We start from the raw sequence: 57,093 nt of genomic DNA, 5'->3' as shown, positions 1-57,093 counted from the left end.
CCGACGAGGGCTTCGGCACCCGCGTGGTCGGGGACGTCCTGGCGGACGTCGAGGCCGTCCCGGCCGACGCGCGGCTCGCCGACGTCGTCGAGCGGGTCGTCGACGCCGACGGCGGGACCGGACTGCCGGTCGTGGACGGCGACGGTCGGCCGGTCGGGTGGCTGGGCACCACGGACGCGCTGCGGGCCCTGGTCCCGACCCCGTGACGGACTGGAGGCCCGTGGCGGTCTCGCCACGGGCCTCCAGTCCGTCTGTGGTCCGGACCCGCTACGGGCGCAGGAGGACCTTGCCGACGCGACCGGCGGTGTCGCTGGCGCGGGCGGCGTCACGGGCGTCCTCGAAGACGAAGGTCTCGGAGACGGGGAGCGTCAGCGAGCCGTCGAGCACGCGCGTGATGAGCTCGCCGAAGAGCTGGCCCTTGAGCTCGGCGGGCATCGTCTTGCTGACGACCGCGCCCCAGAAGCCCTTGACGGTGAGCTGGCCGAAGATGACCTTGCCCGACGGGATCTCGAGCGTGGGGGAGGCCATCGCACCGAACACGACGAGCGTGCCGTTCTCGCCCAACACCGAGGCGATGTCGCCGGCGGCCTTGCCGCCGACGGACTCGACGCCCGCGACGATCGGGGCGCCGCCGGTGATGGCCGCGACCCGGTCCTTCCAGTCGTCCGCGTCGGTGGCGACGATCCGGTCGATGCCCTGGGCGCGGAGTTCCTCGACGCCCTCGGCGCGACGGACCAGGCCGATCACGTTGATGCCGCGGGCCTTGCCGAGCTGTGCGACCATGCGGCCGACGGCGCCGTTCGCGGCGTTCTGGATGATCCAGTCGCCCTCGTGCAGGTCGAGCGAGTGCAGCAGGCTGATCGCGCTGAACGGCATCGAGACGAGCTGCGCGGCGGACTCGTCGTCCATCGCGTCGGGGACCGGGACGAGCCCGGCGGCGTCGGCCACGGAGTACTCGGCCCAGACGCCGAAGGTGCCGCCGGCGACGCGCTGGCCGACCTGCAGGCGGTCGACGCCCTCGCCCAGGGCCTCGACGACGCCGAGCGCCTCGGTGCCGCTGGCGGCGGGCAGCTCGGGCTTGAAGCCGTAGGTGCCGCGGATGGTCCACAGGTCGTGGTTGTGGATCGGGGAGAGGACGGTGCGGACGAGCACCTGGCCGGGGCCGGGCTGCGGGACCGGGCGCTCGGCGACGGTCAGGACGTCGGCGGGCTCACCGAAGGTCTCGTGCACGACGGCGCGCATGGTGGTGGGGGTGGTGTCGGTCATGGGTCAGTCCTCCGAGACGACGATGGTGACGTCGATGTTGCCGCGGGTCGCGTTCGAGTAGGGGCAGACCTGGTGCGCGGCGTCCGCGAGGGCCTGCGCGACGTCGTGCTCGACGTCCGGGATGACGACCTCGAGCATGACGGCGAGCTGGTAGCCGCCCTGGCCGTTCGGGCCGATGGACACGCGGCCGCCGACAGTCGAGTCGGTGATCTTCACCTTCTGCGCGCGGGCGACGCCCTGCAGCGCGGAGTGGAAGCACGCGGCGTAGCCGGCGGCGAAGAGCTGCTCGGGGTTCGCACCGTTGCCGGAGCCGCCCATCTCCTTCGGGATGGCCAGGTCGTGCTCGACGCGGCCGTCGCTGGTGGCGACGTGGCCGTTGCGGCCTTCGCCCGTGGCGAGGGCCTCGGCGGTGTAGAGGACGTCCATGTGGGTCCTTCCTTCCTTCGTGGGGGTCAGTGGGCCGGCGACGGGGCCGGCCCGAGTCTCGGGGTGGGCGACGAGTCCCGCGTCCGTCAGCCCGAGACTCGTCGCCGAGAGCGCGACTCGGGGCCGGGACCGGCTGTGGGTGCGGGGCCGGAGGTGGATCCGGGGGCCGGTGCGTCGGCGGCAGCGTGCATGGTGGCCGTCAGGCGCTGCAGGTTCGCGATGAGCTCGAGCGCGGCCTGCTCGTCCGGCAGGCCCATCCCGGCGGCGATGCGCGCGGGGACGTGCGCGAGTTCGGGCCGGATCGAGCGGCCCCGGTCGCCGAGGGTCACGGTGACGACGCGCTCGTCGGTGCTGCGGCGCTCGCGGCGGACCAGGTCGGACTGCTCCATGCGGCGGAGCAGCGGCGAGAGCGTGCCCGAGTCGAGCTGCAGGTGCTCGCCGAGGCTCGACACGGTCTGGTCGCCCTCGATCCACAGGGTCACGAGGACGAGGTACTGCGGGTAGGTCAGGCCCCAGGGCTCGAGCAGCGCGCGGTACGCCTGGGTGGTGGCCCGGGACGCCGCGTACAGCGAGAAGCACACCATCTCGTCGGTCACCGGCATGCCCCCAGTGTGCCACGCAATCCAGTTGTGCACAACCCAATTGCGCGCAGTGCTGAGCTGTGGCGGGTTGCGCTTCCGCAAGACGCGATGTGGGCGGTTCCTCGCAGCGACATTCCGCTGCGAGGAACCGCCGAGGTTGCGTTTCGCGGGGGAGGGGCGGGTCAGGCGGGGGAAGCGGCCGAACGGGCGGTCGGCTGCTCGTCCGGGGTCGGGTCGGGGCGACGGAGCCGGAGCGTCGCGGCCAGGCCGAGCACGAGGAACCCGGCGGCGGACCACGCTGCGGCACGGGTCCCGTCGCTGAAGGCCGTGGCGGCGACGTCGGCGGTCGCTGCGTCGCGCTCCCGGAGGCCGGCGATCGCCCCGCCGGAGGAGGTCACGACCGCGTCGGACACCCGGGACGCGACGCCGGACGGGGTCCCGGCGTCCTCGAGCCGCTGCTGGACGAGTCCGCCCGTGCTGGTGAAGAGCACCGTCCCGAGCACCGCGATGCCGAGCGCCGACCCGATCTGCCGCGCGGTGCTCTGGGCGCCGGAAGCCTCGCCGCTGCGCTCCACCGGGACGTCCTGCAGCACGACCCCGGTCAGCTGTGCGGTCGCGAGCCCGACGCCGAACCCGTAGACGAACAGGCACGGCACGACCGCCCACCACGGCGTGTCCGCGGAGACGACGAACCCGATCGCCGCGACCCCGACGATCTCCGCGGCGATGCCGATCCGGACGATGGGGAGCGGGCCGATCCGTTGGCCGGCGGTGGCCGCGAACCCGCTCGCCACGAACGAGCCGATCGCCAGCGCGAGCAGGACGAAGCCGGTCTGCAGTGCCGAGTAGCCGAGCACGTTCTGCAGCCAGAGCGGCAGCGACAGGACGATCCCGAACTCGCCGAGCGACACGATCAGGGCCGCGATCGAGCCGTTCCGGAACGACCCGATGCGGAACAGGTCGAGCGCGATCAGGGTCGAGCGTCCCGAGCGCTGCCGGCGTCGGGACCAGGCGACGAAGGCGATCCCGGCGACGATGGTCAGCGCGAAGGCGAACGGGATCGGGGAGGTGCCCGCCGGCCACGCCCAGCCGCCGACGCGGAAGCGCTCCGCGGGTGTCCACCACCCGTACGTCCGCCCCTCGATCAACCCGAACACGAGCGACGCGCTCGTCAGCACGCTGAGCACGGCACCGACCACGTCGATCCCGCCGGCGTGTGCGGTGTCCCGGGACTCCCGGACGGTGAAGAACGCACCGACGACGATCGCGATGCCGAGCGGCACGTTGATCCCGAACGCCCAGCGCCACGAGAAGTCCGTCGTCAGCCAGCCGCCGAGCAGCGGGCCGACCGCGACCATGCCGCCGATGGTCGATCCCCAGACCGCGAAGGCGATGCCACGCTCACGCCCGGTGAAGGTCGCGTTGACGAGCGACAGCGTGGTCGGGAGCACCATCGCGCCGCCCAGGCCCTGCAGGATCCGGGCCGCGACGAGCAGGTCCCCCGTCGGGGCGATCGCCGCGAGCACCGAGGCCGCCACGAAGACCGAGACGCCGATCGTCAGCAGGCGCCGCCGTCCGTAGCGGTCGGCGAGCGAGCCGAACACGAGCAGCAGCGCGGCGAACACCAGGGTGTAGCTCTCCTGGACCCACTGCACGAGCGTCGAGTCGATGTCCAGGTCGGCGACGATGCTCGGGATCGCGACGTTCACGATCGTCGAGTCGACGATGATCAGGGAGACCGCGACGCTGATGACGACGAGTCCCGCCCAGCGGCGGCGGTCGGGGACGGACGGGGTGTGCACGGGCCCTCCTGGTGGTCGGCAGACGGAAATCGTCAGCATGCTGACGACAATGTACGCCTGCGGCCCGTGCGCGTCCGGGTCGATGTGTCCGGGGGTACGTCCGGCCGGCGCACACGTCCCGCACCGCCCGCGTCCGGTTAGGCTGACCTGAGCCACGATGACCAACCACGACACCGACCGCACCGCGACCCCGCACCCGGGCACCACCCTCCGCCCCGGGACCGGGTCCTCCCACGGCAAGACGATCCTGATCGGCGAGCACGCCGTGGTGTACGGCGTACCCGCACTCGTGCTGCCCGTCCTGGACGTCCGCGTGACCGCGACCGCGACCCCGGTGCCGTCGACGTCGGGCAGCGCACTCGAGTCCACCGTGCACACCGGTCCGCTCGACACCGCGCCCGCCGCCGTGCTGCCGACCGTCACGGCGGTCACGGCCACGCTGCGGCACCTCGGCGCCCCCGGGCAGCACCTGCACGTCCGCGTCGACAGCGCCGTGCCGACAGCCCGCGGCATGGGGTCGAGCGCCGCGGTCGCCGCCGCCGTCACGGCCGCCGTCGCCGACGTCTTCGGCCGGACCCTGGACGCGCAGGAGCACCACGAGCTCGTGCAGGAGTGCGAGCGGGTCGCCCACGGCCGACCGTCCGGGCTCGACGCCCGCGGTGTGGTCGCCGACGTCCCGGTGTGGTTCGAGGACGGTGTCGTCGAACCCGTCCCGCTCGGCGCCGCGTTCACGTTCGTCGTCGCCGACACCGGCGTCCCCGGGCACACGCGCGAGGCCGTCGCCGCCGTGCGGGAGCGCCACGACCGCGACCCGCAGGCCGTCGACGCCGTGGTCGCGGCGATCGGCGACCTGGCCCGTCGCGCACGGGGGACACTCGTGGACGGCGACGCACAGGGCCTCGGTGCCACGATGGACGCCGCGCACGGACTGCTCACCGAACTCGACGTGTCGAGCGCGGACCTCGACCGGCTCGTCGACGCCGCACGCCGTGCGGACGCCCTCGGCGCGAAGCTCACCGGCGGTGGGCGCGGCGGATGCGTCCTCGCGCTCGTCGCCGACGCCACGCACGCCGACCGCGTCGCGACGGCCCTCCGTGCCGCCGGCGCGACGGAGACCTGGACCACCACGATCGGAGCCCGCGCTTGATGACCGCCACCGCCGTCGCGCACCCCAACATCGCGCTCGTGAAGTACTGGGGCAAGGCCGACGCGCAGCTCGCCCTCCCGGCCACGGGCAGCGTGTCGATGGGCCTCGACGTGTTCCCGACGACCACCACCGTCACGCTCGACGGTGCCGCGGCGGCGGACTCGCTCGTGCTGAACGGCGGCGCGGCCCCGGACGGCGCCCTGCTCCGCGTGCAGCAGTTCCTCGACCTCGTGCGCCAGGCCGCGGGGTCGTCCGTGCACGCCGCGGTGGTGTCGGAGAACACCGTCCCGACCGGCGCCGGGCTGGCGTCGAGCGCGTCGGGCTTCGCGGCGCTCGCGACGGCCGCGGCCGCCGCGTACGGGCTCGACCTGTCCGAGCGCGACCTGTCCCGGCTCGCCCGTCGCGGCTCCGGCTCCGCCACCCGGTCGATCCCCGGCGGCGTCGCGGTGTGGCACGCTGGCGACGACCAGGCGTCGTTCGCCGAGCGCGTCCCCGCGCCGCCGATGGCGATGGTCGTCGTGACGATCTCGGCCGGCGAGAAGGCGATCGGGTCGCGCGAGGCGATGCGCCGCACGATCGCGACCTCGCCGTTCTACCCGGCGTGGGTCGAGTCGACCACGGCCACCGTCGACGACATGCTCGCCGCGTGCGCCGCCGGGGACTTCGCCCGCATCGGCGAGCTCACCGAGAGCAACGCGCTCCGTATGCACGCCACCATCGAGGGCGCGTTCCCGCCGATCCGCTACCTGAACGCCCGCAGCGTCGCCGTGTTCGACGCCGTCGCCGGACTCCGTGCCGACGGGCTGACCGCGTACGCCACGGCCGACGCCGGCCCGAACGTCGTCGTGCTCACCACGCCCGAGGACCGCGGCGCCGTCGCGGCCGCCCTCGCCGACCTGGGAGACGTCATCGAGTCCGGCACCGGACCAGGCGCGCACCTGCTCCGCTCCGAAGGAACGGAGGCACCCGGAGCGGGTGCCGTCCGACCGGAGGAGACCGCCGAGTGATCGAGTTCCGCGCCCACGGCAAGCTGTTCGTCGCGGGCGAGTACGCCGTCGTCGAGCCCGGGCAGCCGTCCGTGCTCATCGCCCTCGACCGCGCCATCACGGCCCGGGTCGCCGAGGGCCACGGATCGGGCACCGTGCACTCCGAGGAGTACGGCCACCTGCCACTCACCTGGACCCGCGCGGACGACGGGCTCGCACTCGACCGCGAGCACCACCCGTACGACTACGTGATGGCGACGATCGACCTCGTCGAGAAGCTCCGCGCCGAGCGGGGGATCGCCCCGCGGTTCCACGACCTGCGGATCGAGAGCCAGCTCGACGACGCCAGCGGCCGGAAGTTCGGACTCGGGTCCTCCGCCGCCGTGACCGTCGCGACCGTCGGCGCGCTCGACCGCTTCTACGGCATCGGGCTGTCCCAGCGTGACCGCTTCCGGGTCGCCCTGCTCGCCACCATCCGGGTGAACCCCCGGGCGTCCGGCGGCGACCTCGCGGCGAGCACCTTCGGCGGGTGGCTGCGGTACAGCGCGCCCGACCGGGAGCGCCTCGCGGGGATGCTCGGCGGCCGGACGGTGTCCGAGGTCCTGGCCGACGCGGACGCGTGGACCGGGTTCGACGTCGAACGGCTGCCGGCGCCGAAGGACCTCGAACTGCTGGTCGGCTGGACCGGTTCGCCCGCGTCCACGACGAAGCTCGTCGACGTCGTGCGGCGCCACCGCAACGGTGGCTACCCGGCGTTCCTCGACGAGAGCCGGACCTGCGTCGACGACCTGACCACGGGCCTCCGGTCCGGTGACGCGGCGCAGACGCTCGACGCCCTGCGACGCGCCCGCACGCTCCTGCAGGGGCTCGGCGCGTCGGTCGGGTCGCAGATCGAGACCGAGCGCCTCGCGACCCTGTGCGACGTGGTCGAGGCGGCCGGCGGGGCGGCGAAGCCGTCCGGCGCCGGCGGCGGCGACTGCGGCATCGCGCTCGTCCCGGCGGACACCGACCTCGCCGGCATCCACCGCGCCTGGGAGGCGCACGACATCAGACACCTCAGCGTCGCGGTGCAAGCGCCCGAAGGGAGCGTCGAATGACCGACCTGCTGACCCCGATCCCCACGAAGTGGGTGGGGCCGATCCGCGTGAGCGGCAACGCCGTCGAGGGCGAGCACGAGGTGCCGCTCGCGACGTACGAGTCGCCGCTCTGGCCGTCCGTCGGCCGCGGCGCCCGTGTCTCGCGGATGGTCGAGGGCGGGATCGTCGCGACCGTCGTCGACGAGCGCATGACCCGCTCCGTCGTCGTGAAGGCCGACAGCGCCGCCGCCGCGCACATCGCCGCGGGGCGGATCCTGGCGCGCCAGGACGAGCTCGAGCAGCTCGTCGCCGGGCAGAGCCGGTTCGCGAAGCTGATCGAGGTGCACCCGGAGATCGTCGGCGACCTGCTGTTCCTGCGCTTCGCGTTCACCACGGGCGACGCCTCCGGCCACAACATGGTCACGCAGGCGGCGGACAAGCTGCTGCCGGCGATCCTCGCGTGGGAGCCGGGCCTGCGGTACGTCAGCGTCTCGGGCAACTTCTGCACCGACAAGAAGGCCACCGCGGTGAACGGCATCCGCGGACGCGGCCGGAACACCATCGCCGAGATCGTCATCCCGGGCGAGGTCGTCGAGAAGCGGCTCCGGTCGAGTGCCGCGCGGATCGCCGAGCTCAACGTCGCGAAGAACCTCGTCGGGTCGACGATCGCCGGTGCCCTGCGCTCCGCGAACGCGCACTACGCGAACATGCTGCTCGGCTTCTACCTGGCCACCGGGCAGGACGCCGCGAACATCGTCGAGGGCTCGCAGGGCATCACCTACGCCGAGGCCCGCGGCGACGACCTGTACTTCTCGACCGCGCTGCCGCACCTGATCGTCGGCACGGTCGGCAACGGCAAGGGCGGCGACCTGCCGGTCGTCGAGGACGCGCTCGTGCGGCTCGGCTGCCGCGAGGAGCGCGAACCCGGCGCGAACGCCCGACGCCTGGCGGCCCTGTGCGCCGCCACGGTCCTCTGCGGTGAGCTCTCCCTGCTCGCCGCCCAGACGAACCCCGGAGAACTGATGGCGGCCCACGTCGCCATGGAACGCCGGGGCTCCCGGCCTGCAGGAGGTGCAGCATGACCGCGCAGCAGCCGCTGAGCATCGGCATCCACGACATCGCGATCGCCACCGGCCACCACGTGCTCGAGCTCGACGACCTCGCCGAGCGCCTGGGTGTCGACCCCGCGAAGTACCACGTCGGCATCGGCCAGGACGCGTTCAGCGTGCCCGCGCCCGACGAGGACATCGTCACGATGGGGGCCGCCGCCGCCAAGGAGGTCATCGACCGCCACGGCGTCGAGGGCATCCGCACGGTGCTGTTCGCCACCGAGTCCGGCGTCGACCAGTCCAAGGCCGCCGGCGTCTTCGTGCACGGGCTGCTCGGCCTGCCGCAGTCGGTGCGCGTCGTCGAGCTCAAGCAGGCCTGCTACGGCGGGACCGCGGCCGTGCAGCTCGCGCTCGGCATCGTCGCGCGCGCCCCGCACGAGCGGGTGCTCGTGATCGCCGCCGACGTCGCGCGGTACGACGTGGACACCGCCGCGGAGCCCACGCAGGGCGCCGGTGCCGCCGCGATCCTGGTGTCCGCGGATCCGGACCTCGTCGAGCTCGAGCCGGCCGCCGGTGTCTTCACCGCCGACGTCGACGACTTCTGGCGTCCGAACGACCGCTCCACGGCGCTCGTCGACGGGCGGCTCTCGGTGAGCGCGTACGTCGACGCCTTCGTCGGCGCGTGGGACGACCTCGCCGCGCAGGGCGGTCCCGCGTACGCCGACATCACCCGCTTCGTGCACCACCAGCCGTTCACGAAGATGGCCCTCAAGGCGCACCGGAAGCTGACGCAGCACGTCGGGGAGCCCTTCGACGAGTCCGAGCTCGCGATCGGCTTCACCTACAACCGGCAGACCGGCAACACCTACACGGCGTCGATCTGGATCGGCCTCGCGGCACTCCTCGACCTGGACGACGAGCTCGGCGGGCAGCGCATCGCGATGTTCAGCTACGGCTCCGGCAGCGTCGGCGAGCTCATGACGGGCATCGTGCAGCCCGACTACCGGTCGCACCGCCGCGAGGGTCGCGTGCGCGCGGTGCTCGATGCGCGCGTCCGGCTGACGGTCGACGAGTACCGCGCGCTGCACGCCGGCGGCGCCGCCACCAGCGAGGACGTCGAGCGTCCCCGGGTCACCGCCGGCCCGTACCGGTTCGCCGGGGTGCGCGGTGGCGCACGCCACTACGAGGCGGTCGCGCAGGACTGAGCGGGTCCGGCCCGCCAGGACGCGGACGGGAGGATCGTGGCGGGCCCGCCACGATCCTCCCGTCCGTCGTCCGCCACCCCGCGACCGCGCGCGCCGACGTCGGGACCGCACCGCCCGCCGCGTGGATCCGGGCCGGTAGGCTGTCCGCGGGACGAGGGGGAGTCGATGGCAGGGCGGAACGTGACGAGGGTGGTCGCCGACCTCGTGCGCACGCTGCCGACCGACCCGCGTCTCGACGACGTCGTGGCCGCGGTCGCCCGCACGGTCGGCACGCCGACACGCGTCGTCGACGTGGACGGCCCGTCGTGGGGCAGCCTCACCGCACTCGTCTCGCAGGCGCCGCACGAGAACCTCGTGCTCGTCCCCGCCGCCGTGCCGCCCCTGTACCGCATGCACTGCGTGCTGCACGAACTCGGGCACCTGCTGCACGGCGACGCCGGGGCGCCGACGCCCGCGTCGGTCGCGTCGCTCGCCGCGGGGACGAACGTGTGCCAGCGGGACGTCGACGGCCGGAGCGCGGCGCACGCGGACGACCCGACGCAGACTGCCGGGCACGGGCTCGTGCGCGTGTCCGGCGACGACGAGCACTTCGCGGAGCGCTTCGCGTACGAGGTCGCCACCGTCCTGCTCGGCGCGGGGTCGTCGGACGAGCGGGCCTACGGCTGATGGGTGCCCTGCACGCCGCCACCTTCTGGTGCGCGGCCCTCATCTTCGTGGCGCGGACGCCGTCGGTGTGGCGGAACCCGCGCGGTCGCGCGGCCTGGGCGGCGACCGGGGTGGGCGCCCTCGGGCTCCTCACCCTCGGCAGCGTCGTGCCGCAGACCGTGCTCGACGGGTGGCTCGGCGGCACGAACCTCATCAACCTCGTGCAGAACGTCTGCGCGACCACCGCCTTCTGGCTCATGCTCCGCGCGTCCACGGGCGACCTGCCGCGCCGACCGGTCCTGGCGCACCCCCTCGCGCTGCTCGCCGTGGTCACCGCGTTCACGATCCCGTTCGCGTGCATCACCGACCGGGGCACGACCGCGTTCCACTTCATCGTGCTCGGCATCGACCAGACCGCGATGTGGCTCTACGCCTCGGTCTACATGGCCTGCGTGGCCGCGATCACGGTGACGACGCTCGTGCGCGGGCTGCCGACCGGGCGCGGAGCCCTCGGGGTCTTCCGGGTCGGACTCGTCCTCGTCACCCTGGCCAGCGTCGAGGAGATCGTGTCGCTGACGGCCGACCACCTCGGCCTGGCCACCCCCGGCGTCCGCGACGCGTTGCGGTTCGCGTTCGACCCGCCCTTCTACCTCGGCATCGTGCTCGTCGTGGTCGGCATGGCCTCGTTCACGGTGCGCCGGTGGGTCCGCGACCTGCGGCTCGGTCGGCACCACCGTCGGCTCGCCCGCGTCGTCCGACACCACGGCCTGCGGCCCGTCGAACGGCGCGCCGACCTGCGGGTGCGGACGTACGACCTCGTCATCGCGATCCGCGACGCCGAGGTGCAGGGACGGACGATCGACCCGGGCGAACTCGCGCACGTGCGGTCGGCGGAGCGGGTGCTCGCTCGGAACCTCGGAGGATGACGGCATGACGGTCGTGGTGTGGGTGCTCGTCGCCCTGGTGGTGCTCGTGGTGGTCGGCGGGCTGCTGGCCGTCCGTGCGGTGGTCGGCAAGATCGTCCTGCCCGGGCGGCACCGGTGGACGCCGGTGCTCGACGCGGACGCCGACTCGGTGCAGCTGCCCCTGACCGCCGACACACTGCGGCCGGGGGAGTACGGCCTGTGGCACGAGGGCGACGGGCACACCACGGTCGGGCCGGTGCTCGAGGTCGACGAGGCCGCCGGCACCGTCCGCCGCGCCGTGGTCCGGACGACCGGCGCGGTGTCCGCCCGCATCCGGTGGAGCGGTCACGTGCACCCCGACCCCGCCGCGATGGAGGTCGACTGGTCCGAGGTGTCGATCCCGACCCCGCTCGGCGCGGCCCCGGCGTGGGTGGTGCGCCCCGCCCGCCCCGACGACGACGCCGCGGCCACGTGGGCCGTCCACGTGCACGGCATCCGGACGACCCGGGTGACCGCGCTCCGGACCGTCCCGGCGGCGCTCGAGGCCGGCTGGACCTCGATCGTGCCGTCGTTCCGCGGGGACGGTGAGGCGCCGTGGGAGGGACGCGCGTCGCACCTCGGTGCCCGGGAGTGGGTCGACGTCGAGGCAGCCCTCGACCACGCGGTCGCGAACGGTGCGCGGCGGATCGTCCTGGTCGGCTGGTCGATGGGCGCCACGATCACCCACGAGCTGCTGCTGCGCTCGGCCCACCGCGACCTGGTCACGGGCGTGCTGCTCGTGGCGCCGGCGCTCGACTGGGAGGCGGCCGTCCGCTTCCAGGCGGCCCGCACCCCGGTGCCCGGGTTCGTCGTCTCCGCGGCCCTCGCGGCGATGCGCACGCCGCTGCTGCACCGCGTGGTCGGGCTCCGTGCGCCGGTCGACGTCCGGGCGCTCTCGTGGCTCCGGGTCCCGCCGCCCCTGCCGCCGACGCTGCTCGTGCACTCCGACGGGGACCGCACCGTGCCGTTCGCCGTGAGCCAGGAGTTCGCCGCGGGGGAGCCCGACCGGGTGACCCTGGTGGTCAGCGGCTCGGCCGAGCACGCGTGGGAGCGGAACCTCGACGCGGCGTGGTTCGACGCGCAGGTCGCCGGGTGGATCGCGGGGCTGCCCGCGCGCTGAGGGCGCTGCACCGCGTCGCGCTGATCGGGTGGTGACCCGGGGACGGACGGGAGGCCCGTGCCGGTGCCGCCACGGGCCTCCCGTCCGTCAGCCGGTCGCGTGAGCGATCCTTCCCATCGCCTCCGTCCTGGGATGCCGATCCGCGCGTCGGAGGCCGGAAGGAACGGCCTCCTCCGAGCGGAACGGCACCCGACGCGCGGAAGCGCCTTCCACGCGCGGATCGGCACCCCGCGCGGGTCAGTAGACGTCGCGGACGTACCGCTTCGCGCGCCGCAGGTCGGCCAGGTACCCGAGCGCGTCGTCGGCGCCCCGGCCCCGCTGCTCGGCGACGACGTCGAGCAGCGCCTGCTCGACGTCCTTCGCCATCCGCGAGGCGTCGCCGCACACGTACACGAACGCGCCGTCCTCGAGCCACCGGTACAGCTCGACGGCCTGCTCCCGCATCCGGGTCTGCACGTAGACCTTCTCGGCCTGGTCGCGTGAGAACGCCAGGTCGAGCCGGTCGAGCACGCCGGACTCCCGGAACGCGGTGAGCTCGTCCTCGTAGACGAAGTCCGTGTCGCGGTGCTGGTCGCCGAAGAACAGCCAGTTGCGCCCGGTCGCCCCGGCGGCCGCCCGCTCGTGCAGGAACCCGCGGAACGGGGCGATCCCGGTCCCGGGGCCGATCATCACCATCGGGGCGTCGCCGTCGGCCGGTACCCCGAACGCGGCGTTCGGCTGCAGGTACACGCCGACCTCGCCGTCCGCCTGCACCCGGTCCGCCAGGTACGTGGACGCGACGCCGTGGTGGGTGCGTCGGGTGTCCCCGTACCGGACGCTCGCGACGGTCAGGTGCACGCGGCCGGGGTGGGCGAGCGGGCTCGACGAGATCGAGTACTGCCGCGCCTGCAGTCCGCGGAGGTTCGGCAGCAGCTCGTCGAGCGACGGCGCCGCGGGTCCGGCGTCCACGAGCAGGTCGAGGACGTCCCGCCCCCACAGCCACCGGTCGAGCTCCTGCTTGTCGCCGTGCGCCACGACCGCGGCGAGCTCCGACGCGGGCGCACGCTGCACCAGGTCGGCGACGAGGTCCTTCGACGGCGTCCGGATCTCGCGCTCGACGCGCAGGACCTCGGCGAGCGGTCGGCCGTCGACGTCCGCCGCACCGTCCGCGCCGAGGTGGTCGAGCAGCTGGTCGACGAGCGCCGGGTCGTTGTGCGGCACCACGGCCAGCGCGTCGCCGGCCGCGTACGTGATCCCGGAGTCGCCGAGGTCGAACTCCAGGTGCCGGATCTCCTTCGCGCTCCGCGGCGCACTGAGCACCCGGTTCACGACGAGCGGCGCCCGGTACGGGGTGCGCTTGGTCCACTGCGCACCCGGCCGGGAGGCACGACCCGCGCCCGCCCCGCCGGCTGCGGTCGCCGTCGGCGCGGTCCCGGCAGCGGCGGTCCCGCCCGCCGCGGCGACGCCGGCCTGGGCGGCGATCCGGTCGAGGACGGCGGCGCTCCACAGGGCGGCCGGGTCCTCGTAGTCGACGTCGCAGTCCACCCGGTCGTGCACGCGGGTCGCACCGAGCTGCTCGAACCGCAGGTCCAGGAGCTTCCCGGCCTGGCAGAACTCGTCGTAGCTCGTGTCGCCGAGCCCGAGCACCGCGTACTGCACGCCCTCGAGACGGGGGACCGCGGGGGACTGCAGCGCCTCCCAGAACAGGCCGGCGTTGTCGGGCATCTCGCCCTCGCCGTACGTCGAGGTGACGACGAGCACGTGCGTCATGTCAGCGAGCTGCTCCGGCGACACGGCGTCGAGCGGGGTGGCCCGACCGCCGAGGCCCCTGGCGGTCGCGCCGGCGACGAGGTCCTCGGCGAGGAGCTCCGCGTTGCCGGTCTGCGTGCCGAACAGCACGTCGATCGTCGTGGTCGGCGCTGCCGGGGCGGCCTTCTTCCCCGCGGCGGCGATGCCCGCGATGAACCCGGCGAGCCAGGACTCCTGCGCGGCCGAGAACGGGGCGTCGACGGGGATGAGCGACCCGGTCGGGGGCATGGTCGTCATGCCGTCACCGCCTCGACCGGGGCGAGCGGCGCGCGGCGGGCGATGTCCTCGAGCGCCGCGGTGGCGAGCAGCTCGTCGAACCGTGCGGCTCGGCGTCGGCCGGCGTTCTTGGCGGTCTGGTGCATCATCCACCCCGTGGTCCCCGGTGCGTCCGAGCTGCGGTTGTTCCGCTGCGCGAGCGCACGCTTGGCGTCGTCGAGCCGCTTCGTCGCGATGAGCGTCGCGAGCTCGTCGTCCGCGAAGGACTCGAGCGTGCGGCGCAGGTACTTCACGACCCGCTGCTTGACCTGGAAGTCCTCGGTCAGGACGAGGTTGCGGACCGCCTCGGTGACCCGGGGGTCGCCCGCCGCGGCACCGGGGACGCGCTCCTGCGCCACGTCCTGGGCGACGCCGAGCACCGTGTACGACGACAGGAGCGCGAACGTGTCCTCGCCCTGGTCGCCGAGCGCGGGAGCGCGGCCGTCGAGCACGGTGCGCCGGTCGCGGTAGTCCGTCTTGAACGCGCGGAGCTTGTCCGTCGCGACCGAGGTCGCGAGCTCGTCGAGGAGCTCCGGTCGGGTCGCGGCGGCGAGGATCTCGTCGGCGTCCTGGCTGAGCAGGAGCGCCCGCGGCATGCCGACGTACACGTGGTCGCGGGTGGTCTCCCACGCCGCGAGCAGCCGCTCGGCGAGCGCCGAGCCCGTCGCCTCGAGGTGCCACTCGAGCAGGAGCTTCGCGGCCGCCTCGTGGAACGCCCCGCGACCGGTCTGGGTGACGGGGAACACCAGGAGCGAGTCGGTGCTCGCGCGCTCGGTCACCTGCCCCGAGGGGTCGTACTGGTACAGGAAGCCGCCGGACATGCCGTTCCCGAGCCCCTTGCCGAAGCCGCCGAGGTTGAGCACGGCACCGCCGGTCATGTACTCGCAGCCGAAGTCGCCGAGGCCCTCGACGACCGCGGTCGCCCCGGAGTTGCGCACGGCGAAGCGGTCGCCGGCCTCGCCCTCGACGAACGTCCGGCCGCCCGTGGCGCCGAACAGCGCGAAGTTGCCGACGAGGACGTTGCCGCCGCGTTCGGCACTGCCGCCGCCCGGCGCGCGGACGACGATCCGGCCGCCGGACTGGCTCTTGCCGACGCCGTCGTTCGCGGTGCCGGTGTGGTCGAGCGTCGTGCCGTCGTTCGTGAACACCCCGTAGGACTGCCCCGCGGACCCGCTCGTGCGGATCGTCAGGGCGCCGTCGACCAGCCGACGGCGACCGCGGTCGTCCTCGGCGATCGCCGGGTGCGCGGACAGGTCGGCCCCGCGGAGCTCGTGGTTCAGGATCCGCTCGAGGTCGATGCCGAGCTGGCCGCCGACGGACTTGTCCGCGTTGCCGAGGACGACGCCGTCGACCACGAGCGTGTGCTCGTGTCCGTCGACGAGCGCCGTGCGCACCTGGGCGATGAGCGCGTCGTCGGTCCGGTAGTCCTTCTCGAGGTACTCCGGGTCTGCGACGACCTTCTCCGGCACCTGCGCCAGGAGGTCCCGCACGTCGAGCCGGCCGACGCTCGCCGGGTGGTCGAGCAGCTGCAGCAGGTCGGTGCGCCCCCGGGCCTCGCGGAGCGACCGCAGCCCGAGGCGCGCGAGGATCTGCCGAACGTCGTGCGCGATGTTGAGCAGGTACTGCGCGAGCGCACGCGGGTCGCCCTCGAACGCCTCGGCGTTCGTGGTCAGGCCGGCGGGGCACTTCACGTTGCAGTTCTTCGCCATGACGCAGCCGAGCATCATGAGCGCGGTCGTGCCGAACTCGAACGAGTCGCCGCCGAGCAGCGCGCTCGTGACGACGTCCGATCCGGTCTGGTGGGCGCCGGAGCAGCGGAGCGTGACCTTCTGCCGCAGGCCGTTCGCGACGAGGGCCTGGTGCACCTCGGCGACGCCGATCTCCGCGGAGCGGCCCGCGTACTTCAGGCTCGTGACCGCCGCGGCACCCGTCCCGCCGGTGTTCCCCGCGACGTTGATGACGTCCGCGCCGGCCTTCGCGACGCCGACGGCGATCGTCCCGATGCCCTCGGAGGACACGAGCTTCACGACGACCCGGACGCGGGCGGCCTTGCAGTCGTGGATGAGCTGCGCGAGGTCCTCGATCGAGTACGTGTCGTGGTGCGGCGGCGGCGAGATGAGCTCGACGCCGGGCGTGCCTCCGCGTGCGGCGGCGATGTCCACCGTGACCTTCGGCGCGGGCAGCTGACCGCCCTCGCCGGGCTTGGCGCCCTGGCCGATCTTGATCTCGAGCTCCTCGAGCATCGGGTCGGCCAGGTAGCCCGCCCAGATGCCGAACCGACCCGAGGCGAACTGCTTGATCTTCGAGCCGCGGATCGTCCCGTAGCGGGAGTGGTGCTCGCCGCCCTCGCCCGAGTTCGACATGCCGCCGACCATGTTCGTGCCGTGCGCGACGGCCTCGTGCGCCGTGGCGACGAGGGCGCCGTGGCTCATCGCCCCGGACGCGAGCGTGCGGGTGATCTCGTGCGCGGGCTGCACCCGGTCGAGGTCCACGCTCGCCGGGGCCGCCTGCAGCAGTGCGAGGAGCGCGGCGGCGGCGCCGGTGGCGCGGAGCGTCACCTGGTCGTCGTCGACGGCGTCGACGTCCACCTGGCCGGGGTGCAGCAGGGCGAGCCCGTCCGCGAGGGCCAGGTGGCGTGCGGAACCCGTGGGTCCCGTCGACGTGAGCTCCAGGCGGAAGCGGGTCGTGCCTCCCGGCAGTCCGTCGGGCGAGGCGGGCCGCGAGCCGGACAGGCCGCGCACCGTGATGCTGGCGTTGCCGGTCGTCGAGAACCGGCCGAGCTCGCGTGCGAAGTCCTCGGCCTCGTCGATGCCCGTGACGTCCGCGGGCAGCGCGAGCACGTCGCGGAGCGCTGCGGGGCGGCGGGACCGCTCGTCGTGGGTGGTCTGCAGGAACGACACGTAGCCGGGCGTGATGCGGTGTGCGTCGACCTCGGCGTCGCTCAGCCGGTCGTAGCCGGTGCCCCGGTACGCGCTGTCGGTGATGCCGAAGGCGTCGTCGAGCTGGCCGAGGGTGAGCAGGCGGAGCGCCTCTGAGTCGCCGGCACGCTCGAAGGCCGGGCGCTCCTCGGTCATCCCGCCGAAGCCGCGGACGCTCGCGACGCCGAACGAGTGCCCGGCGCCGTCGGAGCGCTCCTTGAACAGACCGAGCAGCGGGACCTGGGCCTCGGTCGCGACCGAGCGGGCGCGCTCGTGCCACTCCGTCGCGGCCTGCGCGATGCGGGTGAAGCCGACACCGCCGACCGGGGCCTGCATGTACGGGAACACCCGGGCGAACAGGTCGTCCCCGGTGTCCAGGTAGTTCGGCTCGAAGAACGCGCCGCCGATGTAGCTCTCCGCGGTGCACAGGCCGACGCGGCCCATCGTCTTCGCGAGGGCCTTCTCCGCCGCCTTCCGGAAGCGCCGCAGGGCCAGGTCGGTCGCGGTGACCTCGCCGGCGGGGGCGGCCTCGGCGGGGTACTGCTCCTCGGCACGGAGCCGGGCCGACAGGCTGTAGACCGCCGACGCACCGAAGCCGAGCGCCGTGGCCACGTGGTGCGACGACGGCAGCTGGCCGGACTCGGCGACGATCGACAGGCGCAGGCGCAGGCCGGTCTCGATGAGCCGCTGGTTCACGGCCGCGACCGCCAGGATCACCGGGAGCGGTGCGCGGGTCGAGGACACCGCGCGGTCGGTCAGGACCGCGATGCCGCCCGTGGTGCGCGCGAACGCCTCGACCCGGTCGCACAGGGCCTCGACGGCGGAGCGGACGGCGTCGGCGTTGGCGTGCTCGTCGTCGACGACGGGCACGTAGAGCATGTCGAAGCGCTCGAGCGGGACGACGTCCTGGTCGCGCAGGCGGACCATGTCGAGGTGGCCGAGCACGGGGGACTGCACGACGATCTGGCGGGTCGGGACGGCGGCCGTGCCGGTGTCGGCCTGCGCGCTGGTGTGTCCACCAGCAGCCGCCCGCGTGTGGGCGTCGAGCTTGGCGCCGAGGGCCACGCGCATCGACATGCCGTCGGCCTCGCGGATCGAGTCGAGCGGCGGGTTCGTCACCTGGGCGAAGCGCTGCGAGAAGTACTTCGCCATGCCGCCCTCGGTGTCGCTCAGGGCGTTGATCGCGTTGCCGTAGCCCATCGCCGAGATGCGCTCCGAGCCGTTCGCGAGCATCGGGTCGAGCATGAACCGGAAGCTCTCCTGGTTCAGCGAGTACGCGACGTAGCGCCCGGCGAGCGACAGGTCCCCGTCGTAGCCGAGCGTGCTCGTGCCGCGCTCGTACGCGGGCGCGGGCAGGGCGTCGAGCTCCACCCGGGCGGCGTCGAGCAGCGCGCCGAAGGGCCTGCGGGCGGCGAGCAGCTCGAGGGCCTCGCGCGTGCGCAGCACCGCACCGGCGCGGTGGTCGACGACGAGCATGCCGCCGGCCTCGATCCGGCCGCGGTGCACGACCTCGTCCGCGGCGAACGCCACCTGGCCGGACTCCGACGCGACCATCAGGTACTCGGCGGTCTGCACGGTGCGGAGCGGCCGGAGGCCGAGCCGGTCGAGGCGGGCGCCGACCACGTCGCCGTCGCTGAAGATGACGGCGGCGGGACCGTCGTTCTTCTCCTCGTACAGCGAGTGGTACTCGAGCATGTCGCGCACCGCCGGGGTGAGCGTGCGGTCGTTCTCCCACGCCGGGGGCATGAGCGTCACGACGGCCTCGACCAGGTCCAGGCCGTCGTCGAACACCCGGCTCTGCAGGGTCTGGTCGAGCCGGCTCGAGTCCGACTGCCCTGGCGGCCGGACGATGCTGCGCGTGCGGGCGCGGGCCGAGGCCTCGTCGGACAGCCGGTTCTTGCGGTCGGTGTTCAGCTCGCCGTTGTGCGCCATCAGGCGGAACGGCTGGGCCATCGTCGGGTGCGGCTCGGTGTTCGTCGAGAACCGGGTGTGGAAGTACAGCGTCCGGACCGAGTGCCGCGGGTCACGCAGGTCGGTGAAGTACCCGATCACCTCGCCCGAGTTCAGCCGGCCCTTCAGCACCTGGGTCCGGGCGCTGAGCGACAGCGGGTACAGGGCCGCGTGCGGTGCGTGCTCCTCTGCGGCGCGGGCGTAGGCCACCGCCTCGATCGCGAGGAGCGCGCGGTTCGCCGCGGCGTCGACGTCGGCGCGGGACCAGGACTCCGGGGCGCGGAAGACCCACTGCACGATCGGCAGCTGGTACTGCTCGGCCTCCGGACGGGCGACGCCGTGGTCGACGGGGACGTCGCGGACCAGGAGCAACTCGAACCCCTGCTCGGTCAGCTCGGCCGTCACGAGGCGTTCGGCGTCGGCACGCTCGTCGGGGTCGGTCGGCACGAAGCAGTTCGCGACGCCGAAGTGCCCGGCGCGCAGGGTCTGGCCGGTGATCGCGCTGAAGAACTCCACCGACAGGTCGATGCTCACGCCCGCGCCGTCACCGACGCCCTCGGCGGACTTGCCGCCGCGGTGGGGGATCGCGCACAGTGCCTCGTCGCCCTTCACCAGGACGTCGTGGCTCGGGGTCCCGTCGAGACGGGTGATGAAGCCGACGCCGCAGTCGCTCGATTCGCGAGCAGGGTCGTACAGGCCGAAGGGGGAGGGGTTCACGAGCGGGTCCAGTGGAGCGAGTGCCGGCAGCGGTCGGCCAGGCTGCATCGGTGGAGCGCTCGCCGCGGGCAGACCGTCGGGTAGTGGCCGGGCCCTGTGGGGGTGGTGCGGTAGGGCGATGCTACGGGTTGGTATACCGCGCACGCAACAGACCGACCGGACGGGAGGCACGGGTCGGGTCCGGCGGGCGGGCGGCGGCCGGCTGGGTGCTGCTGCCGGCCGGTGCTGGTGCCGGTTCCGCTTCCGGTTCCGCAAGACGCAACGTCGGCGGTTCCTCGCAGCGACATACCGCTGCGAGGAACCGCCGACGTTGCGTTCCGCGGGCGGGACGGTCAGTTCGTGCGTTCCTCCACGACCTGCCGCTCGTCGCCGGTTGCGGGCGCGGCTGCGGGCGCGGGCGCGGGTGCGTCGCCCGGCCGCACGAGCACGGGGCGACGCCGCGTGCGGAACACCCACGCCTTGAAGAGCACGAACCGGACCCCGGTCGCGACGAGGTTCGCCCCCGTGAGCACGAGCACCTCGGCCCCGTGCGACGCCCCGGGCGTCGTCGCGTGCAGCACCACGAGCGACCCGGACGTGATCGCCCACGCGATCCCGAACACGACGAGCCCCTGCACGTGGTGTCGACCGGCACCGGCACGGCCGCGCACACCGAACGTGAACCGCCGGTTGAGGGCGGTGTTGCCGATCGCCGTCACCAGGAGCGCCAGGAAGTCCGCGGTCTGCGCACCGATCGCCGGGCGGAACAGCGCGTACAGCAGCGCGAAGGCGAGCGTGGAGAGGACCCCGATCGTGCCGAACCGCAGCACCTGTCCCAGGATCCCGACGTGCGGCGTGCTGAACGGACGCCGGCCGATCGCGTCGTACACCGGGGCGATCGGGATGCGTCCGGTAGCCAGGCCACGCGAGACCCGCCACATGCCCTTGAGGTCCTCGGTCGCGGTCGAGGCGATGTGCACCGAGGAGTTCACGTCGTCGACCCAGTCGACCGGGACCTCGTGGATGCGCAGCCCCGCGTGCTCCGCGAGCACGAGCAGCTCGGTGTCGAAGAACCAGGCGTCGTCCTCGCAGAGCGGCAGCAGGTGCTCCGCGGCCTCGCGGGTGACGGCCTTGAACCCGCACTGCGCGTCGGAGAACGAGACCCCCATGGTGCTGCGGAGGAGCAGGTTGTACGAGCGGGAGATGAACTCGCGCTTGCCGCCCCGGACCACGCGGGAGGACCCGACCAGCCGCGTGCCGATCGCCACGTCGGAGTGGCCGGACAGCAGCGGCGCGACGAGGGGTTCGAGCGCCGCGAGGTCCGTCGACAGGTCCTCGTCCACGTACACGAGCACCGCGGCGGGGGAGTCGCCCCACACCGCCTTGAGCGCGCGCCCACGTCCCTTACGGGCCAGGTGCACCGCGTGCACCTCGGGCAGCATGGCCGCGAGGTCGTCGGCGATGCGCGCGGTGTCGTCGGTCGAGGCGTTGTCCGCGATCGTGATCCGCCACGAGTGCTGCAACGAGGTCCGGCAGAACTGGTGCAGGCGCCGGACGTGTGCGGCGAGCGTGTCCTGCTCGTCGTGGCAGGGCACCACGATGTCGATGTCGAGGGTCTGGTCCGAGTCCGTCATGCCGATCAGGCTCGGCAGCGCTCCGATGCGGACCGCAGCAGCACCCTGTGCCGCGCGTAAGAAGCGGCGCCCGGGTCACTCGCCGAGGCCGAGCAGCACCTGCACCACCGCGACGACCGCGAGCGCCGCGATCGGGACGCCCGCGATCCAGGCGCCCGCGCGCATCTGGGTCCGGCGGATGGTCGGTGGCTCGTGCGAGGCCTGCGCGAAGCGCGTCGCCGCGACGAGCTCGGGAGCGCCGGCGGGCGGCTCCGGATCGGGCTGCGGGCGGTCGTCCTCGAACGCCGGGACCTCGACGACGAGGTCCTCCGGCCGGGGGTGCTCCGGCAGGTGGCCGTACCGGTTCTCCATCGCGTCCGCCCTCCGCTCGTGCCCGCAGCGTACCCGCCGGAGCGGCGGACCGGAACGGACGACCGGACGGTCGGGGCGCCGGACGGACGACCGGATCGGTCAGGACGGGGGGCGGACCGGCAGTTCCACCGTGAACGCCGTGCGCCCCGGCTCGGAGACGACCCGCACCGTGCCGCCGTGCGCCTCGACCACCGCGCGCACGATCGCGAGCCCGAGGCCGCTCGTCCCGTGCTCCCGCGTCCGGGACGCCGACCCCCGGGTGAACCGGTCGAACAGCGTCGGCAGGACGTCCGCGTCGATCGGCGGCCCGTCGTTCGCGACCACGAGCCGGACGAGCGGGCCGCCGCCGGAGTCGTGCTGCAGCGAGTCCTGCTGCAGCGCGACCTGCTGGATCGAGACCACCACCGTCGTGCCCTCGGGGGTGTGCGTCCGCGCGTTCGACAGCAGGTTCGTCACCACGCGCCGCAGCTGCCCGGGGTCGCCGGACACCGCGACCGGGTGGTCGTCCGCGAGCTGCAGCGTCCACCGGTGTCCCGGCGCCGTGGCCCGGGCGTCCACGGTGGCCTCGACGACCGTCGCGGTCAGGTCGACGACCTCGCGCACGGGGTCAGGTCCGGCGGCCAGCGCGGTCGCGTCCAGCCGGGCGAGCAGCAGGAGCTCCTCGACGAGGTCGCCCATGCGCCGGGCCTCGCGGCCGATCCGGTCGACGTTGCGGTGCAGGTCGTCGATGTCGTCGGTGGTCCGGGACAGTTCGGCGTAGGCCCGGACGGTGGCGATCGGCGTGCGCAGCTCGTGCGAGGCGTCGGCGACGAAGGTCCGCATCCCGCGCTCGGCGTCCCGTCGGACGGTCAGTGCCCGGGCGACGTGCCCGAGCAGCCGGTTCAGGGCCGAGCCGACCTGTCCGACCTCGCGGTTCACGACGAGGTCCGCCGGCGCGACGCGGGCCGCGATGTCCGGGTCCCCGCGCTCGAGGTCCAGGTCGGTGACGCTCGACGCGACCGACGCCACGCGCTCGAGCGGGCGCAGCGACCGACGGACCGTCAGGGTCAGCGCCCAGGTGGCGACGACCAGTGCGAGGAGCGTGACGCTCCCGACCACGACGACCAGTCGCACGATGCCGGCGTCGAGGTCGCCGAGCGGCAGGGCGGTCACGAACACGTCGCCGTCGTCGCCGACCGCCTGCGCCCGGTACGAGCCGAGCGACCCGAGCGTCACCGTCACGGGCTCGCCGTCGGCCGCCACGGTGGCGAGCTGTCGTCGCTGCGCGGCGGTCAGCGAGTGCTGCCGCCCCTCGTCGTCGGTGTACCCCGCCAGCACGGCGTCCCCGTCCCGGAAGATCGCCACCACCGTGTCGGCCGCCTGCCCGGGCGCGCCGATGAAGGTGTTGTCCGGGTCGGGCCGTGCCGACGACGTCCCGTCCGACCCCGGCGGCGGTCCGCTCGGCCGCTCGCCGTCGCGGCCGCCGGGCGTCCGCCCCGCGGCCGTCGCCAGCTCGGCGTCGAGCCGCCCGACCAGGTACTCCCGGTAGGCGACGACGGTGACCGCGCCGACGACGACGTTCGTCACGACGAGCAGGAGCGCCACGGCCCCCACGATCCGCCACCGCAGCGACGGGGTGCGGACCGGCCGGGAGGCACGGGTCGGCTCCGCGGGACCGCTCACGTCGTCGGCCGAAGCACGTAGCCGGCCCCGCGGATCGTCTGCAGCATCGGCTCGCGTCCGGCGTCGAGCTTCTTCCGCAGGTACGAGACGTACATGTCGACCAGGTTCGAGGACGTGCCGAAGTCCATGCCCCAGACGCTCGCCAGGATCTGCTCGCGGGAGAGCACCCGGTTCGCGTTGCGGGCGAGGTACCGGAGCAGCTCGTACTCGGTCGGCGTGAGGTCGACCGGTTCGTCCCCGCGGCGGACGGAGCGGTCCTCCTCGTCGAGCCGGAGGTCGCCGACGACGACCGCCGACGAGCCGGGCGCCGCGACGACCTGGGGTGCGGTGCGGGCGAGGATGCGCGCCCGGACCAGCAGCTCGTCGATGCCGAAGGGCTTGGTCAGGTAGTCGTCGCCGCCGCCCGTCAGCCCGGCGAGCCGGTCCTCGGGGGCGTCCCGCGCGGTGAGGAACAGCACGCGGACCGGGTCCCGGCCGTCGCGGAGGCGCTCGAGGACCTCGAACCCGTCGATGTCCGGCAGCATCACGTCGAGCACGACCACGTCCGGCAGGAACTCCCGGGCGGCGAAGAGCACGTCGCGGCCCCGGTGCACGGTGCGCACGGCCCAGCCGTCGCCCGTGAACGCGAGGGCGACGGCCTCGGCGAGCGCGTGCTCGTCGTCGACGACGAGGACCCGGACGGGTGAGCCGTCGGTCCGCCGCAGTGCTCGGTCGGCCATGTCGGCGAGCCTATCCGGGCCCTCGTCGTGCATCACTTCGCGGTGGTCAGGTCGTAGACCGTCGACCCGCCGACGGTGGTGCTGTCGTAGTTTGCCGCCACCCACTCCTGGATCGCCGATGCGGTGGACGAGCCGCCGCCCATCCCGCCGCGGCTCCCCGAGCTGATGTAGTAGCTGACCTTGCCCTCGGCGACGAGCGCCTTGAACTCGGCGAGGGTCGGGGTCGGGTCGCTCGACCAGCCGCCGATCGCCATCACCGCGGTGTCGGAGTCGAGTTCGAGCTGCGCGGCCGACTGGGAACCGTTCACCGCGGCGGACCACGTCGTGTCCGTCGCCGCGAGGAGCTTCGTGAGCGCCGCGGAGGTCGTCGCCCCCTCGCCGCCCGTGCCGCCGCCCGTCCGGCCGTCCTCGCCGGTGGTGCCCTGGTCGCTCGTGCCCTCGCCGGTGGTGCCCTCGCCGCTGGCGCCCTGGCCGGACGTGCCCTCGCCGGTCGCGCCGCCGGGCATCGTCGGCATCGCGCCGGTCGGCGGCTGTCCACCGGGACCCTGCTGGGTGCCGGAGCTGCCCGCGCCGTCGGACCCGTCGGTCTCGGAACCGGCGGCCGATCCGCCGGGGCCTGCCGTGCCTCCCGGCATGCCGCCACCACCGGGACCGCCACCGAACCCACCGGAGCTGCTGCCCGCCGGACCGACGCTCGGGATCGACCCGGAGTGCGCGACGGTGGTCGTGACGAGGGCGTAGGCGGAGGTGCCGGTCAGGCCGAACAGCGTGCCGGCGAGGACGCCCACGGCGACCAGGCGGCGGAGGGTCGGCACGCTGCCGACCACGATCGCGGCCGCGGCGAGGAGTCCGCCGAACAGCACCACCCAGCGCAGCCAGGGGAGCCAGGTGGGGTCCTCGTTCAGCAGGCACCAGCTCCAGAACGCGGTCCCGCCGACCATCGCGGCGAGGCCGAGGCGACCGGTGACGCGCTCGCGGGCGTGCCAGAGCAGGGCGCCGCCGGTGCCGACGAGACCGGCGATCGCCGGGGCGAGGGCCACCGTGTAGTACGGGTGGATCGTGCCGGACATGAACGAGAAGACGAGCCCGGTGACGAGCAGCCAGCCACCCCACAGCACCAGGCCGGCGCGGGCGGGATCGGCGAGGTGCCGACGGCCGACGACCACCAGGCCGAGGACGAGCGCGACGAGTGCGGCGGGCAGGAGCCACGAGATCTCGAGCCCCATCTCGGACGAGAAGAGACGGTCCAGGCCGGTCGAGCCGCCGAACGACGACCCCGCGGTGCCGCCGCCCGGCCCGCCGCCGCCGTTGCCCGAGCCGCCGAAGATCCGGCCGAGGCCGTTGTACCCGAAGACGAGGTCGAGGACGGTGTTGTCCGTCGATCCGCCGATGTACGGGCGGGACTTGGCGGGCCAGAGCGCCACGGCGACGACCCACCAGCCGGCGGACACGACGAGGGACACCGCCGCGATGCCGAGGCCGATCGCGCGCTTCCCCCACGACCTGCGGGCGGCGACCAGGTACACCAGCCCGAAGGCCGGCAGGACGAGCAGGCCCTGCAGCATCTTCGTCAGGAACGCGAAGCCGAGGGCGACCCCCGCGAGGGCGATCCACCGCCAGCTGCCCCGGGGCAGGGCGCGGACCGTGCAGTACGCACCCGCGGTCATGAGCAGGACGAGCAGCGCGTCCGGGTTGTCGAAGCGGAACATCAGCGCCGCCGCCGGGGTCGCCGCGACGACGAACCCGGCGAGGAGCGCACCGACGTTCGCGGTGGTCGTGCCGAGGCGGGCGATGGTCCGTCGGACGGTTCCCCACACGAGGGCGACCGAGGCGACGGCCATGAGCGCTTGGGGCAGCAGCAGGCTCGTCGACGAGAAGCCGAACAGCCGCGCGGACAGCACCATCACCCAGAGCGAGGCCGGGGGCTTGTCGACGGTGATGAAGTTCGACGAGTCGAGCGAGCCGAAGAAGAACGCCTCCCACGACTTCGTACCGGCCTGCACGGCGGCGGCGTAGAAGCTGTTCGCGTACCCGGAGACGCTGATGTCCCAGCAGTACACGACGGCGGTCAGGACGAGGAGGGCCCAGAAGGCCGGCCGGAGCCAGCGGGCGTCCTCGCGCTCGCCGGCGAACAGGCGGACGAGCGGCGGCCGACGCCGGTCCCGCGCGGCGGTGGTCCCGCCGGGACGTGCGTGGCCCGGACGGTCGGTCACGGGGGTCGGGTACGTGGTCATGCCGGTGAGCCTCCACGGCGTTCCCCGTGCGACCCGATGCGCTGCCTTGGCGCTCCCTAAGACCCGTCGGTGGGGATCAGGCGTAGCGGCGGGCGGCGCGCAGGGCTGCGGCCGTGTACGACCCGCCGAACAGGTACACGTGGAGCAGCAGCGGTGCGAGCTGGTGCAGCTCGACCCGCTCCTGCCAGCCGTCGGCGAGCCGGGACTCCTCGTCGTACGCGGCCAGCACCGTCTCGAGCCGCGCGAGCCCGAACAGCCCCAGCAGCGCGAGGTCGGTCTCCGCGTGCCCGCCGTGCGGCGTCGCGTCGATGAGCACCGCGCCGGTCGGCTCCGAGCTGTCCGTCGGCCAGAGGACGTTCCCGGCCCACAGGTCCCCGTGCACCCGCGCGGGGCCGTCCCCGACGAGCGTGGGCTGCGGCGACCCGAGCGAACCGTCCTCCAGCCGGTCGGCGACCCGGTCGAACACCGCTGCCTCGGCACCGTCGAAGCCGCCCCGGTCGACGATCCGCTGCACGAAGTCGCGGATCCGGTACTCGGCGAAGAACGCGCCCCACGTCGCCGGTGCGTCCGCCGCGGCGGTGAACGGTGTGCGCGAGCGCCCCATCCGCAGCCCCGCGCTCGCGGGGAACCCGGGCGACGGCGCTCCCCAGTGCGCGGCACCGGCGGCGTGGGTGTGCGCGAGCGACCGGCCGAAGCGCTCGGCCTGGGCCCGGGTCGGGGCGCCGTCGCTGATGCGCTCGAGGTGCAGGACCGTGGAGGACGGGTGCGCGAGGACCCGGGCGGTGCGGGTGCCGCCGGTGTCCTCGGCCTCGGCGAGCCAGCGCAGGCCGGCGGCCTCGGCGGTCGCCTCGTCCGGGTCGGTGAAGGTCTTCACGTGGGTGTCGGGCACGTGTCCATCCTGCCGACGGCGGCTGGGCGTCACACCGAGTCCACCAGTGCCTGCGCCAACGGGTGCCACGGCCGCGACGACGGCCCGCTCAGCACCAGCGTCCGCACGTACCGCGGCTCGACCGGGGGCATCACGAGGTCGGCGGGCAGCATCACGCGCCCGAGCGACGGCGCGATCGACACCCCCTCCCCGCGCTGGATCATCCCGAACATCGTGCTCATCTCGCGGACCCGGTGCGCCCAGCGGAACGGCTGCCCGGCCAGTTCGTGCATCCGCTGGATCTGGTGCTCGCACCCACCGCCGCCCGCGACCAGCCCGTCGTCGTGCAGGTCGTCGAGCGTCAGCTGCTCGGTCCCGGCGAGCGGGTGGTCACGGCGCACGACGGCGGCCATCTCGTCCCGCGCGACCACCACGCCGCCGGCCGGCACCGGGGACGGGTCGACGAGCACCGCGGCGTCCACCGTCCCGCCCTCGAGCCACTCGGGCATCTCGTCGTCGTCCCCCTCGTAGACCTGCACGTCGACACCCGGCAGCGTCACCGCCCACAGTTCACGCAGCCGGGGGAGCAGCCCCTGGCAGACCGTCGGCACGGCGGCCAACCGGACCGTGCCGCGGTCCGTGGCGGGCCGGACCACCGCCTCCAGGGCGTCGACCGAGGCGAGCACGCTGCGGGCGTGGGCCAGCAGCCGGTCCCCGAGCGGGGTGGGCGCGGTCGCCGCGCTGCGGCGCAGCACGCTCCCGCCGACCTCGCGCTCGAGTCCCGCGACGGCGTGCGAGACGGCGGACTGCCCGACGCCGAGCGCGGTCGCGGCACCGGTGAACGACCCGGCGTCGACGGTCGCGACGAATGCACGGAGCTGCGGGATCGAGACGATCATGCGCTTCCTTCATGGGCCCATGCAGCACATTCGTTCGACACATGCGCCGCGGTGCTCGATGCTACCCCTCGTGAACGCCCTCCTCTACGTGCTCGTCGCCCTCACCTGGGGGTCCAGCTTCTTCTTCGCGAAGATCGGGCTCGAGGGGCTCGCCCCGCAGCAGGTCGCGACCGTGCGGACCGTGCTCGGCGCCCTGACGCTCGTGGTCGTGCTGCTCGTCACGCGGCGTCGGTGGCCGCGGGAACGCCGGGTGTGGGGGCACCTGCTCGTCGTCGCGGTGTTCCTCAACGCGGTGCCGTCGTCGCTGATGGCCTGGGCGGAGCAGACCGTGCCGTCGGGGCTCGCGAGCATCTACAACGCGACGACGCCGATCATGACGCTGCTCGCGCTGGCCGTCCTGGTGCCGAGCGAACGCCTGTCGCGTCGGCAGGTCGGCGGCGTCGTGCTCGGGATCGTCGGCGTGCTCGTCCTGGTCGGCCCGTGGAGCCTGGTGGGGGCCCCCGCGGTGCTCGCGACCGTCCCGGGACAGGTCGCCCTGCTCGGGATGACCGCGTCCTACGGCGTCGGCCTGGCGTGGCTCCGCCGCTTCGGCGTCGGCAGCGGGCAGGACCCGACGACCGTCGCGACGGTGCAGCTCACCCTGGCGGCGTTGCTCATGCTGCTGGTCGCGCCCGTCGTCGCGACGGGTCCGGTGCAGCTGGACTGGAGGATCGTGGCCGCGATGGTCGCGCTCGGTGCGGTCGGCACAGGGCTGGCCTACGCGTGGAACACGCGCCTGGTCGGCGCGTGGGGTGCCGGCCGGGCGTCGACCGTGACGTACCTGACCCCGGTGGTCGGGGTCGCGCTCGGCGTGCTCGTGCTCGGTGAGCCGCTGCGGTGGAACGAGCCCGTCGGCGGAGTCGTCGTGCTCGCGGGGATCGCGCTGGCGTCGGGACGGCTGGCCGTCCGGAGGCGCCCGGCGCCCGCCGTGGCCCCGGCCGGTGCCGGTCAGGGGCGCGTGTAGTCGAACTGCAGCCGCATCCGGTCGCCACGGAACACGATCGTCGAGTACTCGAACGTCGTCCCGGCCCGGTCGGCGATGACGTCGGTGAGCTGCAGCGCCGGGTCGCCCCGACGCAGGCCGAGCAGCCCGGCGTCGGCCTCGGCCACGGCGACGGCCTCGAGCCCCTCCGCGACGTCGTGCATCGCCAGGCCGAAGGCGTCCTCGAGCACGACGCAGAGCTGTTCCTCGACGACGTCCAGCGCGTCGAGGGTGGGCGCGAGGGCCGCCGGGACGAACGACCGGTGCACGCTGAGGGGCTTGCCGTCGACGGACCGCAGCCGGACGATCGCGAAGACGTCGTCGGTGCGGCCGAGGCCCAGGCGGTCCCGGATGCGGGCTGGCGCCGGGGCCCGGTCGATCGACACGAGCGTCGTGGTGATGTCGTAGCCGAGCACCTCGAGCTGCTCGCGGATGCCGCGGTACGCCGGGGAGACCGCGCTGATCTTCTCGGGCGCGACGAACGTGCCCTTGCCGGGGACCCGGTGGAGCACGCCGTCGGTGGTCAGCTTCGTCAGGACGCCGCGCACCGTCATCCGGCTGGTCCCGTAGTGCCGGTTCAACTCGTTCTCGGACGGGATCCGTTGGCTCGGCGCCCACTCGCCGCTCGCGATCTTCGCCGTGAAGATGTCCTCGAGCTGCTGGTAGATGGGCACGGCGGAGTCGCGGTCCACCTCGTCGACCACGGTCCACCTCCTGTCGGCCGGACGGTCGTCCGGTAGCCGCTCATGATACTTGTCGAGTCCGGTCTAGACAGGTACAGTCCGAGCAGTCGTCGACGCTGACGGCGACATCCCACGACGCAGCGACGCAAGAGGGGACCCAGGCATGGACGTGTCCACCAGGACGTTGACCAGGACCGCACGGGACGGCGGGTACGCCGTACCGGCCGTGAACGTGTTCGACGAGCTGAGCATGCGGGCGGTGATCGCCGCGGCGGTCCGGACCGGGGCGCCGCTCGTCGTGCAGATCTCCGTGAAGACCGTGAAGGCCTCCGGGACCGCCTTCACCACCGACCTGTTCCGCGCGCTCACCCGGGACGTCCCGGTGCCGGTCGCGCTGCACCTCGACCACTGTCCGGACCGGGCGGTGCTCGACGACGTCATCGCCGCGGGGTGGTCCAGCGTGCTCTTCGACGCGTCCGACCGCGGGTTCGACGACGCGGTCCGCGAAACCGCCGAGGTCACCGCCGCGGCGCACGCCGCCGGGGTGGACGTCGAGTCGGAGATCGAGAACATCCTCGGGGTCGAGGACGGCGTGGGCAGCGACGAGTCCCGGCACGCGTACTCGGTCGAGCAACTGGCGGAGGTCGCCGAGCGGACCGACAGCGACCTGCTCGCGCCGCAGCTGGGCACGAGCCACGGACTGTACAAGGCGGACCCGGTGCTGCTGCCCGAGCGCGCCGCCGAGCTCGCCGCCCTGACCGACCGGCCGATCGTGCTCCACGGCGGCACGGGGCTGAGCCGCGACGACTTCCGGTCGTTCATCGACGCCGGGGTGTCGAAGATCAACATCTCGACCGCGGTGAAGCACGCGTACATGCGCGCCTCGCTCGAGCACCTCGAACAGGCACGGGCGACGGACAGCTGGGACCCGCCGAAGCTCGTCACCGCGATCGAGTCCGCCGTCACCGACGTCATCGCCGAGCACGTCACGTGGTTCGGCGCGGACGGCAAGGCCGGTCGGTCGTGACCCGCGCGCTCGTCTTCGACTGCGACGGCGTGCTCGCCGACACCGAGCGCGACGGGCACCTGCCGGCGTTCAACCAGACGTTCGAGCACTTCGACCTGCCGGTCCGGTGGAGCCAGGACGACTACGCCGAGGTGCTCAGGATCGGCGGCGGGAAGGAGCGGCTGGCGTCCCTGTTGACGCCGGAGTTCGTCGAGCGCGCCGGCCTACCGACCGATCCCGAGGAACAGCGGGCCCTGGTGGCCGAGTGGCACGCCGAGAAGACCCGGCGGTACACCGCGATGGTCCGCGAGGGGGTGATGCCCGGGCGGCCCGGCATCGCCAGGATCGTGCACGAGGCACACGACGCGGGCTGGCTGCTCGCGGTGGCCTCGACCTCGGCCGAGGCGTCGGTCCGCGCGGTGCTCGAGCACGCCGTGGGCGAGGACGCCGCCGACTGGTTCGCGGTCTTCGCGGGCGACGTCGTCCCGCGCAAGAAGCCCGCGCCCGACGTGTACGAGCTGGCGCTCCGGGAGCTCGGCGTCACCGCGGCAGATGCGGTCGTCGTCGAGGACAGCGCGAACGGGCTCCGGGCAGCGCTCGGCGCCGGACTCACCACGGTCGTCACCGTCAGCAGCTACACGGCCGACGAGGACTTCACCGGCGCGGCGCTCGTGGTCGACCGGCTCGGCGACCTGCCCGACGAGCCGGCACACGTGCTCGCGGACCCCCACCACGTCGAGGTGCCCGGACGGGTGACCCTCGACACCCTCACCCAGCTCCCGACCGGAGGACGACGATGACCACCGAAGCCACCACCCACCTCGAGTCCACCGTGCGGCTCATCGCGAACACCTGCGTCGAGAACGAGCGGTACTTCTGCGACCTCGACGCGGTGGCCGGCGACGGCGACTTCGGCTACTCCCTCGCCCGCGGGTTCGAGAACGTGCTCGCCGGGTTCGACGACTACGACCGGTCGGACCCGGGGACCTTCCTGCAGCAGGTCGCGATGACGATGAGCAGCCGCATCGGCGGGACGTCGGGTCCGATCTGGGGCACCGCGTTCCTGCGGGCGGCCGGGGTCGTCAAGGGCAAGGACGACCTGACCGCAGAGGACGTCGTGGCGATGCTCCGCGCCGCGGTCGAGGGGATCAAGAAGCGCGGTGGCGCCGACCTCGGCGACAAGACGCTCCTCGACGCGATCGTCCCGATGACCGACGCGATCGAGTCCGACGCGGCGGACGGCCGGGACGGCGCCGCGATCGCCCGACACGCCGCCGAGGTCGCACGCCAGGCAGCGGACGAGACCTCGGCGCTCGAGGCCCGCCGTGGGCGTGCGTCGTACACGGGGGAGCGCAGCATCGGCTCGCCCGACCCCGGCGCGGTCGCCGTCGCGGTGCTCGCGGAGCGTATCGCCGACGAGTGGTGACGCGAGCCGACCAGATCCGATCCGCCCCCACCAGCACGACCCTTCGCAGTACCCGACCACCACGATGAAGTGAGGCAACCGCAGTGAAGAAGTTCGTCAACGACCCGAAGCAGTTCGTCCCGGACATGCTGAAGGGTCTGGCCCTCGCCAACCCCGACACCCTGACCTACGACCCGAAGGCGAACCTGATCGTCCGCGCCGACGCCCCGCGCGACGACAAGGTCTCGATCGTCCAGGGGTCCGGCTCCGGGCACGAGCCCGCGCACGTCATGGTCGTCGGCAAGGGCATGCTCGACGCGGCCTGCCCCGGGGACGTGTTCGCCGCGCCGCCGACCGACTACGTCATCGAGGCCGCCCGCCGGGTGAACAGCCCCAAGGGCGTGCTCCTGCTGGTCAACAACTACACGGGCGACAAGATGGCCTTCGAGATGGCGGAGGAGTTCGCCGAGGCCGAGGGCATCACGGTCGCGACCCTGTTCATCGACGACGACGTCGCCGTGAAGGACTCCACGTACACGATCGGCCGTCGTGGCGTCGCCGGGAACTTCTTCGTGATCAAGGCGGTCGGCGCCGCGGCCGAGGCCGGCGCCGACCTCGACGAGGTCGTCCGGGTCGGGAAGAAGGTCAACTCGGTGACCCGGACCATGGGCGTCGCCCTCACGGCGTGCACCCCGCCCGCCAAGGGCTCGCCGCTGTTCGAACTCGGCGACGACGAGATCGAGGTCGGCGTCGGCATCCACGGTGAACCCGGACGCGCACGGCAGAAGATCGTCCCGGCGGACGAGATCGTCGACATCCTGCTCGACCCGATCGTGTCCGACCTGCCCTTCTCCGACGGCGACGAGGTCGCGCTCATGGTGAACGGACTCGGCGGCACCCCGATCAGCGAGCTCTACCTGCTCTACGGGATCGCGCACGAGAAGCTCGTCGCGCAGGGCATCACCCCCGTGCGGAGCTACGTCGGCGAGTACTGCACCTCGCTCGACATGGCCGGCGCCTCGATCACGCTCGTGAAGCTCGACGACGAGGTCAAGGAGCTCCTCGCCGCCCCCGCCGAGATCCCGATCCGCACGTTCTGACCCGTCGGCGGGCACCACCCCGCCCGCCGACGGCTCCCACACAGGACGCCCGCGACCGCGGGTGTCCCGACGCCGACGATCGAGGAGGATCACATGGCGAGCAACCACGCAGTCGCGTACAAGGGGCCGGGCAAGGTCGAGGTCATCGAGACCGACTACCCGACGTTCGAGCTCAAGGACGGACCCGGTGTGAACCCGGCGAACGTCGGGCGCAAGGTCAACCACGGGGCGATCCTCCGTACGGTGGCGACGAACATCTGCGGCAGCGACCAGCACATGGTCCGCGGCCGCACCACCGCGCCGAGCGACCTCGTCCTCGGTCACGAGATCACCGGCGAGGTCGTCGAGGTGGGCTCGGACGTCGAGTTCATCAAGGTCGGCGACATCGTCTCCGTCCCGTTCAACATCGCGTGCGGTCGCTGTCGGAACTGCAAGGAGCGGAAGACCGGCATCTGCCTCAACGTCAACCCGGACCGCCCGGGGAGCGCGTACGGCTACGTCGACATGGGCGGCTGGGTCGGTGGACAGGCCGAGTACGTCCTCGTGCCGTACGCCGACTGGAACCTGCTGAAGTTCCCGGACCGCGACCAGGCGCTCGAGAAGATCCTCGACCTCGCGATGCTCTCCGACATCTTCCCGACCGGCTTCCACGGCGCGGTCACCGCCGGCGTCGAGGTCGGTTCGACCGTGTACGTCGCCGGTGCGGGGCCGGTCGGCCTCGCGGCTGCGACCGGGGCGATGCTGCTCGGCGCCAGCGTGGTGATCGTCGGCGACATGAACGCCGACCGCCTGGCCCAGGCGCGCAGCTTCGGCTGCGAGACCGTCGACCTGACGAAGGGCGACCCCGCCGAGCAGATCGACCAGATCCTCGGCGAACCGCTCGTCGACTGCGGCATCGACGCCGTCGGCTTCGAGGCCAAGGGCCACGGCGCCGGATCCGGGGAAGAGGCACCGGCGACGGTCCTCAACTCGCTCATGGACATCACGGCAGCCGGTGGCGCCCTGGGCATCCCCGGGCTCTACGTCACGGGTGACCCGGGCGGCGTCGACGAGGCCGCCAAGAAGGGTGCCCTGTCCCTCAGCCTCGGCACCGGCTGGGCGAAGTCGCTGTCCTTCACGACGGGGCAGTGCCCGGTCATGAAGTACAACCGGCAGCTGATGATGGCGATCCTGCACGACCGCACGAGCATCGCGAAGAACGTGAACGCGAAGCCGATCGGCCTCGACGAGGCCCCGCGTGGCTACGAGGAGTTCGACAAGGGCGCGGCGACGAAGTACGTCCTCAACCCGAACGGCCTCATCCCCGCGGCCTGACCCGGCGGCCCCAGCGGCCCCTGCACCGTCGACACCCGGCGGCGCAGGGGCCGTCCGTCATCCGGGCCCGACCGCGTGCAGCCGTCCGTCCGTACGCTCGCCCGTGTGGACGCACCGCACCGACCCCGGGCCAGCCGACCGTCGACCCTGCGGCTGCTGTTCGCGTCCTCGCACCCCGGGCCGACCGTCACCGTCACGGTCCTCGCCACGGTGATCGCCGTCGCGGTCGGGCACCCGCTCGGCACCGTGCTGCTCGTCGCGCTCGCCGTGGTGGCGGGGCAGCTGTCGATCGGCCTGGCGAACGACTGGATCGACGCGGACCGCGACCGGGCCGTCGGCCGCTCCGACAAGCCCGTTGCACGGGGCCTCGTCGCAGCCTCGACCGTCCGGACCGCCGCGTTCGTCACGGCCGCGGTCGCGGTGCTCGCGAGCGTGTTCCTCGGTCCGGTCGCGGCCGTCGCGCACCTCGTGCTCGTCGCCGCGGGGTGGGCCTACGACGCGGGGCTCAAGCGCACGGCCTGGTCCGTCGCACCGTTCCTGGTTGCCTTCGGACTGCTGCCGGTCGTCGCGGTCGCCGCCGGCGGCGGCGCCTGGCCTGCCTGGTGGGCGGTCGCGACCGGCGCGGTGTTCGGCATCGCGATCCACTGCACGAACGTCCTCCCCGACCTGCTCGACGACGCGGCCACGGGTGTTCGGGGCTTCCCGCACCGCCTCGGCCTGCGCGGAGCCGGCGTCCTCGCGTTCGGGTCGCTCGTCGTCGCCGCGGGGCTCGTGCTCGGCGGGCAGCTGGCCGGAGCCGACCCGGCTCGCGGCGGGGCGGCGGTCCTCGCGGTCGTCGGGGCACTCGTGGTGGTGGTGCTCGCGGTGGTCGGGATCCGGTTCGTCCTGGTGGGGCGACCGACCCGCGCCCTGTTCCGGCTCGTGATCGCGTCGTCCCTCGTCCTCGTGGTCGAGCTCGGCGTCGCCGGTGCCCGACTCGTCGCCTGAGCCGATCCGGTCAGGCCCACCCCATCGACGTACCGTCCGTGGGCAGAGTCGAGCCACCTGGCGGACGCGATCCGGTCAGGCCCACCCCATCGACGTACCGTCCGTGGGCAGAGTCGAGCCACTTGACGGACGCGATCCGGTCAGGCCCACCCCGTCGCGTACCGTCCGGAGGGCAGAGCCGAGCCACCTGGCGGACGCGGTCCGATCAGGCCCACTCCATCGCGTACGTCGAGGCGAGCCACCTGGCGGACGGGAGTGCCAGGACGGACCGGAGCAGTGCCTCCCGTCCGACCAGCAGCGCACCGCGAGCCGGGCGACCGAGTGCCGTGTTCGCCTCCGCCTGCCGCGCGGCGCGCGCCGCGGCCGCCTGCCGGGTCGCCGCGTACGCGGGCCACGGACCCGCGTCACCGGAGCGGACCGCGTCGGCCAGGAGCGGCGCGAGCGCCGCGACGTCCAGCCACCCGAGGTTCATGCCCTGCCCGCCGATCGGGCTGATCTCGTGCGCGGCGTCGCCGACCAGGACGACGCGCCCGACGCCCACCCGGTCGGCGGTGCGACGCCGGGTCCGGAACGCACTCACCATCGAGCAGGTCGCCGGGTCGGGGGACGTGCCGGTGCGCTCGCGGACGAGCGCGGCCAGCCGGGAGGCACGCCCCGCCTCCGTCCCGTCGGTGCCCGACGGTCGCGTGGCCGGGCCGGTGACGAGCGCGACGGCGCGACGGCGACCGCCGGGCAGCGGGAAGGACTCGAGGACGCCGCCGGGGCCGACGTCGACGACCGCGGTGTCCACCGGGGCGTCGCCGGTGTCCGCGAAGTCGCCCATGACGTAGTGCTCGGGGTAGGTCCGGCCGGTGGTGCGGATGCCGAGCAGGTCGCGCACGGTGCTCCTGGCGCCGTCCGCGCCGACGACGAACCGCGCGCGGACCGGCACCGGTGCGCCGTCCGGGCCGGAGCCGGAGACGGCGACGTGCCCGCGCCCCGGGTGGAGCGCGGTGACCGTGGTGCCGGTGCGGAGGGCGTGCGGTGCGAGGGCCGCGAGCCGCTCACGCAGGAGTGTCTCGGTGCGGTGCTGGTCGAGCGCGGCGACGAACGGGAACGGGTCCGAGACGTGCTCGAACGACAGCGTCCCGAGGGTGCGGCCGCGGCTCGTCGCGACCCCGCGGCGGACGGGGACCGCCTCGGCCAGGACGGGACCGGCGAGCCCGACCCGGTCGAACACCGCGAGCGAGGGCGGGTGGATGCCGATCGCCCGCGAGCCCGTCGGCGCCGTGCTCCGGCGTTCCCAGACGCGCACGTCGACGCCCTCGGCGGCGAGCAGCACGGCGGCGAGGAGGCCGACCGGGCCGCCGCCCACCACGAGGACGTCGGTCGGGTCGGAGGTCACGCGCCGAGCCTACGGACGGGCGGTCCGGTGGTTGCCAGCCGCGCGGCGGTCAGTTCGTGACGCTCGCGCGCTCGGCCCGGTCGGCGGCGACGAGGGACCGTGCTTCGCGGACGCGCTTGCGGGCCTTCTCGACCGGGACCTCGACCGCGTAGGCAGCGCCGACGGCCACGAGCAGCGCGACCGCGATGAGCCACACCGTGCCCCACGGCCCGATCGCGAAGGGGTCGAGCAGGGCGATCACGAGCGGGTGCCAGAGGTACGCCGAGTACGAGACGCGGCGGCCGAACCACGACACCGGCGTCCAGGCGAGCGCGGCGGAGAGCGGTGACCGGACCGAGACGAGCCCGGCGATGAGCACCGACGACACGACCCCGGTCAGGGGCAGGACGACGCCGAAGGTCCACGCGTGCTGCGTCCAGTCGTCGCCGATCCAGAGCAGGATGCCGACGAGGAGCGCCAGGCCCGCCCAGCTCGCGACGTGCCCGGCGACCCCGGCCGCCCACGTGCGGACGCGCACGTCGTCGAGGAGCAGGGCGAGCAGGCAGCCCGTCGCGAGCGGCACGACGCCGAGCACGGGGGAGAAGTACACGTCCGGCGTCGACCCGCCGTTGGGGGTCTGGTAGACGAGCCCGGCGGCGATCGAGCAGCCCACGATGACCGCACCGAGGCCGGCCATCAGCCACCGACGTCGAGCGCGCACCACGAAGAGCAGCACGAGCACGGGCGGCCACACCAGGTAGAACTGCTCCTCCATGGACAGGCTCCACGTGTGCGCGAAGACGCCCTGCGTGGTGTCCCAGAACGAGCGGAACAGGTTGCCCGTGTAGGTGAGGGCGATGAACGCGGCCTCACCCGGGCCGAACGACGCGCCCTTGTAGTCGCCGACCCAGTTCCACAGCAGCAGTCCGACCGCCACGAGGGCGAGGAGCGCCGGGTACAGCCGGAGCAGGCGCTTCCACCAGAACGAGCCGAGGCGGATGCGGCCGGTCTTCCGGTGCTCGCCGAGCAGCAGCGTCGTGATGAGGAACCCGGACAGGGCGAAGAACACGGTGACGCCGATGAAGCCGCCCTCGAACTGCGGGACGTGCAGGTGGTAGAGGATCACCGCGAGGATCGCGATCGTCCGGAGGCCGTCGAGTGCCGGAGCCCGGTTCGTCAGGGGCGGTGGCGGCGTCGTCCGGGCAGCACCGGTCGCTCGACCGGCCGCGGTGGCGCGGCGGGTCGTGCTGGAGTGCTCGGGGGCGAGCGTGTTCGTCGTCACGGGTCCTCCCTGCGAGGATCGGTCTTCCGGGTGACGACCAGCGTGCTCCACGCAGGTAAGAGGACCCTCAGTGACCGGGGTGCACGAGCGCGGTCAGCGCTGCGAGCCGTTCCTCGACCAGGGTGCGGAAGTCGCGTTCCTCGGGTTCGGCGATCCACTGCGTGAACGCCAGGTGGAACACGGTGACCGCCGTCTCGGCGGCGATCGTGGCGAGGGGCTCGTCGATCCCGTGCGCCCGCAGGGTGTCGCCCAGACGGACCTTCAGGTTCGCGAGCTTGCCGAGTTCGCGCTCCTCGAGGGCGGGGACGGCGTCGATCACGGCCTGGCGTGACCGGGACCACGAGCGGCGGTGCTCGGGGAAGAAGTCGGCGGCCGAGTCGAGCGCCCGCCGGACCAGGTCGAACGCGGGTGTGCCGTCCGGGGCCTGCTCGACCGGGGTGGTGAACATCGCCGTGAAGTCGGTCTGGCCGGCGAACAGGACCTCGGGCTTGTCCGCGAAGTGCCGGAAGAAGGTGCGCTCGGTGACGTCGGCGGCCGCGGCGATCTGCGCGACGGTCGTCTCGTCGAAGCCCTGCTCCGCGAAGAGCCGGAGGGCGGTCGACTGCAGGCGTTCGCGGGTGCCGGGTTGCCAACGAGCCATGGACGCAGTCTACTGATGACAGCGGCTGACATCGAGTGCTACGGTGATGTCAGTCCGTGACATCGCGCCACGGACCCTGCGAAGGGAAGCACTCATGCACGTGTTCGTCACCGGGGCCTCCGGCTGGATCGGCTCCCACACCGTCGACGAGCTCCTCGCCACCGGGCACACCGTCACCGGGCTCGCCCGGTCCGATGCGTCCGCCGCCGCACTCGAGTCCCGCGGTGCCGCCGTCCTGCGCGGCGACCTGGACGACCTCGACGCCCTGCGCCGGGGGGCCGAGGGCGCCGATGGCGTCCTGCACCTCGCGAACAAGCACGACTGGGGCAACCCGGCGGCCACGAACGCGAGCGAGCGTGCCGCGGTCGAGACGCTCGGGAGCGCCCTGGCCGGTTCCGACCGTCCGCTCGTGGTCGCCTCGGGAGTGGCCGGCCTGGCCTCGGGCTGACCGGCCACCGAGCAGGACCCCTCGCCGTTCGTCGGCCCGGACAGCATGCGCGGCGGCAGCGAGAACCGCGCGTTCGACTTCACGGCGGATGGTGTCCGGTCCGTCAGTGCGCGCTTCAGCCCGACCACGCACGGCGTCGGCTATCACGGGTTCATCGCCGCGATCGTCGCCGCAGCCGTCCGGACCGGGGTGTCCGGCTACCTGGGGGAGGGCACGAACCGGTGGGCCGCCGTGCACGTGGACGACGCCGCGCGGCTCGTGCGCCTCGGGCTCGAGGACGCCCCGGCGGGCACGCGGTTGCACGCTGTCGCCGAGACGGGTGTCCCGACCCGGGACATCGCGCAGGCGATCGGCGACGCCCTCGGGTTGCCGGTGACGAGCATCGACCCCGCGGACGCCGAGGAGCACTTCGGGTTCATCGGGCGGTTCTTCGCGCTCGAGATGTCCGCGACGGCCGATGCCACGCGGGAGCGCTTCGGCTGGACCCCGACCGGGCCGACCCTGCTCGAGGACATCGCCGCCGGGGCGTACGCGCACGTCGCGCGCTGACCCGCTCGCGGGCCCGGCGCCCGGGTGCGGGCGCCGAGTCTCGGGCCCAGCGACGAGTCTCGTACCCGCGCGCCCGAGACTCGGGCGGGCGCCCGCGACGGGTCGAGGCTACTCGGCCTTCTGCATCTGCCAGGGCTCGGGCTCGCGGTCCCCGTTCGGGCGCACCGGACGGACGTCGCCGACGATCGGGATGGACCGCTTCCGCATGAACCACAGGTAGCGGACGAAGAAGTGCGACAGGGTCGACAGCCGGTTGCCGTTGCCGAGCAGCGATGCGATGTGCACGGCCACCCAGGCGGCCCACGCGACGGGGCCGACCATCGTGATGCCACCGCGGAGCTGGGCGACCGCGGCGTTCGTGCCGATCGTCGCCATGGTGCCCTTGTCGAAGTACTTGAAGTGCTCGGTCTGCTTGCCCTCGAGCAGGCGGACGACCTGCCGGGCGACGTGCCGGCCACCCTGCAGCGCCGGCTGGGCGAGCTGGGCGAGGGCGTCGTCCTGGGCGGCGATGTCGCCGGCGGAGAAGATCCGCTCGACGCCCTTCACGCTGAGGTCGTCGTTCACCTGGATCCGCCCGCCGTGGGTCTGCGGCAGACCCCAGCCCGATACCTCCTTGTGGGCCGCGACCCCGGTCGCCCAGATCACCTGGGACGCGGGGATGAACTCGCCGTCGGCCGTGACGACGCCGTCGGGCTTGACCTCGGCGACCCCGGTGTTCAGCCGCAGCACGACGCCGCGCTTCCGCAGGACCTTGGCCGCGTACCGGCGCAGGCGCGGGGCGAACGGCTTGAGGAGTTCGCCGCTGCGGTGCACGAGCGTGATCGTGATCGCGCCCTCGTCGAGCTCGGGGTACGCGCCCTCGAGGGCCTGGTCGCGGAGCTCCGCGAGGGCACCGGCCATCTCGACGCCCGTCGCACCGCCGCCGACGATGACCACGCGGATCTCGTCGGGGCCCTGGTTCGCCGCGGCCTCCTCGAGCCGGGTGAACAGCTCGTCGCGGATCCGCAGCGCCTGCGAGCGGGAGTACATCGAGTACGCGTACTCGTACGCGCCGGGGGTGCCGAAGTAGCTCGTGTTGACGCCGTTCGCCAGGATGAGCCAGTCGTAGTGCAGGTGCTCGCCGTCGGACATCTCGGCGACGCGGTGCTCGGCGTCGATGCCGGTGAGCAGCCCGTGGCGGAAGTCGGCGTTCGACTGCTTCGCGCGCAGGCTCCGCAGGAAGTACGTCACGTCGCCGGCGTTGAGGCCGCCCGTCGCCACCTGGTACATGAGCGGCTGGAACATGTTGTAGACGTGGCGGTCGACCAGGGTCACCCGGACCGGTGCGTCCGCGAGTTCACGCATCGCCGCGATGCCGGCGAAGCCTCCGCCGACGATGACGACGTGCGGGCGGGTGTCCTCGGACATGCTGATCTCCAGGGTGGTGCGGTCGACGGCCACCCAGAAGGGTACGCCGATCGGGAGCCGTGTCCGTCCACCCGCCCGTCACCGTGCCGATGGAGCGGTCCCGCCGGCCTTGCGGCCCTGCGGCCTGCGTCAGGCGCGGCCTGCGTCAGGCGCGGCCTGCGTCAGGCCTCGAACGGCGCGTACGTGCTCAGCACGTTGCCCTTGCTCGTCACGACGCTCTGCACCAGGCGCAGCCGCGTGGGCGGATCGGTCGGCTCGAACAGCTTCCGGCCGGCGCCCGCGATCGCCGGGTGCGTCATGAGCTGCAGTTCGTCGAGCAGCCCCGCGAACAGCAGGTGCCGCACGAGCGTGACGCTCCCCGTCACCGCGACGTCGCCGCCGTCGCCGGCCTTGAGCTCGCGCACGAACGCGTCGACGTCACCCTGGATCAGGTGCGCGTTCTCCCACGTCAGGTCCGGGTCGAGCGTGGTCGAGGCGACGTGCTTCTCGATCGGGTTGATCCAGCGGCCGAACGGGTCGTCGGCGTGCGACGGCCACCACTCGGACCACTCGAGGTAGCTCTGCTTGCCGAGCAGGACCGTGTCGGTGCGGTCCATCCACGCCGTCATCGCCGTGCCGAGCTCCGCGTCGAAGGAGTCGTACTGGAACGTGTACGGGTCCTGCACGACACCGTCGACCGACGTGAAGAGCCCCGAGGTGACCTTGCGCATGCCCCGGAGCCTAGGGGCCTGGGCGTCCTGCGTCGAGGGTCAACTCCCCGTGCCGCTCCCGCCGCCCTGCACGCCACCGGGCAGCTGTCCGCCCTGACCGCTCTGCCCGCCCTGCCCGCTCTGCCCGTCCTGCCCGGGGAACCCGCCGCGCCCGCCACCCGGGACGGTCACGGAGCTCGAGTGCGACGCGCCGATGGCATGGCCGACGGCGTAGCCGACGCCACCGCCCGCGAGCAGGGCTCCGAGCCCGACCGCCACGGCCACCACGGGCCAGAACCACGGCGGCTTCGGACGCGTGCGCCCCGCGGTCCCCGACGGCTGTCCGGTCCAGGCAGCGGGACCGATCGGGGCCGCGGCCCATGAGGGCTGGCCGGTTGCGGCGGGCGGCCCGTCGAGCGTGGTGGTCGGACCGGCGGCGGGCGCCGCGCCCCAGCCGTGCGGCGGGACGGGCGCGTGGCTCGGTGCGGTGTTCGGGGAGTGGTCGCTCATGCGCGCCAGTGCACTCTGCTCGGCCAAGAGGAACCGATGACGACCCTGACCCGGCGCTGCGAACCCGCGGGTAGGTTCGGGTCGTGCGCGCACGGGTCGGGTCGTTCCAGGTCGGGGACCTCCGCGTGCGCCTCCGGACCCTGGCGCCGGCCGGCCGTCTGCACGACTCCCTGGCCCCGACCGTCGTCCTGGTCCACGGCATCGGGATGTCGCACCGGTCCTTCGCCCACACGCAGCGGGTCCTCGCTCGGACCCACCGCACGGTCGCCGTCGACCTGCCGGGGTTCGGCGGCCTCCCGCCGGCCGGACGCCGGCTGCAGGTCGAGGAGCTCGCGGACCTCGTGGTCGCGGCGGTCCGGGACGGCGGCGCGGAGACCGTCGTCGCGATCGGGCAGTCGATGGGGACGCAGGTCGTCGCGGAGGCCGCGCTCCGCCACCCCGACGTCGTCCGGGCCGTCGTCCTGGTCGGCCCCGTGTGCGACCGGTCCCGGCGCACCCTGCTCCGGCAGGCGCTCGACCTGACGCGGGACACCGTCGTCGAGACCCCGCGCATGAACGCCGTCGTCACGACCGACTACCTGCGGAGCATCCGGCAGTACGTCCGCGAACTCGGCCCGATGCTCCGGCACCGGCTCGAGGACGTGCTGCCCCGGCTCACCCAACCCGTGCTCGTCGTGCGCGGCGACCGCGACCCGATCGCGCGGCGGGAGTGGTCGGAGTCCCTCGCGCAGGCGGCCCCGCGCGGGGCGCTCGTCGAGCTGCCCGGCGGGCACCACGTGCAGGAGCGGCACCCGGAGGCGTTCGGACGACTCGTCGAGGAGTTCCGCCGCGTGCAGACCCTGGAGGACGCACGGTGACGGACCCGACCGCCCGCTCGGCCGCGGCGGCGGGACCGACGCGAGCCGTGCCTCCAGGCCGTCTGCCGGTGGACCGCGTGCCGGTGCTGCGGCGCGCGTGGTGGGCCGTCCTCGACTGGTGGTACGCGGCGCGGTGGCAGCTGCGGAGTGCCGGCCCGACGACCGCCGAGGACTACCGGACCGGCGAGGGCCAGCCGGTCGTCGTCGTGCCGGGCGTCTACGAGACCTGGCACTTCATGCGTCCCCTGATGGACGCGCTGCACGACGCCGGGCACCCCGTCCACGTGCTGCCCGTGCTGCGGCACAACATCCGGCCGGTGCCGGAGTCCGCGCGCGAGGTGCTCGCGTACCTCGAGGCGGAGGGCCTGCGCGACGTCCTCGTCGTGGCGCACAGCAAGGGCGGGCTGATCGGGAAGTACGCGATGACCCTGCCCGAGGGGGACCGCATCGACCGGATGGTCGCCGTGTCGACGCCGTTCGCCGGGTCGGCCTACGCGCGGCTCGCGCCGGTGCGGCACCTGCGGGTGTTCCGTGCCGCGGACCCGGTGCTCGCGGCGCTCGGGCGGGACCTCGCGGTGAACGCGCGGATCACGTCGGTCTGGGGGGTCTTCGACACGCTCATCCCGGCCGGGAGCGAGCTCGCGGGTGCGACGAACGTGCGCGTCCCGGTGGGCGGGCACTTCCGGATCCTGGCCGCGCGGCAGACGCGCGAGGCGGTGCTGGCCGCCGCCGCGGGGCCGGGGCCGGGTCCGGGGCAGGCCCGAGACTCGGCCTGACGGACAGATCCGTGCATCGGCGGGCCGAGTCTCGTCCGCGGAGCCGAGACTCGCTGCGGTTCGCCGTCGCGGCGCGATCCGGCCAGGAGGCACGTGGCGCGCCCGGCGCGTCGGCCCGGTCCGGCTCGGCGGGTCAGGCGCCCGGCAGGAACAGGCAGAACGGGTGGCCGTCCGGGTCGAGGAGCACCCGGACGTCGTCCTGGGGCTGGAACGCGTGCTCGGTCGCCCCGAGCTCGAGGGCGCGGGCGGTCGCCGCGGGCAGGTCCTCCACCTGGAAGTCGAGGTGCAGCTGCATGCCCTGGCGTCCGGACTCGGGCGGCCACACCGGCGGGACGTAGGCGTCGTCGTACTGCACCGACAGACCGGGACCGCCGTCGGCCGGGCGGACCCGGAGCCACGTCGGTCCGTCCTCGTGCACGGTCCACCCGGTCAGCGCGCCGTAGAAGCGGGCGAGGGCGACCGGCTCCGGGGACTGCAGCACGGTCGCGGTCAGGACGGGCATCGCGGGGTCGTCGGCGCTCATGGCGCGGACGGTACCCCCGGCCGTCGCACCACTCGTCCAGCGCGCCCGGTCAGCGCGCCCGGACGCTCGCGCGCTCGACGATCCGGTGCGGCACCACGACCGTCTCCGGTGCTGCCGAAGGGTCCGCGATCCGCCGGGTGAGGAGATCGAGCGCAGCGGTCGCGAAGGCCCGACGGTCGAACGACACGGTGGTCAGCGCGGGGATCGCGTAGGCCGCCGCGTCGACGTCGTCGAACCCGACGACGCTCACCTGCTCCGGGACCCGGACGCCCCGCGCCGCGAGCACGTGCAGCACGCCGAAGGCGATGGAGTCCGTGTAGGCGAACACCGCGTCCGGCAGCGGGTTCGTGTCCAGCCACGCGGCGAACGCCGTCGCCGCCGCACTCGTCGTCCACGCCGGCAGCGGCACGCGCAGCGCGGGGTCGACCACGAGGCCGGCGCTGCCGAGCGCGTCCGCGTGGCCCTGGTCACGGAGCTCGCTCGTGGCGGTGGCGTCCGTCGGGCGCGCTGCCCCGACGACGGCGATCCGACGGTGCCCGCGGTCGAGCAGGTGGGTCGTGACCTCGAGCGCGGCGAGACGACTGTCGACGTGCACCTGGTCGACGTGCTCCGGCTCGACCTCGCCGATCACCACGGTCGGCGGCAGCCCCTCGGTCTCGGCGAGCACGCTCGCGCTGAGCGACACCGGGTTGAGCACGAGCCCGTCCACCAGGTGCGCGCGGGCCCGCGAGACCAGTTCGCGCTCGCGGTCCGGGTCGTTGCCGGTCTGGTCGAGCTGCACCGTCCAGCCGCGCTCGCGCGCCAGCTCGACGAACCACTGGGCGAGCTCGGCGGAGTAGGCGTTCCCGAGCTCGGGCAGCGTCAGCGCGATCGCCCCGGACCGTCCGTTGCGCAGCCCCCGGGCGGACAGGTTCGGGACGTAGTCGAGCTCGGCGAGGGCACGCTCGACGCGCTCCCGGGTCGCCGGGCGCACCGCGACGCCGCCGTTGATGACGTTGGAGACGGTCTTCGGCGACACCCCGGCCATCGCCGCCACGTCCCGCACGGTCGCGCGCATCCGACGAGCGTAGCGCGGACCTCCGGCCGTCTGGTGGCCCGGAGGTCCGGTCGCGGGGACGGGCCCCGGACCGGACGACCGACGACCTGACTACGCGTCGACCAGCTCGCGCCGCGCAGCGCGTCGCGCCCGGATGCGGCTGGTGACGGTGGCCGCGACCACGACCGCCAGCACGGCGTACAGCACGATCGGGATCGGCCCGGCCACCAGCACCGAGAAGTCCCCGTCCGCGCTCAGCGCCGCGTCCCGCAGGCTCGTCTCGGCGAGCGGACCGAGCACCATGCCGATGATGAGCGGCGCGAGGGGGATGTTGAGCGCCCGCATCAGGAAGCCGACGAGCCCGATGCCGAGCAGCATGAGCAGGTCGAACACCGAGCCGCTCGTCGCGTAGATGCCGAGCCCGCAGAAGACCGCGATGCCCGCGTACAGGTACGCCCGCGGGATGCGCAGCAGCTTCGCCCACAGCATCGCGAACGGCAGGTTGATGACGAGCAGCACCACCATCGCGATGAAGAACGACGCGAGCAGCGCCCAGACCAGGTCGGGGGAGCGGTCGAACAGCAGCGGTCCCGGCTGCAGGCCGTACTGGCGGAAGGCGGCGAGCATGATCGCCGCCGTGGCCGACACCGGCAGGCCGAGCGACAGCAGCGCGCCCATCGCCATGCCGGTCGTCGAGTTGCCCGCTGCCTCCGGCGCGGCCAGACCGCGGATCGCCCCGCGGCCGAACTGCGGGTCCTTCCGGCGGGCGTCGAGTCGCTTCTCGAGCCCGAACGCCAGGAAGGTCGGGATCTCGGACCCACCCGCGGGCACGACGCCGAAGGGCAACCCGATCGCGGTGCCGCGGAGCCAGGCGGGTGCCGCCTCGCGCAGCTCCCGCTTCGACAGCCACGGACGCCCGGTGGCCTGCACCATCCGACCGTCCTTCAGGTGCCGGGCGAGGCACGCGACGTAGATGACCTCGCCGAGTGCGAGCACCGCGACCGTCACCGTGACGAGCGAGATGCCGTCGAACAGCTCCGGGACGCCCATCGTGAAGCGCGGTGCGCCGGAGATGCCGTCGACGCCGATCACGGCGATGCCGAGGCCGAGGCACAGCGACCCGAGGCCCTTCAGCGCGTCGTCGGTGACGACCGACGACGTCGTGACGAACGCGAACAGCGCGAGGGCGAAGAACTCGGCGGGTCCGAAGCTCGACGAGAAGGACGCCAGCGCCGGTGCGAGGAAGACCACCAGCACGGACGCGATCATCCCGCCGACGAACGCGCCGATCGCCGCCGTCGCCAGCGCCTGGGCAGCGCGTCCGTTGAGCGCCATCTTGTGGCCCTCGAACGTCGACGCGATCGCCGAGGCCTGGCCCGGCGTGTTCATCAGGATGCCCATGGTGGAGTCGCCGAACAGGCCGCCGAAGTAGACGCCGGCGAACATGATGAACGCCGCCGTCGGGTCGAGGGAGAACGTCACCGGCAGCAGCAGCGCGACCGCCATCGAGGAACCGAGGCCGGGGAGCACGCCGACGGCGGTGCCGAGCAGGCACCCGACGACGACCCAGAGCAGGTTGGCGGGGGTCAGGGCACCGGCGAAGCCGTCCCCGAGCAGACCGAGCACGTCCACGTCAGAACTCCCATCCGACGATGCCCGAGGGCAGCGACAGGTCGAGCAGCATGTCGAAGGCGATGTAGCTGATCGCGCTCACCGTCAGTCCGACGACGAGCGGCCGCAGCCACCCGGGGGCGCCGAGCCCCTTCGCGACACCGAGGAACAGCAGCCCGGCGCCGACGATCCACCCGAGCACGCCGAGCAGCAGCGCGAACCCGGCGAAGGACAGCACGACCCAGGCCAGGGAACGCCAGTCGACGCGGACGGAGCGTTCCTCGACCGAGGGACCCGCTGGGTCGGAGTCGACGTCGGTGGCGACGGTCGGCTCCCCTCCGGCCCGTCGCCCGCGTGCGGCCCGGACGGACCGGACGACGAGCAGGGCGGCGAGCAGCAGGAGTGCGGCGGCGACGAGCCCGGGGAAGACCGCCGGCCCGGGGAACGCGGTGCCCGCGGGGACCTCCATCGTGACGATGCCGACGACGAGGTAGACCGCGAAGGCGGTGAAGAGCGCCGGGGTGGTCAGCTCCTTGGCGACCGCGGCGACACGGCCGGGGTCGGCCCGCAGCGTGAGCCGCTGCCCGACGACCGCGGAGGACGACGTGGGGTTGCTCGGACGGGTCATCGGCCCAGCTCCTCGTACAGTGCGGTGATGCGCTCGCGTTCGGCGTCGATGAACGCGTCGAGCTCGTCGCCGGTGATGATCCGCTCGGTCCAGTGGTAGCGCTCGACGGCATCGGCCCACTCGGGGGTGTCGAGCGTGTCCAGCACGATGTCGGTGAGCTGCGCCCGTTGCTCGTCGTCGAGCCCGCCGGGTGCCGCGACCTCGCGCCAGTTCGTCAGCGTCACGTCGTGTCCCTGCTCGACGGCCGTGGGGATGTCGATGCCGTCGACCGGTTCCGCGGCGACGAGCGCGAGTGCCCGCAGGCGGCCGGACTCGATCTGGTCGATGTTGTCCGGGTAGCCTCCGGAGGCCGCGGCGGCCGTGCCGTTCAGCAGCGCCTGGATGGCCTCGCCGCCGCCGTCCGACGGGATGTAGTTCGTCTGCTTCGGATCGATCCCGGCCGACACGGCGAGGTCGGTGACGACCAGCTGGTCGAACGAGCCGCCGCCCGTCCACGGCACCGAGCCGGGCCGCTCGCGCCACGCGGCGACGAGGTCGTCGAGCGTCTCGTACGGCGAGTCGGCGGGGACGACGATGACGTCGTACTCCTCGACGGTGACCGCGAGCGGCGTGACGTCGTCGTGGGTGACCGCGGAGCCGAACTGGATCTCGGCGGCGAGGAGTCCGGTGCCGCCGATGAGCAGCGTGTCCGTCTGCCCCGACAGCCGCGCCACGTTGCCGAGTGCGATGGTGCCACCGGCGCCCGGCATGTTCACGACCTGGACCGAGTTCACGATGCCGTTCGCGCGCTGCGCCTGCTGCATCGACCGTGCGACGCCGTCCCAGCCGCCGCCGGCCGCCGCAGGGGCGACGAGCGTGACGGACCGGGTGGGGTCGCCGCCGGCCGCCGCCGACGTCACCGACCCGAACGCGGCGACCGCGATGGACACCGCCGCGACGGCGGCCCCGACCACGCGGGCGACGGGACGAGGTGCACGAGGCCCGGCCGGCGTCGACGGTACCGACTGCCCGGGCCCCGACTCCCTGGACACTGACTGCTCTGTCATGGATGGCTCCCTCCTGCGCACGTCGTCGTGCCGCAGGTCGAGAAGTACGATAGCAGCCGCCGACCGGACGAGCACCCGGCGGCGGAGTTGTGCTCATTGACGCTCACGGCGTCGCGGCCGAAGGGGGACGCCACGGTGACCAGGGCACGTTCCGGGCGGCTGCGGCGCGCCGCTCGTTCCGGACGCCTGCGGCGCACCGCGGTGCTCGCGCTGCCGAGCGTGATCGTGCTCGCGGCGACGGGCGTCACGACCGGGGTCGCCGCGGTGGTGCAGGAGCGCAGCATCCGCACGTCCGTCGTCGAGCAGGTCTCGGGCGTCGCCTCGAGCCTGGCCGACCTGCCCGAGGTGCGGGACGCGGTGGCGTCGGTCGTCGACCAGGGCGCTCCCGGCGCGCTCGCTGACGCCGAGGACCTCGCCCCGGCGACCGCGGCGCTCCAGCCGATCGCGACGCTCGTCGAGGGCGCGTCCGGCGTCTCGTACGTCGTGGTCACCGACGACGAGGGCGTGCGCATCACCCACCCGGACCCCGCGGAACGTGGCCAGCCCGTCGAGACGACCATCGCGCCCGTGCTCCGGGGTGCGGAGTTCGTCGGCACCGAGACCGGCCCGTCCGGCGAGACCCTGCGCGCGAAGGTGCCGGTCGTCGCCGCGGACGGCGAGGTCGTCGGCGCCGTGGCGGTCGGCGTGCTCGAGTCGACCATCGCGGCCGACCGGGAACGCGCTCTCGGCACCCTGCTGCCGTGGAGCACCGGCGCCCTGGTCGCGGCGACCCTGGCGAGCGTGCTGCTGTCGCTCGTCATCGCCCGTCGGCTGCGCCGGGCGGACGCGGTCGACGCGGAGAGCCGGCAGGTGCGGTGGACGACCGAGGCGCTGCGCGAGCAGGCCCACGAGTTCGGCACGCGACTGCACGTGGTCCGCGGGCTCGTCGAGCAGGGGGACGACGAGGACGCGATGGCCTACATCGACGCCGTGGCACCCGGGCTGACGAGCGGCGGCGGCGCCGGTTCGCCGCGCCGTGGTGCGGTCGCGACGGCCTCCGTCGCCGCGGTGCGCTCCGAGCTCGCCGTGGCCGGCGCCACGCTCGACCTGCGGGTCGCCGAGGACGTCGTGCTCGACGACGCCGTGCTGCTCGTCCTGACCAACCTCTGCCGGAACGCCGCCGAGGCCGGTGCGGGCACGGTCGTCGCCACCGTCGGCGCACGGGACGGCCGCGTCACGGTCACGGTCGAGGACGACGGACCGGGCATCGACCCGGCCGACGCCCACCGTGTGCTGTCCCGCGGGTGGTCGTCGAAGTCCGACGAGACCGGCCTCGGCCGCGGCATCGGGCTGGCGGTCGTCCGCCGCACGGCCACCGACCGGGACGGATCGGTGGTCGTCGGCCGTTCGGCGGCGCTCGGCGGGGCCCGTCTCGACGTCGAGATGGCGGCGGGGTCGTGACCGCGTCCGGAGCCCCGCCGCTGCGCGTGCTCGTGGTCGACGACGACGCCGGTGCCCGCGCGCTGCACACCCGGTGGGTCGCCGCGACCGAGGGCTTCACGGTCGTCGGCGCGGTCGCCTCCGGCGGTGCCGCCCTGGCCTCCTTGGACCGCGGGGTCGACCTCGTGCTCCTGGACATGCGGCTGCCCGACATCAGCGGGATCGAGGTGCTGCACCGCATGCACGTCGCCGGCGTCGACCGGACCGACGTGCTCGTCGTCAGTTCGTCCCGCGACCAGGTCACCGTCCGGCAGGCACTCGCGGCGCACCCCGTCGGGTACCTGCTCAAGCCCTTCGACCGCCAGGCGCTGCAGGACCGACTGCACGCGTACGCCGCCGAGCGACGGTCCCGCGACACCGCGCAGCGCGACGTCCCGATGGGGCAGGGCGACGTCGACCGACTGCTCACGACCGGTTCGGTCCGCGTGGTCGGGCCGGCCCACGGCGCGACGCACGCCGCGAAGGACGGCCTGCCGAAGGGCGTCAGCGCCACCACGCTCGAACGGATCATCGCGGCACTCGACCCGGTGGTGGGCCGCTCGGCGGACGAGGTCGCGGCGACGACGGGGACGTCGCGCGCCACCGCTCGGCGCTACCTCGACCACCTCGTCGCGACGGGCGCGATCGACCTCGCGCACCGGTACGGCCGCCGCGGTCGCCCCCAGGTGCTCTACCGCCTGACCCCGGCGCCCTGAGACGACGACGGCGCCCTGAGTCGACGACGGCGACCTGCGACGACCACGGAGCAGGGTCCTCAGGACCGGACGTACCGGTGCACGTGCGCGACGTAGTCGACGGGGATCGTCGGACGCCCCGCCGTCTCCGGGTCCTCGTCGACCACCCGGCGGACGGCGTCGAGCACCGCCCGCCGCTCGTCCTCCGGCAGGACGATGACGTAGCTGCGCGAGGCGATCGCGTCGAGGAACGCCCCACGGTCCTGCTCGTGCGTCCACCGCACCGTCTCGTGCACGCCCGCGTCGAAGGGCGGCCCGACGAGCGGCTGCACCTGCTGCCCCGTGCGCGCCTCCGGCTGCGCGACGATCGCGCCGACACGGGCGGCCCACGGACGCGTCTCGTCGCGCACGTTCCAGACGAGCCCGAGCGTCCCGCCCGGTCGCAGCACCCGCCAGGCCTCGGCAGCGCCCGCCGCTCGGTCGACCCAGTGCCAGGACTGCGCGAACGTCACGACGTCCGCGGCGCCGTCCCGCAGCGGGACCGCCTCGCCCGTGCCGTCGAGCGCGCGGACGGTCGGCAGCAGGTCGGCCAGTCGGGCGCGCATGGCCGGGTCCGGTTCGACCGCCACGACCTCGGCCGCGCGGCCGAGCAGGGACCGCGTGAACTTCCCGGTCCCCGCGCCGACGTCGACCACGAGCGCCGTCCCGTCCGGCACCAGCGCCGCCGCGACGGCGTCCGGGTACCCCGGGCGGCCGCGCTCGTAGGCGTCGACGGCGGATCCGAAGGAGCGGGCGAAGCGGTCGTCGGTCACGGACCCAGCCTGGTCCGTGCGGGCCGCCGCCGTCGATGCGAGACGCCACAGGCCCGGCTCACGCGGGTGCGTGGCGACGGACGGGAGGATCGTGGCGGGCCCGCCACGATCCTCCCGTCCGGTGGTGGGTGCGCCGGGCTCAGGCCGGGTGGCGGGCGGTCCACTCGCGGAACGGGGCCGTCGGGTCGTCGGCCCGTCCCTGCTCCATCCGCAGGGTGCGGTCCTCCACGGGCTTCGCGTACTCGTCGTAGAACGTGGCGAGCGTCATCAGGCGGTTGCCGTCCTCGTAGTGCTCGCCCTCCTGCTCACGGGTCGCGGCGAAGACGACGCGGTCCGGCTGCGCGTAGTAGAGCGCGCCGAGGCACATCGGGCACGGGGACGCCGTGACGAAGACCTCGTACCCGGTCAGGTCGGTGATCCCCTGCTCCGCTGCCGCCCGGATCGCGCGGATCTCGGCGTGCGCCGTGGGGTCGCCGGTCTGCGCGACGTGGTTCACCGCCTCGACGACGACCTCGCCGTCCCGGACGATCAGGCAGGCGAACGGCTTGCCGCCGTCCCGGACGTTGTCGAGGGCACGGGAGACCGCCAGGGCGGTGAGGTCGTCGTCGTTCATGCCCACCACGGTGCTCCCGACGGGTGTGCGACCGGGGGACGGGCCGGTCAGGCGAGCCAGGATGGGTCGGCGAAGAGCTCCTCGACCTCGGTGACGAAGCGTGAGGCGTGGAAGCCGTCCACCGCCGAATGGTTGATCCGGAGCGCCAGGGGCATGACCGTCCGCCCGTCCGCCTGCCGGTACCGCCCGAGCGTGATCACGGGAGCCAGGTGGTCCTCGGCGCCGGTGAGGTGCAGTGCGAACCCGGTGAAGGACGTCCGGGGGAGCGTCGAGACGTCGAAGGTGTCCGTGCGCTCCGAGCCCTGCGGGAACATCCGGTGGTCGTCGCGGTACCGCTCCGTCGTCGCGACCACGGCGTCGTGGAACGTCCGGGGGTCCGGGTCGTACTCGACCACGAGCACCGAGAAGGTCTCGGTGTCGGGGTGGAACACCGTGAAGGTCGGATGCACCACGTCCCACACCGCGGGCTGGCCGTCCTCGGTGAGCTGCATCCGGAACTCCTCGTGGCGGTTCACGACCGTCGCGAGCACCCAGATCTGAGACGGGTACGTCTTCGCCCGCGCCGTCCGGGCGGCCTCGACGAAGGCCGTGACGTCGACGTCGACGATCATCTCCCACGCGCAGGGCTCCCGCCGGTAGTGCGCGAAGTGCTCCCGACGGGGCCACGTCTCGAGGTCGATCGGTCGGAGTTCGCTCATCCGGTCAGTCTCGTACCCCGGGCTGCCGACGAGCGTGCACCCGGCCGCGGTTCACTGCGAGGATGACCGAGACGCCGTTCTCGCCCGCGCTGGCGACCTTCTTCCGCGGGCTCGCCGCGCACAACGAGAAGTCCTGGTTCGAGGACCACCGCGACGACTGGGAGCGGCACGTCCGCGACCCGATGGACGCGCTGCTGCACGAGGCCGAACGGCGGTACGGGCCCGGCCGGGTGCTCCGCCAGCACCGCGACCTGCGCTTCACGCCGGACAAGCGGCCGTACCGCGAGGACACCGGCCTGACCGCGGGCGGGATGTACCTGAGCGCCGGCACCGACGGGCTCCAGGTCGGCGGCGGCCTCTACGAGCCGTCGCGGGCGCAGCTGCACGCTGCGCGGAGGACCATCGACGAGCACCCGCAGGCCGCCGCCGCCCTGCAGCGGGAGCTCGACGACCTGACCGACGCCGGGTACGAGCTCGCCGGACCGCCGCTGAAGACCGCCCCGCGCGGGTTCGACGCCGACCACCCGCGGATCGACCTGCTCCGGATGCAGCACTACGCCGCGCTCGTGCACCTGCCGCTCGACAGCTCGCTCGACGCGATCGTCGCCGCGTGGGACCGGGTGCAGCCGCTCGTGCGGTGGACGGTGAAGTGGGCGCGGGCCGACGACCCCGAGGCGGCGGACGACCCGGCGCCGCCCGTGCCGGGGGCACGGTCGATCCACGAGCGCGCCTGAGCACTCCGCGGTGCGGCGAGCACTCCGGGCGCTCGCCTGTCAGGATGGGCACGGGGTGAGGGGGACCACGTGGGGACTGACGATCCGGTCGTCGGGCGGGCGGGAGCCGTCGGGCTCGCCGTGGCGCTGCCGGTCCTGCTCGTGGTGAGCTGGCTGGTCCAGCTCGGCGTGCTGCTGCAGGCCTCGTTCGGGGCGGACGACACCCGACCGGGGCCAGGCGGCGTCCTCGCGGGGTTGCTCGTCGGGACGTTGCTCGCGGTCGGGGTGCCGGTCGCGGTCATCGTCGTGTACGTCCTGAAGCGCCGGCGGCAGCCGCGGACCTCGCTCGCCGCGGTGATCTCGGCGATCGTCGTGCTCGTCGTCGCGGTCCCGCTGAACACGCTCGGGATCGTCGGGCAGGTCGGGACGGTCGCCGAGGACGCCCGGGTCCGCGCGCAGCCGGCGACCGCGGCCGAGCGTCACTTCGCGCACAGCGAGGGCGGCGCCGAGGCCGCGCTGAACCGGATCGGCGACCGCACCGTGGAGCTGCTCGGCTCCCGGCGGTCCGAGGGGTTCCGGTCCGACGGCTCCCCGAAGGGCGGCGCGTACTCGGAACCGTGCCTGCTCGACAACCGGCAGGAGGGCCTGGAGTGGGAGTACTGGTTCATCGCAGCCGAACTCCACGACGCCTCGGGCGCCGACCTGCTGCCCGAGGGGGCCGCGACCGTGCCGGGCGGCGCGACCGACCTGGCGGCGGTCCGAGCAGCATGGCAGGCCGAGGGCATCGGTGCGGAGCGCAGTGCCGTCGGTTCGGAGGAGCAGTACGAGCCGCGGGCGGACTGGCTCGCGTCGTCGTCCTACGCGCGCCCGGGGCCGACGGTGGTGCTCAGGACGATCTGCCTGGAGCGCTGACGGCCGCGCGTGCGGGTGTGGACCTCCGACGCCGTCGGGGGAGGACTCCCTACGGTGGGGGCATGCCGACGCTCGACCGTTCCCCTGCCCTCGTCGCCACCGGGTTCCTGGCGATCCCCGTCGCCCAGGCCCTCGTCGGGCTGCCGAGCGATTTGCTCACGCGGATCGAGGCGGCACCGATCGACCCCGAGCTCGCGGACACGGCCGCGTTCTCCGAGGCGTACGGGTACCCGCTCGACGGCGGCGCGAACTGCATCGTCGTCGCGGGACGGCGTGGAAACGAGGTCCGCTACGCAGCGTGCGTCGTGCAGGCGTCGACGAAGCTCGACGTCAACCGCGTGGTGAAGCGACTGCTCGACGTGCGCAAGGCGAGCTTCGCGCCGATGGACCAGGCGATCGAGCTGACCGGGATGGAGTACGGCGGGATCACCCCCATCGGGCTCCCCGCCGACTGGCCGGTGTACGTCGACGCGCGGGTGCTCGACGCACCCGAGGTGGTCGTGGGCGCCGGTCTCCGCGGCGCGAAGGTGTTCCTGCCCGGGGTCGTCCTGGCAGCCCTGCCGAACGTCACGGTCGTCGAAGGGCTCGCGACCGCTGTCGTCTGACAGGTCGCAGCTTGGGGAAGCTCGTCGAGAGGAGAGTCGCCCGCTGTCAGCGATTTCCAGAACGATGGCGGCAGCGGGCGACCCGTTACTCGATCGATTCCGTCCCGTCGGCCGCGGCCTGCGCGGCTGCCTCAGCTCGGTCGTCAGCGAGCCGGCCTGCAAGCTGTTGAACTGCGCTCTCGATCTGCGGCTCGAGATCGCCATTCCGGTCGATCGTGATTCCCCCAACATCGCGCGACACGTCGAAAGCCGAATAATCAACATCTGCAAGCCAGATTGGAATTACTGCGTTTTCGCCAAAGCGATCTCTGAATTGCTTCGACTCAAACCGCGTCCAGATTCGCTTCGGGTAATCTGGTCCGAGAATCACGACGATATAGCTAGCCTCGCTCTTATAGATGGGGGCCAGGTACTCCTCAACATTTGCCGCGAGAATTCGACTTTGCTCGTTCTTATCGTAGAAAACGCCAAGTTCGCGATCGGCCAACTGTTCGTACAGGGCGTTCGCGATGTCTCGGTCCGACCCGGCGAACGAAAGCGCGTAATCGTAGGTCGACGAAAAGCTCACTTCGAAGTACCCAAGACGCTCCGCAAACCGGTTCCACGGCAGGTGCTTGATGTAGAAGTAGAACTGCGGATCTTCCACCGCAAGCACGCGGCTTTCCTCGTCGTAATGCAGCAGATCCGACAGCATATCTGCTCGTTCCTCGAGAAGGTTGCGCAGGTGGCCCTTCTCTACTACTTGGCTCACGCTCGGTCGAAGGGTCGGATTTTTCCGCATCTCGCGCTGCAGTTCGATCGTCCATTCTTCGCTCTGAGACAGCCAACGCAGAATTTGCAGATAAGGCGCTCGTCCCTCCCGCCTCAGCTTCTTGCCTTTGGCAAACATCTCTGCTCGGCGCTGGAAAGTCGCTGAGAGGCGATCGAGCACTCGTTCGCGAATCAATTCGAAGGAGGAGTCAACGACTGTGTGAGTCGTCTCAGTCTCGGTTACTTCTTTCGTGAGGCAAGCGTCGTGGCAAAGAGCCTGAGCGATGTTGAAGCTGCCTTGCGAGTTTTGGGCGATCTCTGCCGCGGCGTCGAGCGATATGTTGAGCGCGTCGGCTCCCTTATTGATGAGAGTCTCGATGCGGTCAACCGGGTTCACACCGAGTTTGATCACCTCAATACGCCCGCCCAGATCAGGCGCCATGGCGATCAGTGATTCACCGGCCTTATTGATCCCAATCACGACCACCTTCGAGTCGGTACGTTCCTCATCGGCAAGTACCTTCATGAAATCAGAAATGGACTCGCGGCTCGTCTGGTCGAGACGATGAAAGTCGTCGATGATGACGACTCCGATCGATTCCATCCCGGGAAGTTCTCTAATGAGCTCGACGTCATCCGGTCGCCGAGCACTAAGTGCGAGAACGGACTCACTAGTCGTCACTGACTCCAGTGCTTTGGTGACCGCGCTCGTCTTTCCAATTTTCGACGGACCTT

At 73.3% G+C, this 57,093-nt stretch carries 54 protein-coding genes (2 of these 54 running past the window's edge); 25 read left to right on the top strand and 29 right to left on the bottom strand.

Annotated features, from left to right (window positions below; translation table 11 throughout):
• Positions 1-206 carry the 3' end of a chloride channel protein gene (locus FB462_RS14835; protein ID WP_141862693.1) on the top strand. 1,597 nt of this gene lie to the left of the window's left edge, so 206 of the gene's 1,803 nt are visible here — the last part of the coding sequence; its start codon lies off the left edge, out of view; the stop codon is at positions 204-206.
• Positions 207-267: 61 nt separating this feature from the next.
• Here the strand turns inward: FB462_RS14835 and FB462_RS14830 are convergent, their stop codons facing one another.
• The 4 genes from FB462_RS14830 to FB462_RS14815 all read right to left on the bottom strand — a co-directional run bounded on the left by FB462_RS14830 (position 268) and on the right by FB462_RS14815 (position 4,075).
• Positions 268-1,242, bottom strand: coding sequence for a zinc-binding dehydrogenase (locus FB462_RS14830; protein WP_167510203.1), 975 nt, complete (start codon positions 1,240-1,242; stop codon positions 268-270).
• A 27-nt stretch (positions 1,243-1,269) separates the two neighbouring features.
• Positions 1,270-1,692: an organic hydroperoxide resistance protein gene (locus FB462_RS14825; protein ID WP_058729284.1), complete on the bottom strand. Its 423-nt coding sequence runs from the start codon at positions 1,690-1,692 to the stop codon at positions 1,270-1,272.
• A gap of 86 nt (positions 1,693-1,778) precedes the next feature.
• The gene (locus tag FB462_RS14820; protein WP_180224749.1) at positions 1,779-2,294 is read right to left on the bottom strand and encodes a MarR family winged helix-turn-helix transcriptional regulator; all 516 of its coding nucleotides are present in this window, start codon (positions 2,292-2,294) and stop codon (positions 1,779-1,781) included.
• A 161-nt stretch (positions 2,295-2,455) separates the two neighbouring features.
• Entirely contained in the window at positions 2,456-4,075 is a 1,620-nt protein-coding gene (locus FB462_RS14815) for a DHA2 family efflux MFS transporter permease subunit (RefSeq protein WP_229666940.1), read from the bottom strand.
• 157 nt (positions 4,076-4,232) lie between these two features.
• Between FB462_RS14815 and mvk the strand changes: the two genes are divergently transcribed.
• The 8 genes from mvk to FB462_RS14775 all read left to right on the top strand — a co-directional run bounded on the left by mvk (position 4,233) and on the right by FB462_RS14775 (position 12,247).
• Positions 4,233-5,222, top strand: coding sequence for a mevalonate kinase (gene mvk, locus FB462_RS14810; protein WP_141862690.1), 990 nt, complete (start codon positions 4,233-4,235; stop codon positions 5,220-5,222).
• Entirely contained in the window at positions 5,222-6,229 is a 1,008-nt protein-coding gene (gene mvaD, locus FB462_RS14805) for a diphosphomevalonate decarboxylase (protein ID WP_175326001.1), read from the top strand. Before mvk ends, mvaD begins: the two co-directional genes overlap by 1 nt.
• Positions 6,226-7,305 (top strand): phosphomevalonate kinase, encoded by a 1,080-nt coding sequence (locus FB462_RS14800; RefSeq protein WP_141862686.1) that lies wholly within the window; start codon positions 6,226-6,228, stop codon positions 7,303-7,305. The genes mvaD and FB462_RS14800 overlap by 4 nt, the downstream gene beginning before the upstream one ends.
• Entirely contained in the window at positions 7,302-8,366 is a 1,065-nt protein-coding gene (locus FB462_RS14795) for a hydroxymethylglutaryl-CoA reductase (RefSeq protein ID WP_114850574.1), read from the top strand. The genes FB462_RS14800 and FB462_RS14795 overlap by 4 nt, the downstream gene beginning before the upstream one ends.
• Entirely contained in the window at positions 8,363-9,538 is a 1,176-nt protein-coding gene (locus tag FB462_RS14790; RefSeq protein ID WP_141862684.1) for a hydroxymethylglutaryl-CoA synthase, read from the top strand. The genes FB462_RS14795 and FB462_RS14790 overlap by 4 nt, the downstream gene beginning before the upstream one ends.
• Before the next feature lie 165 nt (positions 9,539-9,703).
• Entirely contained in the window at positions 9,704-10,204 is a 501-nt protein-coding gene (locus FB462_RS14785) for a hypothetical protein (RefSeq protein WP_141862682.1), read from the top strand.
• Positions 10,204-11,109 (top strand): hypothetical protein, encoded by a 906-nt coding sequence (locus FB462_RS14780; RefSeq protein WP_141862677.1) that lies wholly within the window; start codon positions 10,204-10,206, stop codon positions 11,107-11,109. Before FB462_RS14785 ends, FB462_RS14780 begins: the two co-directional genes overlap by 1 nt.
• A gap of 4 nt (positions 11,110-11,113) precedes the next feature.
• A complete protein-coding gene (locus FB462_RS14775) occupies positions 11,114-12,247 on the top strand; it encodes an alpha/beta hydrolase (protein WP_141862675.1) in 1,134 nt (377 codons plus the stop codon).
• A 237-nt stretch (positions 12,248-12,484) separates the two neighbouring features.
• On the opposite strand, the gene FB462_RS14770 is transcribed toward FB462_RS14775, so the two are convergent.
• From FB462_RS14770 to FB462_RS14730, 9 genes are all read right to left on the bottom strand, one after another.
• Entirely contained in the window at positions 12,485-14,272 is a 1,788-nt protein-coding gene (locus tag FB462_RS14770) for a sulfite reductase subunit alpha (protein ID WP_141862673.1), read from the bottom strand.
• Entirely contained in the window at positions 14,269-19,875 is a 5,607-nt protein-coding gene (locus FB462_RS14765) for a glutamate synthase-related protein (protein ID WP_208738921.1), read from the bottom strand. Before FB462_RS14765 ends, FB462_RS14770 begins: the two co-directional genes overlap by 4 nt.
• A 332-nt stretch (positions 19,876-20,207) precedes the next feature.
• Complete coding sequence (locus tag FB462_RS14760) at positions 20,208-21,488, bottom strand: glycosyltransferase (protein ID WP_141862669.1); 1,281 nt, start codon at positions 21,486-21,488, stop codon at positions 20,208-20,210.
• Between the two features lie 75 nt (positions 21,489-21,563).
• Positions 21,564-21,839: a hypothetical protein gene (locus tag FB462_RS14755; RefSeq protein ID WP_141862667.1), complete on the bottom strand. Its 276-nt coding sequence runs from the start codon at positions 21,837-21,839 to the stop codon at positions 21,564-21,566.
• A gap of 99 nt (positions 21,840-21,938) precedes the next feature.
• Positions 21,939-23,501, bottom strand: coding sequence for a sensor histidine kinase (locus FB462_RS14750; protein WP_141862665.1), 1,563 nt, complete (start codon positions 23,499-23,501; stop codon positions 21,939-21,941).
• Entirely contained in the window at positions 23,498-24,220 is a 723-nt protein-coding gene (locus FB462_RS14745) for a response regulator transcription factor (RefSeq protein ID WP_141862663.1), read from the bottom strand. The genes FB462_RS14750 and FB462_RS14745 overlap by 4 nt, the downstream gene beginning before the upstream one ends.
• Positions 24,221-24,252: 32 nt before the next feature.
• Positions 24,253-26,454, bottom strand: a complete 2,202-nt coding sequence (locus FB462_RS14740) for an ArnT family glycosyltransferase (protein ID WP_141862662.1) — start codon at positions 26,452-26,454, stop codon at positions 24,253-24,255.
• Between the two features lie 76 nt (positions 26,455-26,530).
• Positions 26,531-27,343: a fructosamine kinase family protein gene (locus tag FB462_RS14735; protein WP_229666941.1), complete on the bottom strand. Its 813-nt coding sequence runs from the start codon at positions 27,341-27,343 to the stop codon at positions 26,531-26,533.
• Positions 27,344-27,372: 29 nt separating this feature from the next.
• Positions 27,373-28,221 carry a LysR family transcriptional regulator gene (locus tag FB462_RS14730; RefSeq protein ID WP_141862660.1) on the bottom strand — a complete coding sequence of 283 codons (849 nt, stop codon included), beginning with the start codon at positions 28,219-28,221 and terminating at the stop codon, positions 27,373-27,375.
• Between the two features lie 70 nt (positions 28,222-28,291).
• Here FB462_RS14730 and FB462_RS14725 point away from each other — a divergent pair, with 70 nt between their 5' ends.
• Positions 28,292-29,224, top strand: a complete 933-nt coding sequence (locus FB462_RS14725) for a DMT family transporter (RefSeq protein WP_141862658.1) — start codon at positions 28,292-28,294, stop codon at positions 29,222-29,224.
• On the opposite strand, the gene FB462_RS14720 is transcribed toward FB462_RS14725, so the two are convergent.
• Entirely contained in the window at positions 29,209-29,946 is a 738-nt protein-coding gene (locus FB462_RS14720) for a GntR family transcriptional regulator (protein WP_058743185.1), read from the bottom strand. The genes FB462_RS14725 and FB462_RS14720 overlap by 16 nt on opposite strands.
• A 142-nt stretch (positions 29,947-30,088) precedes the next feature.
• Between FB462_RS14720 and FB462_RS14715 the strand changes: the two genes are divergently transcribed.
• The 6 genes from FB462_RS14715 (at position 30,089) to FB462_RS14690 (ending at position 35,737) form a co-directional block, all read left to right on the top strand.
• A complete protein-coding gene (locus FB462_RS14715) occupies positions 30,089-30,952 on the top strand; it encodes a class II fructose-bisphosphate aldolase (protein ID WP_058743184.1) in 864 nt (287 codons plus the stop codon).
• Positions 30,949-31,731 carry an HAD-IA family hydrolase gene (locus tag FB462_RS14710; protein ID WP_141862656.1) on the top strand — a complete coding sequence of 261 codons (783 nt, stop codon included), beginning with the start codon at positions 30,949-30,951 and terminating at the stop codon, positions 31,729-31,731. Before FB462_RS14715 ends, FB462_RS14710 begins: the two co-directional genes overlap by 4 nt.
• Positions 31,728-32,357 carry a dihydroxyacetone kinase subunit DhaL gene (gene dhaL, locus FB462_RS14705; RefSeq protein WP_141862654.1) on the top strand — a complete coding sequence of 210 codons (630 nt, stop codon included), beginning with the start codon at positions 31,728-31,730 and terminating at the stop codon, positions 32,355-32,357. Before FB462_RS14710 ends, dhaL begins: the two co-directional genes overlap by 4 nt.
• Before the next feature lie 83 nt (positions 32,358-32,440).
• Positions 32,441-33,436, top strand: coding sequence for a dihydroxyacetone kinase subunit DhaK (gene dhaK, locus FB462_RS14700; RefSeq protein WP_114850557.1), 996 nt, complete (start codon positions 32,441-32,443; stop codon positions 33,434-33,436).
• A 93-nt stretch (positions 33,437-33,529) separates the two neighbouring features.
• Complete coding sequence (gene fdhA, locus FB462_RS14695) at positions 33,530-34,750, top strand: formaldehyde dehydrogenase, glutathione-independent (protein WP_141862652.1); 1,221 nt, start codon at positions 33,530-33,532, stop codon at positions 34,748-34,750.
• Positions 34,751-34,855: 105 nt separating this feature from the next.
• Complete coding sequence (locus FB462_RS14690) at positions 34,856-35,737, top strand: UbiA family prenyltransferase (RefSeq protein WP_188868878.1); 882 nt, start codon at positions 34,856-34,858, stop codon at positions 35,735-35,737.
• Between the two features lie 205 nt (positions 35,738-35,942).
• Here FB462_RS14690 and FB462_RS14685 read toward each other — a convergent pair whose 3' ends face one another.
• The 3 genes from FB462_RS14685 to FB462_RS14675 form a co-directional block, all read right to left on the bottom strand.
• Positions 35,943-37,121: an FAD-dependent oxidoreductase gene (locus tag FB462_RS14685; RefSeq protein ID WP_141862650.1), complete on the bottom strand. Its 1,179-nt coding sequence runs from the start codon at positions 37,119-37,121 to the stop codon at positions 35,943-35,945.
• Positions 37,122-37,170: 49 nt separating this feature from the next.
• Positions 37,171-38,382, bottom strand: coding sequence for an acyltransferase family protein (locus FB462_RS14680; protein ID WP_167510132.1), 1,212 nt, complete (start codon positions 38,380-38,382; stop codon positions 37,171-37,173).
• 67 nt (positions 38,383-38,449) lie between these two features.
• On the bottom strand, positions 38,450-39,022 hold the full coding sequence (locus FB462_RS14675; protein WP_141862645.1) for a TetR family transcriptional regulator: 573 nt from the start codon (positions 39,020-39,022) through the stop codon (positions 38,450-38,452).
• Between the two features lie 94 nt (positions 39,023-39,116).
• Here FB462_RS14675 and FB462_RS17715 point away from each other — a divergent pair, with 94 nt between their 5' ends.
• Both FB462_RS17715 and FB462_RS17710 read left to right on the top strand, forming a co-directional pair.
• Complete coding sequence (locus FB462_RS17715) at positions 39,117-39,470, top strand: NAD-dependent epimerase/dehydratase family protein (protein ID WP_229666942.1); 354 nt, start codon at positions 39,117-39,119, stop codon at positions 39,468-39,470.
• Between the two features lie 45 nt (positions 39,471-39,515).
• On the top strand, positions 39,516-40,019 hold the full coding sequence (locus FB462_RS17710; protein WP_229666943.1) for a Rossmann-fold NAD(P)-binding domain-containing protein: 504 nt from the start codon (positions 39,516-39,518) through the stop codon (positions 40,017-40,019).
• Between the two features lie 108 nt (positions 40,020-40,127).
• Here the strand turns inward: FB462_RS17710 and FB462_RS14665 are convergent, their stop codons facing one another.
• From FB462_RS14665 to FB462_RS14655, 3 genes are all read right to left on the bottom strand, one after another.
• On the bottom strand, positions 40,128-41,459 hold the full coding sequence (locus FB462_RS14665; protein WP_229666944.1) for an NAD(P)/FAD-dependent oxidoreductase: 1,332 nt from the start codon (positions 41,457-41,459) through the stop codon (positions 40,128-40,130).
• A gap of 128 nt (positions 41,460-41,587) precedes the next feature.
• A complete protein-coding gene (locus tag FB462_RS14660) occupies positions 41,588-42,136 on the bottom strand; it encodes a dihydrofolate reductase family protein (protein ID WP_141862643.1) in 549 nt (182 codons plus the stop codon).
• A gap of 39 nt (positions 42,137-42,175) precedes the next feature.
• Positions 42,176-42,625, bottom strand: a complete 450-nt coding sequence (locus tag FB462_RS14655) for a hypothetical protein (protein WP_141862641.1) — start codon at positions 42,623-42,625, stop codon at positions 42,176-42,178.
• 83 nt (positions 42,626-42,708) lie between these two features.
• Between FB462_RS14655 and FB462_RS14650 the strand changes: the two genes are divergently transcribed.
• Positions 42,709-43,482, top strand: coding sequence for an alpha/beta fold hydrolase (locus FB462_RS14650; RefSeq protein ID WP_141862639.1), 774 nt, complete (start codon positions 42,709-42,711; stop codon positions 43,480-43,482).
• The gene (locus tag FB462_RS14645; RefSeq protein WP_229666945.1) at positions 43,479-44,258 is read left to right on the top strand and encodes an esterase/lipase family protein; all 780 of its coding nucleotides are present in this window, start codon (positions 43,479-43,481) and stop codon (positions 44,256-44,258) included. Before FB462_RS14650 ends, FB462_RS14645 begins: the two co-directional genes overlap by 4 nt.
• Positions 44,259-44,391: 133 nt before the next feature.
• Here the strand turns inward: FB462_RS14645 and FB462_RS14640 are convergent, their stop codons facing one another.
• The 5 genes from FB462_RS14640 to FB462_RS14620 form a co-directional block, all read right to left on the bottom strand.
• The gene (locus FB462_RS14640) at positions 44,392-44,781 is read right to left on the bottom strand and encodes a VOC family protein (protein WP_167510131.1); all 390 of its coding nucleotides are present in this window, start codon (positions 44,779-44,781) and stop codon (positions 44,392-44,394) included.
• A 49-nt stretch (positions 44,782-44,830) separates the two neighbouring features.
• Positions 44,831-45,838 carry a LacI family DNA-binding transcriptional regulator gene (locus FB462_RS14635; protein WP_141862637.1) on the bottom strand — a complete coding sequence of 336 codons (1,008 nt, stop codon included), beginning with the start codon at positions 45,836-45,838 and terminating at the stop codon, positions 44,831-44,833.
• Between the two features lie 90 nt (positions 45,839-45,928).
• Complete coding sequence (locus tag FB462_RS14630) at positions 45,929-47,449, bottom strand: tripartite tricarboxylate transporter permease (RefSeq protein ID WP_114850549.1); 1,521 nt, start codon at positions 47,447-47,449, stop codon at positions 45,929-45,931.
• A 1-nt stretch (position 47,450) separates the two neighbouring features.
• Positions 47,451-48,056 (bottom strand): tripartite tricarboxylate transporter TctB family protein, encoded by a 606-nt coding sequence (locus tag FB462_RS14625; RefSeq protein ID WP_114850548.1) that lies wholly within the window; start codon positions 48,054-48,056, stop codon positions 47,451-47,453.
• Positions 48,053-49,102 (bottom strand): tripartite tricarboxylate transporter substrate binding protein, encoded by a 1,050-nt coding sequence (locus tag FB462_RS14620; protein WP_114850547.1) that lies wholly within the window; start codon positions 49,100-49,102, stop codon positions 48,053-48,055. The genes FB462_RS14625 and FB462_RS14620 overlap by 4 nt, the downstream gene beginning before the upstream one ends.
• Positions 49,103-49,237: 135 nt before the next feature.
• Between FB462_RS14620 and FB462_RS14615 the strand changes: the two genes are divergently transcribed.
• On the top strand, positions 49,238-50,542 hold the full coding sequence (locus FB462_RS14615; protein ID WP_229666947.1) for a sensor histidine kinase: 1,305 nt from the start codon (positions 49,238-49,240) through the stop codon (positions 50,540-50,542).
• Positions 50,539-51,276: a response regulator gene (locus tag FB462_RS14610; protein WP_141862635.1), complete on the top strand. Its 738-nt coding sequence runs from the start codon at positions 50,539-50,541 to the stop codon at positions 51,274-51,276. The genes FB462_RS14615 and FB462_RS14610 overlap by 4 nt, the downstream gene beginning before the upstream one ends.
• Before the next feature lie 59 nt (positions 51,277-51,335).
• On the opposite strand, the gene FB462_RS14605 is transcribed toward FB462_RS14610, so the two are convergent.
• The 3 genes from FB462_RS14605 to FB462_RS14595 form a co-directional block, all read right to left on the bottom strand.
• Positions 51,336-52,067: a class I SAM-dependent methyltransferase gene (locus FB462_RS14605; RefSeq protein ID WP_141862633.1), complete on the bottom strand. Its 732-nt coding sequence runs from the start codon at positions 52,065-52,067 to the stop codon at positions 51,336-51,338.
• Between the two features lie 139 nt (positions 52,068-52,206).
• Positions 52,207-52,680 carry a nucleoside deaminase gene (locus FB462_RS14600; RefSeq protein ID WP_141862631.1) on the bottom strand — a complete coding sequence of 158 codons (474 nt, stop codon included), beginning with the start codon at positions 52,678-52,680 and terminating at the stop codon, positions 52,207-52,209.
• 47 nt (positions 52,681-52,727) lie between these two features.
• Positions 52,728-53,378 (bottom strand): CatA-like O-acetyltransferase, encoded by a 651-nt coding sequence (locus FB462_RS14595; protein ID WP_141862629.1) that lies wholly within the window; start codon positions 53,376-53,378, stop codon positions 52,728-52,730.
• Between the two features lie 62 nt (positions 53,379-53,440).
• On the opposite strand from FB462_RS14595, the gene FB462_RS14590 reads away from it, so the two are divergent.
• The 3 genes from FB462_RS14590 to FB462_RS14580 all read left to right on the top strand — a co-directional run bounded on the left by FB462_RS14590 (position 53,441) and on the right by FB462_RS14580 (position 55,608).
• Entirely contained in the window at positions 53,441-54,112 is a 672-nt protein-coding gene (locus FB462_RS14590; protein ID WP_141862627.1) for a DUF2461 domain-containing protein, read from the top strand.
• Between the two features lie 69 nt (positions 54,113-54,181).
• A complete protein-coding gene (locus tag FB462_RS14585; protein WP_141862625.1) occupies positions 54,182-55,003 on the top strand; it encodes a hypothetical protein in 822 nt (273 codons plus the stop codon).
• A 62-nt stretch (positions 55,004-55,065) separates the two neighbouring features.
• Positions 55,066-55,608 carry a YbaK/EbsC family protein gene (locus FB462_RS14580; protein ID WP_141862623.1) on the top strand — a complete coding sequence of 181 codons (543 nt, stop codon included), beginning with the start codon at positions 55,066-55,068 and terminating at the stop codon, positions 55,606-55,608.
• 85 nt (positions 55,609-55,693) lie between these two features.
• Here the strand turns inward: FB462_RS14580 and FB462_RS14575 are convergent, their stop codons facing one another.
• A protein-coding gene (locus tag FB462_RS14575) for a TIR domain-containing protein (RefSeq protein WP_208738920.1) crosses the window boundary here: on the bottom strand, positions 55,694-57,093 show its 3' portion. 145 nt of this gene lie beyond the right edge of the window; the window shows 1,400 of its 1,545 coding nt (coding positions 146-1,545); its start codon lies off the right edge, out of view; the stop codon is at positions 55,694-55,696.

Source organism: Curtobacterium citreum, from assembly GCF_006715175.1.
Taxonomy (GTDB): Bacteria; Actinomycetota; Actinomycetes; order Actinomycetales; family Microbacteriaceae; genus Curtobacterium; species Curtobacterium citreum.
Note: the sequence above shows the minus strand (reverse complement) of the source record. Positions and strands in the feature narration are given on the sequence as shown.

Bases quoted from the DNA above. Each gene is read 5' to 3' on its own strand.
- FB462_RS14745 (WP_141862663.1), bottom strand. From the start codon at position 24,220: ATGGCCGACCGAGCACTGCGGCGGACCGACGGCTCACCCGTCCGGGTC.
- FB462_RS14600 (WP_141862631.1), bottom strand. From the start codon at position 52,680: ATGAACGACGACGACCTCACCGCCCTGGCGGTCTCCCGTGCCCTCGAC.
- FB462_RS17710 (WP_229666943.1), top strand. From the start codon at position 39,516: ATGCGCGGCGGCAGCGAGAACCGCGCGTTCGACTTCACGGCGGATGGT.
- FB462_RS14795 (WP_114850574.1), top strand. From the start codon at position 7,302: ATGACCGACCTGCTGACCCCGATCCCCACGAAGTGGGTGGGGCCGATC.
- FB462_RS14620 (WP_114850547.1), bottom strand. From the start codon at position 49,102: ATGACAGAGCAGTCAGTGTCCAGGGAGTCGGGGCCCGGGCAGTCGGTA.
- FB462_RS14660 (WP_141862643.1), bottom strand. From the start codon at position 42,136: ATGCGCAAGGTCACCTCGGGGCTCTTCACGTCGGTCGACGGTGTCGTG.
- FB462_RS14770 (WP_141862673.1), bottom strand. From the start codon at position 14,272: ATGACGACCATGCCCCCGACCGGGTCGCTCATCCCCGTCGACGCCCCG.
- mvaD (WP_175326001.1), top strand. From the start codon at position 5,222: ATGACCGCCACCGCCGTCGCGCACCCCAACATCGCGCTCGTGAAGTAC.
- FB462_RS17715 (WP_229666942.1), top strand. From the start codon at position 39,117: ATGCACGTGTTCGTCACCGGGGCCTCCGGCTGGATCGGCTCCCACACC.
- FB462_RS14715 (WP_058743184.1), top strand. From the start codon at position 30,089: ATGGACGTGTCCACCAGGACGTTGACCAGGACCGCACGGGACGGCGGG.
- FB462_RS14675 (WP_141862645.1), bottom strand. From the start codon at position 39,022: ATGGCTCGTTGGCAACCCGGCACCCGCGAACGCCTGCAGTCGACCGCC.
- FB462_RS14635 (WP_141862637.1), bottom strand. From the start codon at position 45,838: ATGCGCGCGACCGTGCGGGACGTGGCGGCGATGGCCGGGGTGTCGCCG.
- FB462_RS14595 (WP_141862629.1), bottom strand. From the start codon at position 53,378: ATGAGCGAACTCCGACCGATCGACCTCGAGACGTGGCCCCGTCGGGAG.
- fdhA (WP_141862652.1), top strand. From the start codon at position 33,530: ATGGCGAGCAACCACGCAGTCGCGTACAAGGGGCCGGGCAAGGTCGAG.
- FB462_RS14755 (WP_141862667.1), bottom strand. From the start codon at position 21,839: ATGGAGAACCGGTACGGCCACCTGCCGGAGCACCCCCGGCCGGAGGAC.
- dhaL (WP_141862654.1), top strand. From the start codon at position 31,728: ATGACCACCGAAGCCACCACCCACCTCGAGTCCACCGTGCGGCTCATC.
- FB462_RS14820 (WP_180224749.1), bottom strand. From the start codon at position 2,294: ATGCCGGTGACCGACGAGATGGTGTGCTTCTCGCTGTACGCGGCGTCC.
- FB462_RS14625 (WP_114850548.1), bottom strand. From the start codon at position 48,056: ATGACCCGTCCGAGCAACCCCACGTCGTCCTCCGCGGTCGTCGGGCAG.
- FB462_RS14830 (WP_167510203.1), bottom strand. From the start codon at position 1,242: ATGCGCGCCGTCGTGCACGAGACCTTCGGTGAGCCCGCCGACGTCCTG.
- FB462_RS14825 (WP_058729284.1), bottom strand. From the start codon at position 1,692: ATGGACGTCCTCTACACCGCCGAGGCCCTCGCCACGGGCGAAGGCCGC.
- FB462_RS14775 (WP_141862675.1), top strand. From the start codon at position 11,114: ATGACGGTCGTGGTGTGGGTGCTCGTCGCCCTGGTGGTGCTCGTGGTG.
- FB462_RS14655 (WP_141862641.1), bottom strand. From the start codon at position 42,625: ATGAGCGACCACTCCCCGAACACCGCACCGAGCCACGCGCCCGTCCCG.
- FB462_RS14740 (WP_141862662.1), bottom strand. From the start codon at position 26,454: ATGACCACGTACCCGACCCCCGTGACCGACCGTCCGGGCCACGCACGT.
- FB462_RS14790 (WP_141862684.1), top strand. From the start codon at position 8,363: ATGACCGCGCAGCAGCCGCTGAGCATCGGCATCCACGACATCGCGATC.
- mvk (WP_141862690.1), top strand. From the start codon at position 4,233: ATGACCAACCACGACACCGACCGCACCGCGACCCCGCACCCGGGCACC.
- FB462_RS14730 (WP_141862660.1), bottom strand. From the start codon at position 28,221: ATGATCGTCTCGATCCCGCAGCTCCGTGCATTCGTCGCGACCGTCGAC.
- FB462_RS14640 (WP_167510131.1), bottom strand. From the start codon at position 44,781: ATGAGCGCCGACGACCCCGCGATGCCCGTCCTGACCGCGACCGTGCTG.
- FB462_RS14780 (WP_141862677.1), top strand. From the start codon at position 10,204: ATGGGTGCCCTGCACGCCGCCACCTTCTGGTGCGCGGCCCTCATCTTC.
- FB462_RS14590 (WP_141862627.1), top strand. From the start codon at position 53,441: ATGACCGAGACGCCGTTCTCGCCCGCGCTGGCGACCTTCTTCCGCGGG.
- FB462_RS14580 (WP_141862623.1), top strand. From the start codon at position 55,066: ATGCCGACGCTCGACCGTTCCCCTGCCCTCGTCGCCACCGGGTTCCTG.
- FB462_RS14760 (WP_141862669.1), bottom strand. From the start codon at position 21,488: ATGACGGACTCGGACCAGACCCTCGACATCGACATCGTGGTGCCCTGC.
- FB462_RS14785 (WP_141862682.1), top strand. From the start codon at position 9,704: ATGGCAGGGCGGAACGTGACGAGGGTGGTCGCCGACCTCGTGCGCACG.